The organism is Eubacterium sp. AF19-12LB (assembly GCF_003479125.1).
GTDB lineage: Bacteria > Bacillota > Clostridia > Lachnospirales > Lachnospiraceae > Eubacterium_U > Eubacterium_U album.
Genome location: NZ_QUGP01000001.1, coordinates 57672 through 115342 on the forward strand (window position 1 = coordinate 57672; position 57671 = coordinate 115342).

At 32.4% G+C, this 57671-nt stretch carries 56 protein-coding genes and 2 pseudogenes (2 of these 58 cut by a window edge); 49 read left to right on the forward strand and 9 right to left on the reverse strand.

Annotated features, from left to right (window positions below; genetic code table 11):
- On the forward strand, positions 1-1231 hold the 3' portion of the coding sequence (locus DWX29_RS00280) for a hypothetical protein (protein ID WP_118564885.1). It extends 62 nt beyond the left edge of the window; only the last 1231 of its 1293 coding nucleotides appear in the window; its start codon lies off the left edge, out of view; the stop codon is at positions 1229-1231.
- Between the two features lie 323 nt (positions 1232-1554).
- Positions 1555-2874 carry a DNA cytosine methyltransferase gene (locus DWX29_RS00285; protein ID WP_118564886.1) on the forward strand — a complete coding sequence of 440 codons (1320 nt, stop codon included), beginning with the start codon at positions 1555-1557 and terminating at the stop codon, positions 2872-2874.
- A 63-nt stretch (positions 2875-2937) separates the two neighbouring features.
- On the opposite strand, the gene DWX29_RS00290 is transcribed toward DWX29_RS00285, so the two are convergent.
- Together DWX29_RS00290 and DWX29_RS00295 are read right to left on the reverse strand one after the other, a co-directional pair.
- A complete protein-coding gene (locus tag DWX29_RS00290; protein ID WP_118564887.1) occupies positions 2938-4188 on the reverse strand; it encodes an MvaI/BcnI family restriction endonuclease in 1251 nt (416 codons plus the stop codon).
- On the reverse strand, positions 4185-4697 hold the full coding sequence (locus DWX29_RS00295; protein ID WP_118564888.1) for a helix-turn-helix transcriptional regulator: 513 nt from the start codon (positions 4695-4697) through the stop codon (positions 4185-4187). The genes DWX29_RS00290 and DWX29_RS00295 overlap by 4 nt, the downstream gene beginning before the upstream one ends.
- 362 nt (positions 4698-5059) lie before the next feature.
- Here DWX29_RS00295 and DWX29_RS00300 point away from each other — a divergent pair, with 362 nt between their 5' ends.
- The 5 genes from DWX29_RS00300 (at position 5060) to DWX29_RS00320 (ending at position 7143) form a co-directional block, all read left to right on the forward strand.
- A complete protein-coding gene (locus DWX29_RS00300; protein WP_243053210.1) occupies positions 5060-5368 on the forward strand; it encodes a helix-turn-helix transcriptional regulator in 309 nt (102 codons plus the stop codon).
- Positions 5369-5590: 222 nt separating this feature from the next.
- Entirely contained in the window at positions 5591-5773 is a 183-nt protein-coding gene (locus DWX29_RS00305) for a hypothetical protein (RefSeq protein ID WP_118564889.1), read from the forward strand.
- 10 nt (positions 5774-5783) lie between these two features.
- A complete protein-coding gene (locus DWX29_RS00310; protein WP_158574474.1) occupies positions 5784-6056 on the forward strand; it encodes a hypothetical protein in 273 nt (90 codons plus the stop codon).
- A gap of 223 nt (positions 6057-6279) precedes the next feature.
- Positions 6280-6519, forward strand: a complete 240-nt coding sequence (locus DWX29_RS00315; RefSeq protein ID WP_118564891.1) for a helix-turn-helix transcriptional regulator — start codon at positions 6280-6282, stop codon at positions 6517-6519.
- 306 nt (positions 6520-6825) lie between these two features.
- Entirely contained in the window at positions 6826-7143 is a 318-nt protein-coding gene (locus DWX29_RS00320) for a helix-turn-helix transcriptional regulator (protein ID WP_118564892.1), read from the forward strand.
- A gap of 135 nt (positions 7144-7278) precedes the next feature.
- Here the strand turns inward: DWX29_RS00320 and DWX29_RS00325 are convergent, their stop codons facing one another.
- Positions 7279-8373 carry a winged helix-turn-helix transcriptional regulator gene (locus DWX29_RS00325; protein ID WP_118564893.1) on the reverse strand — a complete coding sequence of 365 codons (1095 nt, stop codon included), beginning with the start codon at positions 8371-8373 and terminating at the stop codon, positions 7279-7281.
- 482 nt (positions 8374-8855) lie between these two features.
- On the opposite strand from DWX29_RS00325, the gene DWX29_RS00330 reads away from it, so the two are divergent.
- The 4 genes from DWX29_RS00330 (at position 8856) to DWX29_RS00345 (ending at position 13525) form a co-directional block, all read left to right on the forward strand.
- A complete protein-coding gene (locus DWX29_RS00330; protein WP_199663663.1) occupies positions 8856-10079 on the forward strand; it encodes a DNA cytosine methyltransferase in 1224 nt (407 codons plus the stop codon).
- Between the two features lie 5 nt (positions 10080-10084).
- Entirely contained in the window at positions 10085-12265 is a 2181-nt protein-coding gene (locus DWX29_RS00335) for a sensor histidine kinase (RefSeq protein WP_118564895.1), read from the forward strand.
- Complete coding sequence (locus DWX29_RS00340; RefSeq protein ID WP_118564896.1) at positions 12262-13272, forward strand: response regulator; 1011 nt, start codon at positions 12262-12264, stop codon at positions 13270-13272. Before DWX29_RS00335 ends, DWX29_RS00340 begins: the two co-directional genes overlap by 4 nt.
- A gap of 82 nt (positions 13273-13354) precedes the next feature.
- Entirely contained in the window at positions 13355-13525 is a 171-nt protein-coding gene (locus DWX29_RS00345) for a CopG family transcriptional regulator (RefSeq protein ID WP_118564897.1), read from the forward strand.
- 388 nt (positions 13526-13913) lie between these two features.
- Here the strand turns inward: DWX29_RS00345 and DWX29_RS00350 are convergent, their stop codons facing one another.
- Both DWX29_RS00350 and DWX29_RS00355 read right to left on the reverse strand, forming a co-directional pair.
- A complete protein-coding gene (locus DWX29_RS00350) occupies positions 13914-14573 on the reverse strand; it encodes a hypothetical protein (RefSeq protein WP_117910129.1) in 660 nt (219 codons plus the stop codon).
- Between the two features lie 31 nt (positions 14574-14604).
- Positions 14605-15216 (reverse strand): helix-turn-helix transcriptional regulator, encoded by a 612-nt coding sequence (locus DWX29_RS00355; protein WP_118564898.1) that lies wholly within the window; start codon positions 15214-15216, stop codon positions 14605-14607.
- A 201-nt stretch (positions 15217-15417) separates the two neighbouring features.
- Here DWX29_RS00355 and DWX29_RS00360 point away from each other — a divergent pair, with 201 nt between their 5' ends.
- From DWX29_RS00360 to DWX29_RS00395, 9 genes are all read left to right on the forward strand, one after another.
- Positions 15418-15603 carry a helix-turn-helix domain-containing protein gene (locus DWX29_RS00360; RefSeq protein WP_117910131.1) on the forward strand — a complete coding sequence of 62 codons (186 nt, stop codon included), beginning with the start codon at positions 15418-15420 and terminating at the stop codon, positions 15601-15603.
- A gap of 12 nt (positions 15604-15615) precedes the next feature.
- Complete coding sequence (locus tag DWX29_RS00365; RefSeq protein WP_118564899.1) at positions 15616-16707, forward strand: site-specific integrase; 1092 nt, start codon at positions 15616-15618, stop codon at positions 16705-16707.
- Complete coding sequence (locus DWX29_RS00370; RefSeq protein ID WP_117908219.1) at positions 16691-17023, forward strand: hypothetical protein; 333 nt, start codon at positions 16691-16693, stop codon at positions 17021-17023. Before DWX29_RS00365 ends, DWX29_RS00370 begins: the two co-directional genes overlap by 17 nt.
- 119 nt (positions 17024-17142) lie before the next feature.
- Entirely contained in the window at positions 17143-18438 is a 1296-nt protein-coding gene (locus DWX29_RS00375; RefSeq protein WP_118564900.1) for a virulence-associated E family protein, read from the forward strand.
- A 223-nt stretch (positions 18439-18661) separates the two neighbouring features.
- Positions 18662-18907, forward strand: a complete 246-nt coding sequence (locus tag DWX29_RS00380) for a complexin-2 (protein WP_118564901.1) — start codon at positions 18662-18664, stop codon at positions 18905-18907.
- Positions 18852-19130, forward strand: coding sequence for a hypothetical protein (locus tag DWX29_RS12530; RefSeq protein ID WP_147365028.1), 279 nt, complete (start codon positions 18852-18854; stop codon positions 19128-19130). The genes DWX29_RS00380 and DWX29_RS12530 overlap by 56 nt, the downstream gene beginning before the upstream one ends.
- A 34-nt stretch (positions 19131-19164) precedes the next feature.
- Positions 19165-20625, forward strand: coding sequence for a MobA/MobL family protein (locus DWX29_RS00385; RefSeq protein WP_118564902.1), 1461 nt, complete (start codon positions 19165-19167; stop codon positions 20623-20625).
- 192 nt (positions 20626-20817) lie between these two features.
- Positions 20818-21978: a restriction endonuclease PLD domain-containing protein gene (locus DWX29_RS00390; RefSeq protein WP_118564903.1), complete on the forward strand. Its 1161-nt coding sequence runs from the start codon at positions 20818-20820 to the stop codon at positions 21976-21978.
- Positions 21978-23825: a Z1 domain-containing protein gene (locus DWX29_RS00395; protein ID WP_118564904.1), complete on the forward strand. Its 1848-nt coding sequence runs from the start codon at positions 21978-21980 to the stop codon at positions 23823-23825. The genes DWX29_RS00390 and DWX29_RS00395 overlap by 1 nt, the downstream gene beginning before the upstream one ends.
- A gap of 43 nt (positions 23826-23868) precedes the next feature.
- Here the strand turns inward: DWX29_RS00395 and DWX29_RS00400 are convergent, their stop codons facing one another.
- Complete coding sequence (locus DWX29_RS00400; protein WP_118564905.1) at positions 23869-24921, reverse strand: DNA cytosine methyltransferase; 1053 nt, start codon at positions 24919-24921, stop codon at positions 23869-23871.
- The gene (locus tag DWX29_RS00405; protein WP_118564906.1) at positions 24918-25250 is read right to left on the reverse strand and encodes a helix-turn-helix transcriptional regulator; all 333 of its coding nucleotides are present in this window, start codon (positions 25248-25250) and stop codon (positions 24918-24920) included. Before DWX29_RS00405 ends, DWX29_RS00400 begins: the two co-directional genes overlap by 4 nt.
- Before the next feature lie 140 nt (positions 25251-25390).
- Here DWX29_RS00405 and DWX29_RS00410 point away from each other — a divergent pair, with 140 nt between their 5' ends.
- The 26 genes and pseudogenes from DWX29_RS00410 (at position 25391) to DWX29_RS12750 (ending at position 50427) form a co-directional block, all read left to right on the forward strand.
- On the forward strand, positions 25391-26167 hold the full coding sequence (locus tag DWX29_RS00410) for an HNH endonuclease (protein ID WP_118564907.1): 777 nt from the start codon (positions 25391-25393) through the stop codon (positions 26165-26167).
- A 148-nt stretch (positions 26168-26315) separates the two neighbouring features.
- Positions 26316-27887, forward strand: a complete 1572-nt coding sequence (locus DWX29_RS00415; protein WP_118564908.1) for an SIR2 family protein — start codon at positions 26316-26318, stop codon at positions 27885-27887.
- Between the two features lie 532 nt (positions 27888-28419).
- Complete coding sequence (locus DWX29_RS13085) at positions 28420-28611, forward strand: hypothetical protein (protein ID WP_347497629.1); 192 nt, start codon at positions 28420-28422, stop codon at positions 28609-28611.
- Complete coding sequence (locus DWX29_RS13090; RefSeq protein ID WP_347497630.1) at positions 28608-28934, forward strand: hypothetical protein; 327 nt, start codon at positions 28608-28610, stop codon at positions 28932-28934. The genes DWX29_RS13085 and DWX29_RS13090 overlap by 4 nt, the downstream gene beginning before the upstream one ends.
- Before the next feature lie 71 nt (positions 28935-29005).
- Positions 29006-29432, forward strand: a pseudogene (locus tag DWX29_RS00430) (hypothetical protein); the annotation flags it as partial.
- 290 nt (positions 29433-29722) lie between these two features.
- Complete coding sequence (locus DWX29_RS00435; RefSeq protein ID WP_347497639.1) at positions 29723-30187, forward strand: thiamine phosphate synthase; 465 nt, start codon at positions 29723-29725, stop codon at positions 30185-30187.
- Positions 30188-30280: 93 nt separating this feature from the next.
- Positions 30281-33619: a lectin like domain-containing protein gene (locus tag DWX29_RS00440; RefSeq protein ID WP_118564910.1), complete on the forward strand. Its 3339-nt coding sequence runs from the start codon at positions 30281-30283 to the stop codon at positions 33617-33619.
- Between the two features lie 53 nt (positions 33620-33672).
- Positions 33673-33831, forward strand: coding sequence for a hypothetical protein (locus DWX29_RS12585; protein ID WP_158574475.1), 159 nt, complete (start codon positions 33673-33675; stop codon positions 33829-33831).
- Between the two features lie 293 nt (positions 33832-34124).
- Entirely contained in the window at positions 34125-34511 is a 387-nt protein-coding gene (locus tag DWX29_RS00445; protein ID WP_022088127.1) for a hypothetical protein, read from the forward strand.
- A gap of 27 nt (positions 34512-34538) precedes the next feature.
- Positions 34539-34892: a hypothetical protein gene (locus DWX29_RS00450; protein WP_022088128.1), complete on the forward strand. Its 354-nt coding sequence runs from the start codon at positions 34539-34541 to the stop codon at positions 34890-34892.
- Positions 34893-34896: 4 nt separating this feature from the next.
- A complete protein-coding gene (locus DWX29_RS00455) occupies positions 34897-35265 on the forward strand; it encodes an MmcQ/YjbR family DNA-binding protein (protein ID WP_118564911.1) in 369 nt (122 codons plus the stop codon).
- A 24-nt stretch (positions 35266-35289) separates the two neighbouring features.
- The gene (locus DWX29_RS00460) at positions 35290-35784 is read left to right on the forward strand and encodes a GNAT family N-acetyltransferase (protein WP_022088130.1); all 495 of its coding nucleotides are present in this window, start codon (positions 35290-35292) and stop codon (positions 35782-35784) included.
- A 47-nt stretch (positions 35785-35831) separates the two neighbouring features.
- Positions 35832-36299, forward strand: a complete 468-nt coding sequence (locus DWX29_RS00465) for a dihydrofolate reductase (protein WP_022088131.1) — start codon at positions 35832-35834, stop codon at positions 36297-36299.
- Between the two features lie 393 nt (positions 36300-36692).
- A complete protein-coding gene (locus tag DWX29_RS00470; RefSeq protein ID WP_022088132.1) occupies positions 36693-36968 on the forward strand; it encodes a YhdT family protein in 276 nt (91 codons plus the stop codon).
- Complete coding sequence (gene panF, locus DWX29_RS00475) at positions 36958-38445, forward strand: sodium/pantothenate symporter (protein WP_022088133.1); 1488 nt, start codon at positions 36958-36960, stop codon at positions 38443-38445. The genes DWX29_RS00470 and panF overlap by 11 nt, the downstream gene beginning before the upstream one ends.
- A 55-nt stretch (positions 38446-38500) precedes the next feature.
- Positions 38501-38584 (forward strand): annotated as a pseudogene (locus DWX29_RS00480) (sugar O-acetyltransferase); the annotation flags it as partial.
- Positions 38582-39241: a zinc ribbon domain-containing protein gene (locus tag DWX29_RS12880; protein ID WP_279218140.1), complete on the forward strand. Its 660-nt coding sequence runs from the start codon at positions 38582-38584 to the stop codon at positions 39239-39241. The pseudogene DWX29_RS00480 and the gene DWX29_RS12880, both read left to right, overlap by 3 nt.
- Before the next feature lie 102 nt (positions 39242-39343).
- Complete coding sequence (locus tag DWX29_RS00485) at positions 39344-41059, forward strand: AAA family ATPase (protein WP_118564912.1); 1716 nt, start codon at positions 39344-39346, stop codon at positions 41057-41059.
- Between the two features lie 23 nt (positions 41060-41082).
- Positions 41083-41943 (forward strand): DNA damage-inducible protein D, encoded by an 861-nt coding sequence (gene dinD / locus DWX29_RS00490; RefSeq protein ID WP_022088137.1) that lies wholly within the window; start codon positions 41083-41085, stop codon positions 41941-41943.
- Positions 41944-41956: 13 nt separating this feature from the next.
- On the forward strand, positions 41957-43318 hold the full coding sequence (locus DWX29_RS00495; protein ID WP_022088138.1) for a hypothetical protein: 1362 nt from the start codon (positions 41957-41959) through the stop codon (positions 43316-43318).
- Between the two features lie 39 nt (positions 43319-43357).
- Positions 43358-45589: a DUF3427 domain-containing protein gene (locus DWX29_RS00500; RefSeq protein WP_347497640.1), complete on the forward strand. Its 2232-nt coding sequence runs from the start codon at positions 43358-43360 to the stop codon at positions 45587-45589.
- Between the two features lie 131 nt (positions 45590-45720).
- Positions 45721-46122 carry a (deoxy)nucleoside triphosphate pyrophosphohydrolase gene (locus tag DWX29_RS00505; RefSeq protein WP_118564914.1) on the forward strand — a complete coding sequence of 134 codons (402 nt, stop codon included), beginning with the start codon at positions 45721-45723 and terminating at the stop codon, positions 46120-46122.
- A 128-nt stretch (positions 46123-46250) separates the two neighbouring features.
- On the forward strand, positions 46251-48098 hold the full coding sequence (gene iorA, locus DWX29_RS00510; protein ID WP_243053211.1) for an indolepyruvate ferredoxin oxidoreductase subunit alpha: 1848 nt from the start codon (positions 46251-46253) through the stop codon (positions 48096-48098).
- 69 nt (positions 48099-48167) lie between these two features.
- Positions 48168-48731, forward strand: coding sequence for an indolepyruvate oxidoreductase subunit beta (locus DWX29_RS00515; protein WP_022088142.1), 564 nt, complete (start codon positions 48168-48170; stop codon positions 48729-48731).
- Positions 48732-48921: 190 nt separating this feature from the next.
- The gene (locus tag DWX29_RS00520; RefSeq protein WP_022088143.1) at positions 48922-50154 is read left to right on the forward strand and encodes a phenylacetate--CoA ligase; all 1233 of its coding nucleotides are present in this window, start codon (positions 48922-48924) and stop codon (positions 50152-50154) included.
- 54 nt (positions 50155-50208) lie between these two features.
- Positions 50209-50427: a hypothetical protein gene (locus DWX29_RS12750; RefSeq protein WP_199663664.1), complete on the forward strand. Its 219-nt coding sequence runs from the start codon at positions 50209-50211 to the stop codon at positions 50425-50427.
- Between the two features lie 480 nt (positions 50428-50907).
- Here DWX29_RS12750 and DWX29_RS00530 read toward each other — a convergent pair whose 3' ends face one another.
- Positions 50908-52026, reverse strand: coding sequence for an SLC13 family permease (locus DWX29_RS00530; protein ID WP_347496319.1), 1119 nt, complete (start codon positions 52024-52026; stop codon positions 50908-50910).
- A gap of 498 nt (positions 52027-52524) precedes the next feature.
- On the opposite strand from DWX29_RS00530, the gene DWX29_RS12590 reads away from it, so the two are divergent.
- Positions 52525-55413: a fibronectin type III domain-containing protein gene (locus DWX29_RS12590; RefSeq protein WP_158574476.1), complete on the forward strand. Its 2889-nt coding sequence runs from the start codon at positions 52525-52527 to the stop codon at positions 55411-55413.
- 161 nt (positions 55414-55574) lie between these two features.
- Here the strand turns inward: DWX29_RS12590 and DWX29_RS12535 are convergent, their stop codons facing one another.
- Entirely contained in the window at positions 55575-55862 is a 288-nt protein-coding gene (locus DWX29_RS12535; protein ID WP_147365029.1) for a hypothetical protein, read from the reverse strand.
- A 297-nt stretch (positions 55863-56159) separates the two neighbouring features.
- Here DWX29_RS12535 and DWX29_RS00540 point away from each other — a divergent pair, with 297 nt between their 5' ends.
- Entirely contained in the window at positions 56160-56921 is a 762-nt protein-coding gene (locus DWX29_RS00540; RefSeq protein WP_022088985.1) for an ABC transporter ATP-binding protein, read from the forward strand.
- Positions 56921-57671, forward strand: partial view of an ABC transporter permease gene (locus DWX29_RS00545; RefSeq protein WP_118564915.1) — the 5' portion only. 431 nt of this gene lie beyond the right edge of the window; 751 of the gene's 1182 nt are visible here — the first part of the coding sequence; its start codon is at positions 56921-56923; the stop codon falls past the right edge of the window. Before DWX29_RS00540 ends, DWX29_RS00545 begins: the two co-directional genes overlap by 1 nt.

The following is a 57671-nucleotide window of genomic DNA, read 5'->3' on the forward strand; positions in this document are numbered from 1 at the left end:
CCAGCAAATCAATGTGTCAAGTGAAGAGAGCAATGGTAGGTTTATAAAAATAAGAAAAATGAAATGGGTAGCAGTAAGTTTGGCAATAGTTGTGGTTTGCGCAACAGGAATAACTGTTGGAGCAAGCACATCTGATTCCTTTAGAGAATTTTTACAGGGAGTATTTGGAATTAAAAAGGTGCAGGAAGTCAAACTGGAGACTACAACAAACAGTGAAAAAACAGAAGAATGTAAAACACCAGAAGGAGAAATTAAATTAAGCGATAACATGGAAGTTGTGGGAAGGAATGAAACCTTCATATTGGAATACAGCAAAGATGATTCTGAAAATGTTAAAAATGTATATTCCATAAAAAACAATAAGCTTCTTAGCGAACAGGTTAACAAATTTCAGGGAAAGTATAATAATGAGGCGTTTTCTTTTGACTATGTTATAAGAAATAAAGAAATTTGTGGATTTAATTATAAAGGTGCTGTAAGTGAAATTTTTCCGATTATGAAAGGAAGAACAATTTATGCAGCCTTGTATCAGGAAGAAAAGGGTAAGGTAGTCAATGAAGCAATTGCAGAAATTGATTTGGATACAAATGAGATTGTGAAAATATCAAATGATAAAATGATTTGTAATTTTGTTATGTCTCCAAATGGAAAAACACTTCTTTGTAATTTCAGATCAAAAGGATATTGGGCAATATTTGATTTGGACAGCAAAACTGAAAAGAAATTCAACAAAAATCTTATAAACGGATACGCAACAGTTGATGAAATAAGTTTTGTGGATGATTACCATATATTAACTTTGGGTAAACCGTTTACAAAAGACAAAACAGAATATTATAGTAAATATTTAATAAATCTGAAAAACGGAAAAGTTGAGAAGGAATTTTTCAGCACACAAACAGATATAAACTTCAACCATACTTATTCTTTTGACAAAAAAGTAATGACAATTGAAAATATAATTGAAGGCTCTAAATTTAAGATTAAAACTAATGAAAAAACAATTGAACCTATTGGTGCATCAGAAAAATATGCAATGTTTAATACCGGCTCAAATGGAATAATGTATTTGATAAATCTTGAAAAAAAGGAATGGCTAAAAATAAATATTCCGGTCAAAAGTTGGGAGAACATGAATTTGTATTTGATGGGAAAAGAAAATAAGATGTTAATTACATTTGATAAAAAAGCATATATAGTGGATATATCAGATTTAGGAAATATGAAATAATCAAAGAGGCTGTTCTAAAGGGCAGCCTCTTGGTATTTATGAAATTAAATATATTTAAGAACATCATAGAATAAAAGAAATAAACAGTTAATATGCAAAAATAAATTCAGTATGAAAGAGTAAATTTTAATTTATGAGAAAAATATATGTATAATTGTTTTGTAGAATTTAGAAAGAATATATGATAGAATTAAGCAGGAATTTTTCGAATAGTAAAAAACAAATTGACAAAACAGAACATATGTTCTAAAATCTACTTAAGATAAAACCCTGGACATTTTTGAAGGTAAATGTTAAAATTTAGGAAAAGGAGGAAAATAATAATGCCATATGCAATAGATTTATTTTGTGGTGCTGGTGGAATGAGTGAGGGACTTATTCAAGCAGGTTTTCACATCCTTTTCTCAAGTGACATAAATCCAGATGTTCAAAGAACCTATATGAACAGACATGAGCAGTTGGGATTACATCAAGGTGTAAATACTTATTTTCATCGTGGTGATATAAGAGAATTGACAGGAAATTTAATTAATGAAAAAATAGGTAATCTGGAAATATTCAGAAATCGAGATGTCCCTGAGATAGATGCAGTTTTTGGAGGACCACCATGTCAGGGATTTAGTAGAGCGGGACGTAGAGATCCTAATGATCCAAGAAATATGCTTTTTAGAGAATATTTAAGAGTAATTAATGAAGTTCGTCCAAGATATGTAGTTTTAGAAAATGTTACAGGATTTATGGATACGAGGTTCTATGGTTTTGAAGGGGTAACAGGTCATAGATATCCAGATGGTGAAATAGTTCCTAATATATTAATAAATGAATTTCAATTAATAGGATATCATACTCTGCAACCCAGAATTCTAAATGCGGCACATTATGGAGTGCCACAGAGAAGAAATAGAGTAATTGTTATGGCATATAGAAACGATATGGTGCCACCTGTATATCCAGAACCAACGCATGACGATGATACAGCGTTAACAATTACAGATGCAATAAGCGATTTAATAAGAAATGAAAATATTCGCAATCAGGTGCACGATACAGACACAGATTTTCAAATTGCTTCAAGAGAAGGTCGCACACCGGATGTTAATGGGAACACAATTGATAGTAATGGAATAGTATATAATAATGAGATATCTGCACATCAACAAATTATTGCTGAAAGATTTGCTTTATTTAGAGAAGGTGAAGATGGTGCAGGACTGAAAAATCGTGTAATGAGTGAAGGGATAGATATTTCTAATTATCCGGCGCTTATTAACCATTGTGTTAATGCGATGGGATTGGAGCAAGAACAGGTTATAGAATTATTTAGAGCAGGAAATGTTAACAGAGAGAATGTAGATATTCTTCTAACAAAGAAAAATATTAGAACTAGGTTGGATAGAAATAAGCCATCAGCAACAGTTATGACTATAGCAGATGATTATATTTCACCGTTTGAACCAAGAACGTTTTCTGTAAGGGAACTTGCAAGATTACAATCGTTTGATGATAGTTTTGAGTTTCTTGGAAAGAGGACAACAGGTGGATTACGTAGACGTGTGGAAGTACCACAATATTCTCAAGTAGGCAATGCTGTACCACCATTATTAGCTAGAGCTGTAGCTAATGAAATAATGAGAGTTTTGTAGATAAGTTAGATGGGCAATCTGGATATTTTCAGATTGCCCATCTTTTATGCCCTACAAATCATCTTATAATTCTACTAATTCAATTTCACCGAATAAATCTTGCTTCGCATATGGTTTAATACGCCAGGCATTGCCATGGTTTTTCCCAACATATTTACCTTCTTTTGTAGTATATCCCCGCCAATCATAAGTAATTAATCCAGCTTTAATGAGGGAGAGGAAAGTTGTAAATTGAGGAGCTCTGGAAAATTCAATTTCGTTATATTTGAATTGAACCATTCCAGAAATCTCTCTACTTTCTGCTTTTACCCATAATGTAGATGGATGTTTCATATATAACTGCTGTTTTAAGGCGTCAAATGACCAATATGCAGCTATTTCATGTTTACCTGTAATTGGATCACGCCATACAATGTTAACTTGTCTGTTTTCATCATTTACGTGTAGATAGAATCCTTGGTTATTTTGAGGTGCTTCCATCGAACCAATTGTTATGTAGAGACTACTATATCCAGGATGAGAATCGGAATCATATCCGTATATTCTGGCAAAAGCGGAAACTCTGTTTCTATCTATTGGTTCGTATGCTGCAACCCTTGTACCTTCAAAGTGTGGTCGTAAAGTAAAAAGTGTATCTAAAGTTCTGCCACCACCTTTTGATTTGACTTCTATTAGACCGTTATAATCTGCATCTGAACGGTTATTCGTGTTTATTCCAAGAAGATATTCTAAAGTGTCACCAACATCCTTTGGAGCAATTGGACCATATCCTTTAGAGTTATCAAAAAAGCCACCATGAATAATCTCATGCAAACGAGGTTTGATGTCATGGAACAATTTAGTAATTGCATCCATACCGATGGCATTAATTAAATCACTTTCACTTGGAATATTGTGCGTTAAGTTAATTATGTAAATTAAAGGTGTATCATTTGCTCGTTGGAAAACAGAAATATAAAGAAGATCCCCTTCATTGATTTCACCATTTTCCATCCTTCGTTTTATGGTTTCGATGGAAAAACGTCTATCACCTCGAGTGTTAGCAACTCTGTAAAATTTTAGTTTAATAAAGTCTGTTTTACCGTGCTGAATAAATAAAGCATTATAAGATATGCCAAATTTGCCACCATGTTCTAGTTGGTCATAATCTACAAGACCCCAGTCAAATAGGAGATCTCTAAGAATAGCATTTGCATCTAGGTTATTTTTATCGATCATAGTATATGTCATACGTATTAATGCATAATCCTCGTTTCGTATGCGTTGTATCATATTAATCACATTAGATTCATCTGAGTAAGGTGTAAAAATCATATATCCTCCTTAATTGAACTTCTTAAAAATAAATTGTACATTTCTACGTCTATGGTATAAGCCATAGCGTAAAGAGTTTTAATTGTAGGATTAAGTGCCTTTCGGTTTACTAATCTACTTATCAGTGCTGGCTGAATATCGGTTGCTCCATATATTTCAATCTGTCTAAGTTGTTTACTTTTCATAATTTTTTGAAAATTCTCAATAAAGACAAGGAGATAGTCATCCTCAATAAAGTTACCGGAGAAATTTAAACTATTGTATCCTAAGTCCGAGAGATAGTTTCTTGAAAACAAAGCAGGAAAAGATACATTAAGTTTTCGAGCAAGATTTAGAGCGGTCAAATATTCAATGTTTTGTTCACCGTATTCTAAGGCTGAAAGGCAATTACGATCATAATTTATTGAAGTGGCCAAATCAGAGATAGTGTATCCTTTCATCTCACGAGATTTCCTAATATTGCTACCAAATACTAATAAAATTTCCGACGGATCAAATTCCCAGTTCACTTTATCACCTCCTTCTTAATAGCTATTATATTTTATTTAACCCTTAATGTTTTGACTTATAACCATCAATTTAAAGGGAAACAACATATAGTAACTATTTATAAGAAAAATACAAAATGGTGGACATGTCTGAATGTACATTTATATGCAAAATAAAGAACTATTTTTTGTAAAAAGAGATTTAAGGAGAATGAGAATTTTTTGCGTTAAATTTTTCAATTAAAGGAGAATTTTTTATCTCATAAGTCCAGTTTATCGTACAACCTATAATGTATAATTTGGATAGTGGGACAATTTTACCCCTTAGATTTACTAATAAATCTAATAAATATAGTGATTTGTACATAACAGGAGCGATAATTATGCTTAAAATGAAAGACAACAATTATATAAACAATATAGCAGCTATACGTAAGAAGAATGGAATAAGCCAGACTCAATTTGCCAATGCAATTGGTGTTGAAACCAGTACTATTAGCAGAATAGAAACAGGTAAGTCTGATCCGTCTGCAGTTACATTATTTGCTATTGCTAAATATTTACAGGTTTCGGTTGATGAATTATATACAAGGAAAACTGCAGAACAAATCAAAAATGAAAGAGAGCAGGAATTTTTCAAGAGAAATATTAGATATTATGTCTCAACAGTTGAAAGCAGGAAAAATTACTAAAACGAACAAATTTTCGAATTATGGCGTATACGCTATAGAAAACTAAAATTATTTTCGATATAGTTTAGATACATTCTAAAAAGGGGTGTGAGATCAGCTTAGCTAGGGCATTGGATTTGATGCTACGGAATACTAGCGTATTATCTGCAGGATTTATTTCCCTTATCAAGCAGGTATTTATTGTAAAAACAAAAATACTGATTAAAGGAAGTGAACAAAGGAATGAGCAATTCTATGAAGGTATCATTCTGTTGCAAAGACTGTAAGAGAAGAATGTTTGACTATTATGCAGGAAATTTAAACTTGTCTATCAAATGCAATAGATGCAAAAGAGTTTTAACACTTAAAAAGATAGATGAGAAATATGTAGCAGAGAGAATGATTAACGGAAAACTATTTGTGTGAGGTGTAAAAATTGATTTACAAGTATGGCATTGGAGAACATGTGTATATCATGGAAAATGGAATGCACATAAAAGAAGTGATAATAGTTAATATAGCTAATGGCTTCTATCAGGTTTGTTTTACGGATAGAAGAGGCTCAATTAAATTAAGAGAGTCAAGGCTATATAAGACTATTGGAGAAGCAGCAACAAAGAACAGTGCTGCGAAAAATGAATTAAGCAAATTACATAAGAAAAAAACATACCATTCACCATATGATTACGAATGTGGATATTATGGATGACTGAAAACAATTTATTATGAAAAATTAAATAGGCCCACCTGATAAGGGCATGCAATTATTGAGGTAATTGTAGAAGCACCAGAGACGCAGGGGAAAATCAGTAAGAAGTAGATTTACTTTACAGGATTTCCCTTGCGTCTTTTTTTGCGCATAGAAAAAATATATGTAATTAAAGTGTCAGGTGCAGACAACGAACCTTTCTGGTTTTCCAGAAAGGAAAAAGATGTTTTATTACGATATTAAGGAAAGCGGAAAAAGAATCAAGGAGTTAAGAAAAGCAAAGGGATTAACACAGGAAAAGTTGTCAGAAAAGATTGGAATTTCGTGCCAAGGATTAAAGATGATTGAGTGTGGAATAAATGGAGCCAGAATTGACACATTTGTTTATTTGGCAGAAGTATTAGATACAACGATTGATTATTTGGTTTTAGGCAGAAGTTGTATGGTTATTGATGATGAGTAAAAGGTATAGTGCCACTAACTCTTATTTTATATTTGAAAACAGTATATTAAAAGAGGCTCAAATGAGCCGGCAAACCTCCTTTAAGGCAATGCATGAAATAGTTTCTACTTATTATGATTATAAGTTTGAAGTTGTTGACTATGCCGTGACCCATACTGAAGTATGGTAGCAAGCTACAGCACATATACTGGCGACGGTCAGGGGAAAGAAACAAAGTAGTAAGTAATTATTGGCGTGTTATATTACTGCAACTGTATCAGACGTGATGCAATGCATTGCAATAAAGGAGAAAATCAGGAGGAATAAATGGAATACAAAGGTTTAGAAGTTGGAAACATAATTAAATCATTAAGAATAAAAAAGAATGTATCTGTATTTGAATTGGCTTACAGAGCGAAAATAAGTCAATCACATGTGTATCAGTTGGAAGAAGGAAGTAATAAGATGAGCATTGATCTTTTGTATAGGCTAATGGATGCATTGGATACAGATGCAAATACAATATTGGGGATAAAGGAAAAGGATGAGGTTTCAGTGGATGAAAGGCTGAAGGAGTTAAGCCCTAAGATGAAAGAAACATTGACGGAGTTGTTTTTGAGGACAATAGATGGGGTGGAGAAATAGTTAAAGATAACAAAGACAATATTATAGGGATAATAAATAGTCCGGAAATGTTAATTTTGAAAAATTAGCATTTCCGGATTATTTATCTATAGGATTTTATAACTAATAAAATACAAAACTGAATTAAAACTCTGATTAACTGTTTGTATCATTAACATACCATTTTCTTCGTCCATTGGATTCTTGTTGTTGTATGAGACCTGATTCTTGCAGCAATTTGAGCTTTTTTAAAATACCTGACTTAGTATAATTAAATGTTTTAGATAGCTCAGATAGTGAAGCAGATGGGTGTTTTTTTAAGTAAGACAGCAATCGTTGGTCTAATTCATTATTATGGTTTCTATTAGTATAATCATAGAGCTTATTAATTTTTTGAAGTTTAATATCATTGTTATCTTTGAACATATATATGTCATGTATTAAAGTGTATATGTCTTTAAGTTCGTTATAAATTACAGTATTAACGCTTTTATCAATATCGGGACTGTGTACTAATGCATTACGATATCGGCGAAGGTCATTAATTAAGTAGTATGCTCTGCCGTTGATAATTTGGTTTTGTTGCAGGATGTTTAATGCATCAAAGATATGTAGATTATGCATGGACTGCGGACTACATGTTAATTCACAAGCATATTGTTTTAGCAGTTCTTCTAGTAGGTTGTAATAAGTTATAAAGCTAGAAAAACTATTCTTATTCTCTTTATTGGAAGAATATTCATTATCTATAATGTATTTTTCTTTCATACTTTTTTCTTTAATAGATGTAGGGTTTAAATATAAGGCAAACTTTATTACTTCAGTCATAATCAATAAAAAAAGCAAAATAGCTTCTGTTAGGAAGAATGGGAGAAGCAAAAAGAAGGCGTTATCCTCATTATAAATAGCTAGTGTTATTAAGCAGAAAATAATATCTATAACACTAAAAATTATTATGTATATGAGCGAATGAAAACAATCAGAACGCAAGCTTTCTGTATATTCTGTGATAGTATCATCAGTTGCACCAATGGATTGTATTTTTGAATCGATTACACTATAACCGGCAATGGTTAATCCAAGTAGAGCACCAATTACCTGGGCTAGTGATGAATATATATATAGGATTTGATTTTCAGTCATATATATTTTGCTAAAATGAAAAAAACAACAATTTATTAAATTTAGGATAGATAAAAATCCAAACAGAATTATTAATATTTTATGAAATGATATTTTATGATGCTTCATATAGTTACCTCATGTATTGATGTTTTTATCTTGAAATTTATCTGATGGTACGTCTATTCAAATTCTATTATGAAATATAAGATGGTTAATATTATATACAAAATGTATGATTTATACAATAAATAAGAAATTGTAAAAATAGATAAAGTGGATAAAAATATTTCACAACCTATATCAAATAAAGGGATGATAAGATTAATAAAATATGTTATGATTGTAATGATTTGATAATGGGGGTGTTATACGCATGTATATACAAGAGTATTAACTTGAAGGCTGCAGAATCACATATAGGAGTATATCTAAGAATGTTCAAAAATGCAGAATATCTTGTGATATGAGAGCAACTTTCAAAAAATATCTAATAATAAGTATCAAGAAATATGTTTATTTACCACTCAAGAGTTATAGGGTATTTAAACATTTGGTAGAGGCTTGATAATATGGACATAGGTAATAAATGAACAAAAATAGGAGAAATTATGAGGATTATAGATCTATTTTCGGGAGCAGGAGGGTTAACCTTTGGATTCTATTATAGAAAAAGAAAGAATGAATTTGTAAGAAACAGAAAAAATTCTTTTGTTTTTGCAAATGAGATTGATCATTTCGCAGCGGAGGCATTTAAAGCGAATTTCCCAGATATAAAGATGATAAACGAAGACATAAAGCTATTAGACAAAGAAAGAATTGAACGATTGATAGGAGACAAACCAGTAGATTTAATTATTGGTGGACCTCCGTGTCAATCATTTAGTACTGTAGGACAGAGGGTATTCGATGAAAAGGCAACACTATATGAAGAATATTTAAGAATTTTGAGTATTGCAAAACCTAAAATTTTTTTGTTTGAGAATGTTAAAGGAATGTTGTCTATGAGAGAAACATTTTATAAGACTGATAATCAGGGAAATATAGTATATGAAATTAAGAAGAATAAAGAGACAGGTAGAGAAAGAAAGTATCCGAAAGTAGAAAGATATGGAAGAAAGATAATTGATATTATAAAAGAAAGATTTGAGTTTATTACAGATGATTTTGGATATAATATTAGTTGTGAGGTACTTAATACGGTTAATTATGGTGTTCCAGAAAATAGGGAACGAGTTTTTGTTGTAGGCATAAGAAAAGATTTAGATATTAAATGGAGTTATCCCGGAGCGATTAAAGGTGATAAATTATCAATTAAAGAGGCAATATCTGATTTACCAATCGTTTTAGAAAACGAGAACGTCGTAAAGTATAATTCTCAGCCACAAAATGATTATCAGAGGCTGATGCGTGGGAATAACAAGGTTCTGACAGAACATTATTGTGGAATATATGGAGAAAAAATACGAACGGTAATACAAAATGTTAAGCAGGGCGAAGGAAAAGAAGACTTTAATAATTTAGTTGAGTCAGGAGTGATTGACAAAAAATATAGACTTACATCAGGATATAAGAATACATATGGCAGATTGATTGAAAGTATTCCAGCACCAACAATTACAAATAATATGACAGCTCCATCAGGACTTAGATGTATTCATTATTCTCAGAATAGAGCATTGACGCCTAGAGAAGGGGCCAGAATACAGTCCTTTCCAGATTGGTTTGAGTTTAGGGGTGGAGTTGGAAGCGTAACTACACAAATTGGAAATGCAGTGCCGCCGTTAATGGCTATTATACTAGCAAAACAAATTGAAAAGTTATTGAAAGGATAGAGTATATGATGACAGACATGGAAAAGAAAGATATTAATAATAGAAATACGGATAATGCAATTTACTTTAATTTTTCATATGCTGCATTAAAGCTTTTAGGAAAAAATTTATATAGTAACGCGGCAAATGCTATATCCGAATTGGTTGCAAATGGCTTGGATGCAAAGGCGAAAAATGTGTATGTTTATATTGACATGTCTGATAAGGAACATTCAATTATAGAAATTATAGATGATGGAATGGGAATGGACTATGAGGATTTGGCTAGAAAATATGTATGGATTGGTAGAAATAAAAGAAATGATGCGGACTTACTTGAAGATGACAAAAAGAATGTAATGGGAAGAAAAGGAATCGGAAAATTGGCAGCATTGTACTTGTCAAATAATTATTTTATTTTAACAAAAAAAGATTCGGCTAATAAAGTTAATCAATGGCAAATAAATCTTTCAAAGTACGATGATTCTGATTTCCCAAAACTTGATCGTATTAATAAACAAATTGTGATAGAAAACAATGATATATGGGGAAAAATGCAACATGGAACTGCAATTGTTTTGAATAATGTAGATTTGAGAAGAAATGGTGCAAAAAGAATTGAAGCATTGAAAAGAGTTTTTGCGGATTTTTATTTGATTGATGAACTGGCTTCAAGTATCTATGTTTCGGTAAAAACAGACAAAAAACAGAAAACAAATTTTGAAAAGGTAGAGAAGTTTGTGGCATTTGAAAATTTGTTTGCCATGTATGATAACACAAATAGTGAACAATATAAGAAAATGCGCAAGAGTATTGCATTTTCCTGGGCATCTAAATATCCACATATAGCAAACAAGGAACGTGAAACAATCATATTCAATAAGAAGGATTTCAATTATAAAGGCAAGAAGAAATTCAAGACAGAGAATGGAGAAATGATTGAAAAAGAATATGAATTGGTTGGTTGGATTGGTGTACATGCTACAATAGATTCAAAAAATGCAATTGACGAAAAATTTATTAGAAATGATATCTATAAACCGAATAGGCTTAGAGTATATGTAAGAAATAAGTTAGCCGTGGCAGATTTTTTTGAAATGCATCCAAGTACACAAGCAATGTCAAATTATGTTGAAGGAGATATTACTTTTAATATTTTAGATGACGATGATTTACCAGATATTGCAACTTCCAGTCGTCAGGATTTTTTGGATGATGAGCGTGTTGAGTTGCTAATATCTATTTTGGATCCAATTATAAATTCCTTGTTTAAGGTAAGAAACGAGATAGGACAAAAGATAAGAAATGAAAATATAGAATATGAGAATTATATAAAAGAACAAGAAGAGAATAAACGAAAAAAGGAAGAGGAAGCAAGGCAGAAAGCTGAGGAACAAGCAAGAAAAGCTGAACGGGAAAAAAATGAGGCTGAGGAAAAACAAAGAAAAGCAGAAGAAGAAAAAAAACTGGCAAACAGTAGGGCAGAAAAGTTATCTGTAAATTTAGGAAGTGAGAAGAAAAGGAATCATTTTTTAGTAAATTCATTAGATGATGACCAAATTAATTTTGCAAAACGTTTGCATATGATTCGGATAAACACATCGACAATTGCAAAAATTGTAAAAAATAATGTTAATAAGTTGAATCGTGGTAAATTTAAAGAAAAAGATGCATGGGAATTGTTAAAAAAAATTTCTTACCTAAGTGCTAGGATGCAAGCGGTGTTGGAATATAGTGCAATGGCTAAATTCAATACAAAAGAAGAGTTTATTGAAGATAATTTATTTGATTTTATTGAAGAATATTGTGAGAATGTGTTAGCACAGGATGAAGATATAGAAATTCAAATATTAAGAGAGGATAGAAAAGATTTTATAATTCGATTTATTCCGCAAGATATTGCTGTTATTTTAGATAATGTAGTAAGCAATTCAATAAAATATAATGCTACAATATTAAAAATTATTTTGAATAATGATGAAGATTTTTGTACTATAGACTTTATTGATAATGGTGATGGATTAAATCCTAATATAGAAGATACAAGTGAATTGTTTGAATTTGGAAAGGGCTATACGTATACTGGAACTGGTGTAGGATTATATCATATTAAAAATATTGTTGAAGAAGAGTTGAAGGGTACTGTAGACATTAAATCAGAACAAACAAAAGGATTTACTTTACATGTGAGGTTTAAAAAAATATGAGATACGATTTAAATATACTATGGGTTGAAGATACATCAACATATTATGAAGAAGCTAAAGAACTTTTAGAAGGTTATGCAGAGGACAGTGGTATTTCAGTAAAATTTTATTATATTCAGAATGTTAAGGATTTTTATGATAAAATGCGTAACAATGAAGAAGGATTTAAATTATATGATATTTATTTTATTGATTATTCATTGTCGGATGGGGTTGTAGGAAGTGATTTGATATCAATGCTCAGGACTAAAAATGTTGATGCAGACATTTTGTTTTATTCATCTGACAAAGAAGCTTCAATTCGTAAAACTATAAAAAATGATATGGGGGCATTCGAAGGTGTATATGTTGCGAACAAGAATAGTTTTGATGATAAAAGCTACATGCTGATTAGAAAGAATGCAAAAAGGTTAACATCGCTGTCAAATATTAGAGGATATCTGATGGATCAAACATCAGAGAATGATTTTACAGTGAAATCATATATAATGGAAAAATTTGAAACTTTAACACCTGAACAGAAAGATGAGATTGCTCAAATTTTAATTGAATATATAAAACAAAAAAAAGATAAGTTTTCTGTTAAAATTGAAGAAACATTAGAAAAACTGAATCAAGGTGGAATAAAAAATATAAATAAGATTTTGGACTTGAGTAGCGAGCTTTTTCCAATCCAATTAAAGTATAAAATGTTTGAAAGGATGATAGAATTTGATAATACTTTAGCATTTTCGGAAATAACAATAGAGCAATATTTATCTGAGATTGTCAAAGCACGCAATAATTTAGCACATAAAAAATTAGATGTATGCAAAATGCAAAAGAATATTTTGTATTACGATACAATGAAACAGTTAAGGGCACGCAAATGCCCTGATGATTGTGCATTGCATGATGATACTTACAAGATATCGATAGAGGAATGGCAAGAATTAAGAAAAAAGATACATATATTTGGAATAGAAATTGACAATGTTCAAAAAAATTTAATGGAATCAACAGAGTAATTTTCTACTAATTGCAGGCTAGTTATAGTTGACTAATTGACAGTCATAAAGTACAATATATATCAATAGGAGGTCATGTGGCATGGCAAAAATGGGCAGACCAAAGATAGACAATCCTAAGGTCAACAAAATTTCGGTTAGACTATCAGATGAGGAACACGAAAAACTCATTGAGTTTGCTAAGGAGCATTCAATGACAAAAGCAGAGACTTTCAAAAAAGGTTTAGAACTTTTGTATGAACAATGCAAATAAATTGCAAGCCACCTAGTACTATTCTTCAGTATGACCACACCGTGGTAACAAAAATTTAATAAGTCAAAATAATTAAAAATATTATTAAAATAAAAGGCAAAATACGGACAGAAAAAGCAAATAAAATAATCTGTTAACCATCAGCCTTTTTAGAGTTTGAATAATGCAAAAATAAATTCTATATGCCTACAAACCCCATAAATAAAGGGTTTGTAGGTTTTTTCTTTTTTAGAGTGACAATAAAATGACAATATTTTTTGCTATTTTTTATAAAAAACGTTCAAAAGCGTACATTTATGAACTGATAAAATTACATATTTTTCCTTTATAAAATAAAAAGACCCTGCAGTGACACCGCAGGGGTGGTTATGACTGAAATACCAATATTCTATTTTTCAATTCCAACTTCCCAGAAATACATATCTATAATTTTCATAGGGGTGTACAAATCACCAAGTTTATTACAAGCTTTTTCGATTTCTTCTTTGTTGTCTTTGGCGTATTGAATTATTTGCTTCATACTATTTAAATTGAAAACCCCATTTATTTTGTTCCGACGTAGCGCTTTTACAAAATATTGGTCATATGCTGGAACGCATCCAAGAGTTCCTAATATGATTTTAGTAATTAATGTATCTGTTACATTGGAAATTGTTTTTGTTTTGTTAGTACCATCTTCTATATAAGTTTGACCCATATAGTACTCTTTTATTTCATCTCTTAAACTCATTATAGTTTCAAGATCTGTGATAATATTCTCTTTAAAAGGATTAAAACTTATTAAATTTGAATATTTATCCTTACAAAGTATTTCGACAACAGGCTTACTAAATAAATAATCTTTTTGCATTAAAAAAGAATTTCGTAGCATACCCCAACTAGCTAGGTAGGCATATAAATTTAATGTTATATAATTGTACATGGTTTCATCATTTTTATATTTTAAGAAACTTTCTCTACAGTGATCATATGATCTATATCTTCCGTTTTTATCGTTATGGTAACTATCAATAAATTTATTGATATATTCGTTGATATTTTTTCCCATTTTATCATCTCTCTTAAATAAACATATAAATTTAATCCTTCAAATTAGCTTTCCTAAATCTCTTCTTTGCATCAGAGATATTCTTGTCTACTTCGATAGCTTTTTCATTTTCCGCATCCAATAAGAAGTCAGCTGAATCGGTCCCAAAGCTTAAATACTTTGCCTGCCATAATAGGTAGGTTTCCTCGTCAATTTCTTCATTGATAAATTTCTCATACATTGTTGCCCAATGGCTAAACATTCTTTTAAGATTTGAAAGAGGAGCAACAGTGGCATCGTTTACGTCTATTTCGGAAGATACCTCTAAATAAACTTTTCCATCTATAGTTGTTGGAGTCAAATCCAAAGTTTTTTCCATACTGAATAAGTATTGTAGAGAACTTGCAGCTGAAATAGGATCAGGAGTTGCAAGCACGTATGGAGAAATCTCCAAAGCATTCGAAATCTCAAATATAGTGTCTGAATCTGGATAACGATTTCCAAGTTCATAATTTCTTATAGTTGATTCATTTACACCACAGGCAGCTCCCAATTCTTTTTGTGTCATGCCGGCAATTTGTCTGTAAAATCTAATCTTTTGTCCTAAATTTGCTGAGGCAAGATTTTTAGCATTTAAAGAAAAATCTCTTTTATTTTTTCCCATAAAACATATCCTTCCATATCATTTTATAACTGCTTGTATTATATCATAAACAGTTCATTTGTGAAATATAAAGATTACAAAACAGTCATAAGTGAAATGTTTTACTTGACAGTGCAAAAGTGAACTGATAAAATGAGTACAACACAGTTCAAAAATGCACTGTACAAAGTGATGAAATTTAAATAGGTAGGAGGTGATATTATGGCAGATACACTTTTTGTTAGAGCAAGCGATGTAGCAAAGGAAATGGGAGTTTCAGAAGCTATGGCTTATAAGATTATTAGAAAACTTAATAATGAACTTAAAGAGCAAGGGTTTGTAACTGTTCAGGGGAGACTTAGCAGACAGTATTTTGAAGAACGAATCTATGGAATTAAGACTAAATAGGAGGTGAAATAAATGGTTTTTAAGAATCCCAAAACAGATAAATGGGAAGTTAGATGTTATTACAAAAATTATAAAGGTGAGCGAAAACAGAAAACCAAAAGAGGCTTCAGAACAAAATCTGAAGCTCTTGATTGGGAAAGACATTTCAAACTGCAAGACCACCAGGACCTGGATATGACCATTGAAGATTTCTTTGAATTATATAAAAGAGATGTAAGTCATAAGGTAAGACCAAACACTTGGGAAGAAAAGGAATACATAATTTTAACAAAAATTCTTCCTTATCTTGGCAAGAGAAAAATAAATGAATTAAAGGTAACGGACATTTTTGAGTGGCAAAGAGAAATTCAGAGCTTAACAACTCAAAATGGTAAGAGCTTTTCAAAATCATATCTTGGAACAATTCATAATCAGCTAAGTGCAATGCTTAATCATGCAGTCAGATATTATGGGCTTAAATGGAATGTCGCAAGCAAGGCTGGGAACATGGGCAGTGCAAGAGATAGAAATGTTGATTTCTGGACGCAGAAGGAATATCAGAAATTTATTGAGCAGGTGGCAGATAAACCACAATCATATTATGGATTTGAAATACTTTATTGGTGTGGGCTTAGAATTGGTGAACTTCTTGCCTTAACACCGAAAGATTTTGATTTTGAAAATAATGTTTTGAAAATAACAAAGTCATATAAAAAGGTTAAAGGTAAAGACATTGTGACGGACCCAAAGACACCTAAAAGCATAAGGGATATAGTAATTCCTGAATTTTTGGCAGAAGAAATTAAGGAATATTTGGCAAGTATATATGGCATCAAAGAAAATGACAGAATATTTCAAAATTCAAAAAGCTATTTTCGCCATGAAATGATAAGAGGTTCAAAAGCTGCAGGAGTTAAAAGAATAAGAATACATGATTTAAGACATTCACATGTATCATATTTGATTAATAAAGGCTATACAGCACTTGCCATAGCCGACAGACTAGGCCACGAGGCTGTAGACATCACTTATAAATATGCACATCTATTTCCAACTGTACAAACAGATATGGCAAAAACTATGGATGCAGAAAGAGAGGCTTTATTAGATGAGTGCGAAGAATAATGATGCAAAAGGCAGATGGAGAAATGTAACAGTTGCCTTTAGGGTGTCACAAGAAGAAAACGAAGAAATAAATATGAGGGCAAAACTAAGTGGATTTCAGACAAAGCAGGAATTTATTGTTCAATCATTACTTTATACAAAAATAAGAGCTGTGGGGAATCCGCTAATGATGCTTAGTTTCAGAAAATATCTCCAAGAAATAATAGCACAGTTAAAGAGGATTGAGGCTGGTGGAGAAATTGATGAAGAGGTATTTGTCCCAATTAGAACAATGTTGGATATATTAGATGGATTTGAAGAAAGAAAAAAGCCCTAAGCAATAAGCTTAAGACTTACAAGGTAACAAGGAGGTTGTCCCCGCTACTTTTATCACCAATTAAATTATAGCAGGGGTTACCTCCAATAACAACAAAATTTTTAAATTACGGAGGAAAAATGAATAACACGGTAATGAATAAATCCTCCAATGTGGAGGACACAGATAATAAAGAAATCGAGGCTATAAGGGATAGCCTTAAAAAACGTCCTGATGGAAGTCCGAGACAAACCATTGAAAATGTAATTGAGGTTTTAAATAAGGACCCAATGTTAAAGGATGCAATAAGGCGTAATGAACTTTCCTGTAAGACAGACATTGTTAAGAAGATGGATTGGAGAAGACGTTCAAAGACATTTACCGATACGGATTTTAACAACATAATGCTTAGAATGGAGAAATTCTATGGCATTACAAGAGATAAAAACATAAAACGTGCAATTGACATTGTAGGCAACAACAACCATTATCATCCCATTATAGACAAATTGGAAAGTCTGGAGTGGGATGGAAAATCAAGGCTTAGGTATATGCTACCGAGATACCTTGGAACAGATGAAAGTGATTACATATTTGAAGCAACAAGAATAATGATGATGGGAGCGGTGCACAGGGTTTACCATCCCGGATGTAAATTTGAATATATGGTTTGTCTTGTAGGTGGGCAGGGTGCAGGAAAGTCAAGTTTTCTAAGACTTCTTGCAATGGAAAATGAGTGGTTTTCGGATGACTTAAGAAAACTTGATGATGACAACGTGTTTCGTAAGATTCAGGGACACTGGATTATTGAAATGGCGGAAATGCTTGCAACCTGTAACGCAAGAAGCGTTGAGGACATTAAGTCATTTCTAAGTCGTCAGAGTGAAACTTACAAGGTACCTTATGAAACCCATCCTGAGGACAGACCAAGACAGTGCATATTTGTGGGCTCATCTAACAATGCTGATTTTCTGCCATTTGACCGTACAGGTAACAGAAGATTTGTACCGGTAATGGTAAATAAGGAAAAGGCATTGCATCATCCGTTGGAGGATGAGGAAGAAACAAGGGCTTACATAGAACAGTGCTGGGCTGAAATAATGAATATGTATAAAAAGGGCATTAACACTAGACTTGTATTTAATAAGGAGTTGGAAAAGGAACTCATTGAATTTCAGAAGGAATGTATGCCTCAGGATACTCTTGTGGGCATCATTGAGATGTTTCTTGAAATGACGGATGAGGAGTTTGTATGTGTTCAGATGATTTACGAGAGAGCGTTGCACCACGAAAACTGCAAGCCGAAACAGTACGAATCCAGAGAGATAACAAGTATCATGAGACTTAAATTCGCAGAGCAGTGGGAAGAGGTAAAAAGTCACAGATTCATTAAGGAAGGCTATGGAACCCAGCTTGCATGGAAGAGAAAAATGTAAATTTGTTATGTAAATTGGATGGTTTGTAAATCAGAAAGATGAATTTGTAAATTGGAAATGACGTAAAAAAAAGAGCCAATTTACATCAGAATGGTTTCAATCCCTTTATTTATGGGATGTTTTGAAATTTGTAAATCGTAAATTGTAAATTGGCTAAATGAAACTAAAAAAATATAGTTTTTTAAAGCCGATTTACATTTTCAATTTACGGAAGGAGATTTGTATGGTTGAAAAGGTTAAGCAGATAAAAATAGATGAGGACTTATTCAGGATGATTTATCAGTATTTTATATATGGTCGAGAGGACGAAACGGAACTGATTAAAGCAGGTATTAAAGATAAGATGGATAAGATGATTTTGAGAAACATTTATACAGAAAGCAAGACTGCCGAATCGGTAGAGGAGAGAGAAAATGCAAGAAAAGAATATCTTGACAGAAAGGAAATCCCGGAGGATTTCCGTTGGTAATTTTCTGCTGGATGTTAATGACCTGCAAGTGGCACTTGCAGGTGGAATAGCAGACAAGTCGGCAATAATACATGCGGTAGCAACGGAAAAACTAAAGGAAAAAGAAAAGCAGATTAGCCCTCGGCGATTGAGAGCGAAATACACCCATCGCACAAAATCTTACGATTTTATGCTCTTAAGGGTTTGCATTTCGCCCTTGCAGGGGGCTTTTTATTTTACTTAAACATAAAGATTTAAAGAACAGGAGGAACAAACATATGGCAAGAAATTCATTTATTCAGATAAGCAAGTTAGGCAATTTAAAGGGGCGCATAGATTACATTACAAATCCCAAAAGGCAGGAAAATCTGTACGCTGTTTACAATACAACAGACGATACATTTTGGCATGATCTTGCCGGGTGTAACAGATTGGAATTTAAGAAAAGCGGAAGTGCAGGAAAGTGTATCGAATCAAGAGAACTGATTATTGCATTGCCTGAACCATTCTGTAACATAGACAAACAAAGGGTATTGAAAGATTTTACTGAGCTGTTTAGAAAAACTTACGGAGTAAACTGCATTGCAGCAATGCATCACAACAAGACAAAAACAAACTTACACATTCATTTGATATTTTCGGAAAGAGAGGAATTGAAAAACGGCATAAAGAAAATTTCCACACGAAACATGTTTTATGATGAAACAGGAAAGCATGTAAGGACCAAAAAGGAAATACTGGATGACAATGGGAATGTAAGAAAAGGCTGTAACATCATCAGAAAAGGTCAGGTTTATGAGTACAACAGATTTTCAAAAAAGAAAGTGGAGTTTAAGGCAAGGTCATTTCTAAAGGGAGTAAAATCATTGTACACGGAGCATATCAATTCCTTCTTAAATGACAAAGATAAACTGCAGGTGTTTAACAATAAAGATGTCTATCTGCCAACAAAAAAGATTGGAAAGAATAATCCGAAAGCAGAGCAGATAAGAAAAAACAATCAGGTGAGAATGAAGTGGAACAGTACAGTTGATGAAGCACTGTTTTATCAGGTTCCAAAAAAACACATCAGAACCATTAAAGAGGAAAATATACTTAAGAATGTAAATAAATTTGGAAAGACGGAAACAAAGACAGTTGGTGGATTAAGGAAAAACAAGTCATCAAGGGAAAGTGCAGGCGTAGGAATATTTGCCGGAGTTTTTGAAAAGACTGTTGAAATGGCATGTGATTGTTTAAAGGGATTAATTAGGATATTTAGAGGTGCAATTGCACCAAAGCCACCACAACCGGTTAAAGAGTATAAGCAGTATGCAAAAATGGTTGATGAATTATTGGAAAATCATAGGGCATTAAACAGAGTGCATATGGCAATAAGAGAGGCAAAAGACCAAATAGACCGAAAAGAATACAGGATGTTTGGAGGAAAGAAAAAGTTAAAGGATGAAATTTCACAGTTGGAAAAGCGGGAGAAAACAGCAAGGAGTTTAGAAAACAGATTGTTGAAAAAATTAAATGGTGACAGTGTGGATGGGGTTATAAGAAAATTTAACCGAATGAGAATGGAAATGGATGCGTATAAAGATTCCGTTGACAGGGCGGAGGATGCTAAAGAAATGTTGGATGAGAACGTCAGGGAGTATATGGAGAATGTGCAGGAAAAGGCATCAGCGAGAGAAAAAAGTAAAGATGGACGAGAAGAAAAAAAATACAACTTATACTGTAAAAGAATTATGTAAAAGTGATTTTAAAGGAAAATTAAAAATGGAGGTGCAGTAGAAAATATAAAGTGAAATAAGTAAGACCATATAATTGAAAATATTATTTGAATGAAAGGACTATTTAGAAGTGGATAATTTTATGGTAGTATATATTTAAAGTAATTTATTTAAACCATTTAGTTGTTTGCATCACACAATGGAGGAGAAAAAATGAAGCTACTATATTCAAATATATTACCGATGGCGATAAAAGAAGGAAAAGAAACTATTGCAGAAGCAATAAATAGTCAAATACAGTTAGCAGATAGGATTGATATTGCAGTTGGGTACGTTTCAAGATTAGCATTAGAAGAAATTGATATGTTAGTTGAGAAGCATAATATAAAAAATATTTGTCTTAACTTAGGAATGTATTTTACTGAGGGAATGCCAGAGGGCTCATATCATACTGCGCTTAGAATAAATAAGAAGTGGAAGAATTTGGGAATCGGAGAAATTCGTATGGTTAAAGCTTTCAAATATCACGGAAAACTTTATGTGTTTTATAAAGAGGGAAAACCAGTTTCTGCAATAATTGGATCAGCTAATTTGGGAGTATTAAAACTTGAGGCAAATAATAGAAGACAGTATGAAATTTCAGCTATAACAGAGGAAAAGTATGAAGTTGAAGAAATTGTGAATCATATAGAAGAATTAAAGAAATCGAATGTATCAGCAAATATAGCTGAAATAGAAGGAATGCCACTTATTTATGAAAAAAATACAGCATTGTCAGGTATTGAACTTGTTACAGAGGTTCCAAAATCAAATGTTGAATTTTATAAAAGGTGTGCATCATATGCATCATTTCGTTTGCCGTTAAAGGTGCCTTCTGAGAACGAAAGGTATATGGATGATGGAAAACATTTTACTAAATCAAATGTTAATGTCTGCTATGCAGCTCCTAGAAATAAAAGAAAATCCAGGGATTGGTATGAAACACAACTTACGGTGTCAAAAGAGATAACAAGGTTGGAAGGCTATCCGGAAAAGAAAGTTCCTTTTTATATTGTGACAGATGATGGTTATTGGTTCAAAGCCCACACTACAAGTGATGGAAATAAACAATTTAGTGCGGTAGGCGATGAATTAATTATGGGAAGATGGCTTAAGGGTAGGTTAGCGGCTGCTGGATTGGTAAAACCTGTTAATGATACTCAAGCAGATACCGAGCGTGAAGGAATGATTACAAAGGAGATGCTCGAAGAATACGGATGTGATAATCTATATCTCAAAAAAACTGGGCAGACAGCACTTGATGGCGATGGAACACCGCTAGATGTATGGATGCTTTCATTTAAGCAGATTGAAGGGAAAGGAGAAGAAGAGTAATGCAGTATTTGAAGAATTATCTTGATAAAATAGTAATACGCGGCAATGAGAAACTTGCAGAATCTATTATGAATACAGCTGAAGAAGTTGGAGATAAATATATTAAAAATTTCTCGTTTACAAGTCATGAGGTGGGTTTGCTTTTTGGAAATGTTCAATCAGGTAAGACGGGTCAGATGTTTGGAATAATCTCAAAAGCAACCGATTTAGGCTTTCCAGTTTTTGTTTTGCTGACAACAGATAATGTTGTGTTACAACAACAAACATTAGATAGAGTTAAGTCGGATCTTGAGGGGTATTGCATATGTGGAGAGAATGATGCACGAATTTTCACAGACAACTGTTTGACAAAACCGACAATTATTGTTTTAAAAAAGAACGTTCGTATTTTGAAATTATGGTCTAACATATTTAATTCTACGGGATTTATGAGAGGAAATCCGCTATTTATTATTGATGATGAAGCAGATGCAGCATCTTTGAATACACTTGTTAATAGGGATCGACAATCATCAATTAATAAGTATTTGGATATAATTAAAAATGGAGCATCAAGTAGTATATATTTACAAGTAACAGGAACACCCCAAGCAATTTTTTTGCAGACGATAGAGTCTGGATGGCACCCATACTTTACTTATTATTTTCAACCGGGAGAGAGTTATTTGGGTGGTGACTTTTTCTTCCCTTCAACAGGAAAACCACAATGTGTAAAATTTTTAGAACAGATTCAAAATCCTACAAGAAACGTAGTTATTAGGCATATTGCTGTGGCAGCACAGATTTTAGCATCTGGAGGAAAAGTTGCCAACTGTTTATTTCATCCAAGTGTAAGACAGGCAGAACATAAAAAATATGCTGATGAAATACTTAATGAAATTGCGTGGTGTGTAGAAAATAGAAATGAGGATTTTAAAGAGGCGTTGGAAAAAGAATATGATAATTTGACACCATATAGAAATGATAAGGTTAAATTTAGTAAATATATTCAAAAGGCATATGAGTTATTAGATAACAAAATGATTCACATACTTATAATGAATGGGAAAAATGATGTTGATAGTGAGCAGTATGGGAAAGGATGTAATTTCATAGTTGGTGGAAACACTTTGGGAAGAGGAGTTACATTTCCTTGTCTTCAAACAATCTATTACACAAGGACTAGCAAAAAACCACAAGCTGATACAATGTGGCAACATAGTAGGATGTTTGGATATGATAGAGATCCAGGACTTATGAGAGTATATATCGAAGAAAAATTGTATAAATTATTTTCAGATATAAACGCAACAAATAACTCCATTATTGCCCAGATTGAAAGGGGGATTGATGATGTAAAGGTATATTATCCAAATGGTTTGAATCCGACAAGAAAAAATGTACTTGATAGTAACTGTGTGGAGATGCTATCAGGTGGAACAAATTACTATCCATCATATCCCGATAATGATTCAATAGAAGAATTATCAGAACTACTAGAACCATTTAATGCTGATGAGCAGTATTATCAAGTTAATCTTAGAATTATTAAGAAAATTTTAAGTCATATCATACCGAGTCCGGATTTTAAGTTAAAAGCATTTGTTTCTATAATTGATACAATATTATCAGAGCAACCAACAGGACAAGGAATATTGATTGTTCGAAGAAACAGAGATGTTGCACAAGGAACTGGGGCGTTGCTTTCGCCAAATGATTGGAGATTAGGAAGTGAGTTTCCTTCAAATTTAGTATTGACAATGTATCAAGTTACTGGAAATAAAGGTTGGAGTGGTAGAAAATTATGGATACCTAATATAAAGTTACCAAATGATATTATCTATTATGATGTTATAGAAGATGTGTAAAATAATAGCTGTACTATTCAAAATAGAAGTAGTACAGCTAATTTTATTCGTTAATGGAAGGCTGAATACTTTCATATTCAATTCCAGCAAATGATTTAAGTATTGCTTCAAAAATAATTTTTGCTCCCTGACATGGAACTGCCATTCCTATTTGTTTACGGACACTTTCTTTTGACCCTAAAAATTGATATGAATCAGGAAAGGTTTGTAAACGTGCACGCTCACGATTTGTAAGAGCGCGTGGTTCAGACCAATGGTAGATATGTGTACCACCGCCACCGCTACCGGTTACCGTGTAAGATGGCTTTGTTGGGTCAAGTCTTTTGTATATTTGACTAATTTTTGCACCTTTAACTTTTAATTGTAAATCTTCAGGCAAATCAGCTGTAAAAGCATTCTGCCCAGGTTTTATGTGCTTTAATCTCTCAACAACTTGTTTTGATTGTTTTGTAAACTCATTGTTAAAAGCGTCTATAGGAATTGGTGGATTTTCAATTGCATTTTTGCAGGTATTATCAATATTCGAATAAGGTGCAGGAGAAGGAATTTTAAATTCTACTTCTATATCATTTCTTATACCAACAATAATCAAACGATGTCTTGCCTGAGGTATACCGTAGTCTTCAAATTTGTATAAATGAGGAGTGATGGTATATCCGGAATCCTTTAACTCATTCAAAATTTTGGTAAGAGCTTTCCCTTTATTTGCACTTCTTAATCCACCAACATTTTCGGCAAGAAACCACATTGGTTTAAATAGCTTTAATGCTTTGACACCATAAGAATAGAGAGGACCAAATGTTCCATCTATTCCCTTTTGCTCGCCCACAACACTATAGTCGTTGCATGGAAAACCAAAAGCAAGAGCGTCAATTGGTGCTAATTTAGACATATCAAGTGTCCTAATATCTTCGTGATAAACTGTTTCAGGAGCGTTAGGACAGATATTGTGACGATATGTTTCACAAGTCGATTCATCATAATCATTAGCCCATTGGTGTATAATACGGTAGTTGTTATCACCTATATTTGCATTAGTGGCACCCCAGCCTATTCCACCGGGCCCACAGAATAATTCACCTAGTCTATAAATCATTTTAGTGTCCTCTTTTCTGTCAATAAATTTATCAGCCCCTGTATATGAGAAGTTGCATCATCGCTTAAAAATTCTATATTTTTAAAACAGTTGTTTTTACAATTTATATCCGCTTCATCCAAATATCCATAAGCTTTGTATAATTCAATCAGATTTATTCCGTAAAAATTAGCAAGGGCTTTTAACTGTGGAGCAGGAGGACATTTTGTTACGCCTTCTTCTATACGGCGGATAGTGGAATCACCTACACCTGTTTTAGTATATACAGCTTTTACACCAAGTCCGAGTTCTTTGCGTATATTTTTTAAATATTGTCCTGGATTGTTCATTGCATCCTCCTTCCAGTTGATTATACAATATTTGCTGCAAAAACGCAATAATTATTTATATATGCTGCGTAAAGCAGCAAAAATAATTTATATACAGATAGCATCCAAAGTTATATAATAATTATAAAGGTGGTGAAGGTATGGTTAGGAGAAATTGGACAAGGGAAGAAACTATTTTAGCAATGGACCTATATACACGTATGCCTTTTTCAAAAATAGGAAAAAATAATCCAGAGATAGTTAAGCTCGCACGGATTATAAATAGAACTCCAGATGCGGTAGCGTACAAGATGTCTAATATAGCACATTATGACCCAGAGTTGCAGGCAAGAAATATATCGGGATTATCTCATACAAGTAAATTAGATAAAATTATTTATAATGAATTTTCGAATAATATAGAAGAATTATCTTTTGTGGCGCAAAATATTTTAGCTAAACTACAACATGTATCAGTAGATGAATTATTACCAGATTTACAATTGGATAAAATACCATTGGGTATAACTAAAGACCAACAGGCAAAGGTAAGAATAGGACAGTATTTTTTTCGTACATCTGTACTTATGTCATACGGAAATGCATGTTGTGTTACAGGCTTGAAAAATAATGAATTACTTATTGCAAGTCATATTAAACCTTGGAATGTAAGTGATGCTAAAACAGAGAGGACAAATCCAAGCAATGGATTGTGCTTAAATGCTATGCATGATAAGGCTTTTGATAGAGGGCTAATAACCATTGATAAGAATTACTGTATTGTAAATTCTCGTATAATTAACGATGTGGTGATGGATGACAAAACAAGAGAGTGGTTTTCTTTTTATAATGGCAAAAAAATAAGATTACCAGATAAATTTTTGCCAGGAAGAGAATTTATAAAATATCATAATGATGTTATATTCAAGGGAGGGTGATGAAAAACGGTTAATGTAGTATAGTAAATACTGTTGTTTGGGTGCTAAGATTAGAATGATTGTATATAACATTAAAAAGATTATATGCCCATAAAGAAATTTTTTGCAATATAGTTTTGTGAAAAAAAGATAAAAATAGGAGGATGCTATGGAAAAATCAATTCTTGATATTATGATAAATAGGAATGAATTTCCAATTATTTTTATTGGTTCAGGGATACCTAGGAGGTATTTGGTTAAATACCCGAGCTGGGAAGAGTTGTTAGAAGAATTTTGGAGGAAAGCCGAACAAGAAAATTTTTATGGCTTTCTGAATAAAGAACGAGACAAAATTGGAGATTTATCTAGTAGAATTGATCAAGATTTTGAGATAAATGTAAATGTTGCGTCAGAAATAGAAAAAATAATTAATATGAAATTCTATAATGGAGATATAGAAATAGAAGGATTGACTCAAAAAGAAGCATATAAAAATGATTTGTCCCCATTTAAAAAAGCATTGGCTAATAGGTTTTCAAAATACCAGATAAAAGATAGTTATTTGGAGGAGTTGGCACATTTTAGAAAAATGTTGGTGAAGTCTCAAATGATACTGACAACAAACTATGATACTTTTATTGAGGATCAATATAATAAGGAAAGTAGTTATAATATAAAAAAGTATATAGGACAACGGGGATTCTTTCAACAAACGATAGGTTATTCAGAAATATATAAGATACATGGTTGCATATCTGAACCTAAGTCATTAGTTATTGGAAAAACGGACTATGAATTATATGATGAAAATAGTATTTTAATTAGTGCAAAAGTTATTTCGATGCTTTTACATTCTCCCATTATTTTTTTAGGATATTCTTTGACTGACCGGAATGTGAGAAAACTAATTAAAAGTTTTGCTATGTCTTTATCAGATCAAGAAAAAGAGGAACTAGAGAAAAGATTACTCTTGGTTCAATGGGAGAAAGGCAGTGAAAAACTTGTCGAGCAGGTTATAAATGACCCGGATTTAGGATGCAGGCTTACAGTTATAAGAACAGATAATTATTCATTAATTTATGATAAGATTGCGGAAATAAATCAGGGCGTTGCTCCAGCTGAAGTTAGAAGATATCAACATGTAATAAAACAGTTAATTATTGAAAAGGGAAAAGCTGGAAGTCTTCAGTCAGTCTTGGTATCACCGAATGAGCTGGATGATATAGAAAAAAATCTAAAAGATAGGAATATTGTAGTGGCAATAGGCGATAGTAAACTTATTTTCAATATGCCTAATGTTGTAGAATATATTTTAGACTACATTAGGGATGATACAGAGCAAAATAATGATACTATGCTTAGGTTCATAGCGAGCCAAAATAATAATATTCTTCCTTTTTGGAGATACCTATCGGAGGAATCTATTTTGAAAAGTAGTTTAGCTGAAAGCGAAAAAGAAAAATTGAGAAAAAGATTAAGAACATTTGTAGATGTTAAAGATCAAATAGATTTGTTACAGTTTACTGAAAAGTATAATAGTTTGGAAGAAATTAAAAATGCAGGGTTGAAAGAATACCATAAACATTGTGTTGTTGCTGCAAATATTGATACTATTGGAATTGAAAAATGTAGAGAATATATAATAGATGAACTTAATAAGATTAAGAGCAAAGGGGAAATAAAGGTGCCAACAACGTTACGACGATTAGCACTTATATATGATTTTAGGAAGAATCATTAGTTTATTGCTTATGATTATAATTAAATTAGTTTATTAGAATATATCTTATGACAATAAAATGACAATATTTTCACTGGAAACTATATGTAACAATACTAAAACAGTACAGAAGAGAACTGTTAAATACAATAAATATCCTGCTTTGTAAAGAAGTAAATTTTTGTGAGTAGGAGTTTGAATAACAGTTTTTTTGAATTCAAATTTTTAAAAAGCCTTTAAATAAAGGGCTTAGAACCACATAATTGTATATAATATTACCGAGGTGATACCAATATGATACCATTTCGGCAAATATAGGAGAATAAGGCTCCAATGTGATTAATTAGTCACATTGTAGTCTTTTTTTCTTTATAGGAAAGATCGTAGTTGGCGTTCTGGTAAATTGAAAACAGCCTGCCGGGAGGCGGGCATAGATTCCACCATATCGAATCATTTTAAAGTGCTTTTCAGGGATGTGTCTGATTAACCGTTTTATGAAATCCATAGCAGGGAGAGTTTCTTCGACATACTTTTCGTCTTCGTGACGATTGTAATGGAAGGTAACGAACACGCCGTCATAGCTGTAGCCACCTTCGGAAATCAGGCAGTGAATGTGAGAATTCCATTTGAGATCCCTGCCAAAAGTATGAAGAACCATGATATAACCGAGAGTGAAGTTTTTGGATTTGTTCATTTTAAAGAACATGTGGAAAATAACACTGCAGCAGAATGGAAAAGACAATGAAGCAGAGTTCTGTCCTGAAGGAAAAAATCACGGAGATTTTCATCAATTGTGAAGGCGCAGTGTCTGTGCTGAATGTTAACCAGTTTAAAAGACATAGATGTAGTACGTTCCATGGAATACTAGTTACCGCAAGAGGGACAGAAACGGCTGTGGCAGCGAAAAGGAATGAACTTAAGATTTCCACAGTGTGGGCAGCCGTACATAGCACCACCAAAAGAAGAATCACCACAGTTTATCATCTTTTCGATATTTTCTATCTCAGAAGCTCTGGGATGAAGAGTATATTTAATTTCTTCATAATAGTTGGTAAAGATTCTTTGTAAGATATTCATATGTCTATTATGCAGAAAAATGAAGCAAAAGAAAAGCCCACCCCTCAAGATTGAGGGGCGAAATGAATAAGTATGATTATGAAAAATATACGGAACGTGACGTGAAAGTTGCAATTAATAATACAGAAAGAACTGTTGAGGATTTTAAAGCTTTATTATCACCGGCTGCGCTTCCTTTTATTGAGGAAATAGCTCAAGCGGCACAAGTGGAAACAAGAAAACATTTTGGAAATAGTACATATATGTTTACACCAATTTACATAGCAAATTATTGCGAGAATTATTGTATTTATTGCGGATTTAATTGCCATAACAAAATAAAACGAGCCTGTCTTAACGATGAAGAAATTGACAAAGAGATGAAGGCAATTGCAGAGACAGGACTTCAGGAAATTTTAATATTTACAGGTGAGAGCAGGTCATAAAAGAATTTTTCCATATAGAGTAAACGCTCAGGAAAGAGCTTTAATGGGTGGAATGCAACCGGTAATGAGCGATTATATTTACGGTTAGTGACATGATGAAATAAGCTACGTAATGGTAACATACAAAATGATAGCATACAAAATGATAGCGTACGAAATGGTAGCGCATGAAATGATAACATACAAAATAATTTCATATAAAAATATATAAAGGTAAAATTTATGAATACTACATTAAAAAATGAAACAGCGGACATATATGACAAAGTTATATGTGTCACAAACAGACATTTATGCAAAGAATCATTGCCAAAGCAATTGGAAAAAGTGTGTTAGTTTCATCCTAAGGCTATAATCTTAAGAGAAAAGGATTTGCCTGAGAATGAATATATGACTCTTGCTAAAGAAGTTTCCATGATTTGTAAGCAAAACAAAGTGAAACTTATAATACATTTTTATTCCGAAGTAGCAGAAAAATTAAATTATGAATCTATTCATTTGCCACTTTTTAAACTTAAAGAAAATTATGAGAAACTTTCAAAATTTAAAACAATAGGAACTTCAGTTCATTCTGTGGAAGAGGCGATTGAAGCGCAAAAACTAGGAGCAACCTATATAAGTGCAGGTCATATATTTGCTACTGATTGCAAAAAAGATTTACCACCAAGAGGATTGGAGTTTTTAAAAGAGGTTTGCAATAGCGTTACAATTTCAGTTTACGCAATTGGAGGAATAAAACTTTCAGATGTACAAATGGATGAAATAATCAAATGCGGTGCCAAAGGCGGTTGTATAATGTCTGGTATGATGAGCCTATAATTCTAAAAAATTAGAATACAAAGTTAATCTGGTAAATGCTATAATGAATATATAATTAAGGTGTAAAAGAATAAATGATTAAAAGGAGATTTTATGAAAAAAGGGTTTAGTATAATCATGGCGTTTGTTACGGTTATGACAATGCTTTTTAGTGGCGCAACTTTTGCTGATGATACGAATGAAAATACAGAAAATAAAACAAAAGAAAGTAATTTTACAAATCTTATAGTATTTGCAAGATTTTTAGATGAAGATGAATTTATAGATAATTCTTATAATGGGGAATCTGTTAGAAAAATTACAGATAATACTTATAACAGTGCATATTTTAATGTTTCGGATTATTATGAAATTGCGTCAAGGGGAAGTCTTAAGATAAATAGCGTGTATTTGTTTAATAAAGGTGGTTCAGTGCAGTTATCTCATACAAGAGGATACTATGCAGAGTATAGTGAAGAGAATCCTGAAGGTTACAGGGACAACGGAGAGAGAGCAGAGCGTATGTACGAATTAAAAACAGACTGGTCTGAATCTATAAACAGAGCTATATCGGCGGGTAATGTGATTACAAATTATGATGGTACAAAAAAGTACAACTTTTCTGAACTTGATAAAAACAATGATGGGGTAATCGATGCAATCACCATTATTTATAAAAATACAACTCAGAGTATCTCTGTGGGTTGGTCCTCACCTTTGTGGAATTATAAGGATTATGCAGATTATGTAAAAATAAATGCAGATGGAAAAACAATTACAAGTAAAAACTATGTACAGGTGACAAATTCCTATAATTATTTATACAAGGATAATCGGGAAAACGTGATTTTGCCTATGGCAGTGGCAACTCATGAAATGGGGCACATTTTAGGATTTAAGGACTTGTACAATAGTTCAAATAGTTCGCCGGTATATTATATGTCTGCAATGGCAAAGCATATGTCACCTGTGCCACAGTTTATATCTGTAAAAGAAAGAGAAGCAAAGGGGTGGCTTACATCTGACAATGTTAAAACAATTTATCAAAATGGACAGTATACCTTAAAGGAAGCATCGACTAGAGGAGATTCACAGATAGTCGGATACAAATTAAATTTAAAAGGAACCAATAAAACACTGTACTTAGAATATAGAAATTTTGGCACAGGTGGTAATAAGTATGATTGTCAGTCAAAAGAATTGTATAAAACAGATGGAACGAAACTAAAAGGATTGATAATTGGTTCAGGACTTGTTTGTTATTTGGTGGACAAAGACACAAAATTCCCAAACAATATGGGATGCGTTGCAGGAAAGTGGAATTATGAAACATTAGGTGGCACATATGCAACAAAATCTGACGCACCATTAAAACTGAATCAGAGCTTGGAAATAACTGATGATATGCATGTTGAAGTCACAAATATAACTGATAATCAATTAACATTTAAAATAGAAGGTGATTTTGAAGAACAACAGACTGAAACTAAAGAGATATCAGACAGGGAAAAATATGATGGAAGGGACGATGGCATAGTAACACCTGTAAAAGATCAGGGAGATACCAATTTGTGTTGGGCATATTCAAGCATTGCAGCAGCAGAATCATCCATTTTGAAAAGTGGAATTGATTCTACAGTAACAAAAGATACACTATCATTAAATCCGATGGCGGCAGCTTATAGAGTTTTTAAGAGAGAAAGCGATCCATTGGGAAATACAGATGGAGACTGGCAATCAGTAAATTATTTGATGCAGTCAGGAGACCCACTAAAAATTGCCAAGTTATATTCAATGTGGTGGGCACCGGTATCGGGTAATGTGGTTACGACAAACCCATATGAAAATCCATCATATAGATTTGAAAATGCAATTTATATACCTGAAAACAAATCAAATCCGGAAGAATACATTAGGTCAATAAAAAAAGCCATAGCAAAATATGGGGCAGTAACATTTCAGTACAATAATGCAAGAGAAACATTATACTACAATCCAAAGAATGAACATAGCAGTACAATTTCTCCACATGCATGCACAATCATTGGCTGGGATGACAATATCCCATCAGACAAATTTGTGCCAAATGGTGCTACCCAAAAGGGTGGCTGGCTTGTAAAAAACAGTTACAAATCATTGGAGTATTTTTGGCTGTCATATGACAATACAAGCAGTTGTTCTTATGCATTTTCATTTGCACCAAAGGACAAGTATGACTTTAATTATTACTATGATGGAAGCATGGACGATTTCCCATTAAGAAAAGATAAGTCAGTGGCAAATGTGTTTAAAGCAAAAAAATCTGATGATTTAAAAGATGAATATATAAAAGCAGTAAATGTGGCTATTGGTGGTGAAAATGTAACCGCTAAAGTGGAGATATACAAAAATGTAGATTATCCTTATGGCGGACAGGACAATGTACCAGTTTCAGGTGGTTACCTGGCAAATACTACAACGGCGTATTTTGAAAACAGTGGATATGTAACAATAGAACTGAATCAGCCGGTAAAGATTGAAAAAGACCAATGGTTCTCTGCAATAGTAAGTGTTTCAAATGAAAATGGCGACGCCAAAATAATGACTTCATATAAAAATGGCAGGGAAATGTCATATATAAACAATGGTAGTGGATGGACACAACTTAAAAATTATGTAGGAAGAATAAAGGTATACACAAAATTGGAGAACAAAGTGGAGAATCCAACTATAGAAGTGCCTACAACGGAAGCACCAACCACAACGGAAGTGACAACAACATCAGAGCCTACAACGGAAGCACCAACCACAGCGGAAGTGACAACAACATCAGAGCCTACAACGGAAGCACCAACCACAGCGGAAGTGACAACAACATCAGAGCCAACAACAGAAGCACCAACCACAGCGGAAGTGACAACAACACTAAAGCCAACAACGGAAGTGACAACTACATTAGAACCAACAACTGAGAAACAAACTGAGACAACTGTCACAGTAGAACCCACAACTGAAATATTGACTACAGAAAATACAACATCAGAAACTACTGTAGAAAATCAAACAACTGACGAAACAACATCAGAAAAAGAATCAACTACAACTTTTGGACAAGTTGTAACAAAGGAAAATGAACCAACAACTAACGGTAAAACTACAACTCGTGTTGACGGTGTAAATAAAAAGAGTTTAAAGCAAACAAAAATTCTAAAAGTAAAAAAATTTAAAAATAGAAAAGTGAGAATTACTTTTAAAAAGGTAAGTAAGGCTAAAATATATCGGATACAGTATTCAACTGACAGAAAATTTAAGAAAAACGTAAGAACAAAACGTACAGGAAAAAATACATATCTGTTAAGAAAATTACGTGTTAGAAAAAGATATTATGTAAGAGTGAGAGCAATAGTTGGAAAAGACAAAGGCAAATGGAGTAGTGTAAAATCTTTTAAAGTGAGTAAGCGGTTTTATAAGTAATTGACAGTTATTCCATATTTGTTATAATACCGTCACTTGGTAGCGCAATGGTAATGTCAATTTACACACTTACAGATGCAATTGTAATTGGACAGGGAGTTGGGGCTAACGCCCTTGCGGCACTTGCATCAGGGCTTATGGGCTGTAATGCCGGTGGTGGAAGTTTTGGTGTTAGGGTGGAGTGTAGTGTTTTTGAAAAATATAAAGTATAATACAAAATAATAAATTTCTAGCTAAGGAGCAATTAATGGAAGTGCTGAAGGAACTATTTCTATAAGAGAGATAATTGATTATGTTGAAAAGAAAACAGGTTCCAAAGCAATTATTGACAAAGGAGGGGAAAACGCTCCATATAACAGGGAACCGGAATATAGTATAAATACCGAAAAAGCACAAGCGTTGGGATTTCAGTTTTCGGTACTTCATGATTGGATATATGAACTTTTAGATTATTATATTGAAGTTACCAAATAAAAATTGATAAAACTGAAAAAGGAGATTGACTATGAAAAATTATAATCAAGTTTATGTTAAAAATAGTTTTGATGCAGCAAAAATTTATTGCAAGGCATTTGGAGCAGAGATTACTAGAGCATTTATAAACAAGAACAACACTGCTTATGAACATTGCGAGTTGTCTGTTAATGGAGAAGGTTTTTTGGCATTAGCCGAAGCTTCAAATCCATGTGATATTGATATAGTACATAAGAATAAATGGGAAACCATGACATTTAATGTTTTTGAAATGGGTACTGAGGAGGCAGTTTATAATGCATTTGAAGTTTTGAGTAATGGAGGAGTGATTATTGAATCTATTCATGAACTTCCATGGAGTAGTTGTTGTGCTACTGTTATTGATAAATTTGGAGTGTGTTGGTGGATTTCAATTTGACAAATCGAAATTTGTGGAGGTATTAAAATGTATCATTCATATGTGATGGGAATTGATGATAGTATATTAAGTCTGGAATCAAGGGGCTTTATAATTGATAAAGTAGGAAATAATTATCAGGTATCATTTTCGGAAGATAATGCCAAATATTGGGAAGAATTTATTAAGAAACATTTGGAAGTAGAATATTGGAATGAATATTTAACCGAGGACAAAGTTATTTTTATATTTCATTTACCTGATGGTTTCAGAAGATATGAGGTAAAAGATTACGATAATGATGAAGTGTTAGGTTTATGTGAAAAATTATGTGATTGCAAGTTTGTATCAATTAAGCAAATGTTATCTGACAATTCATTTTATAGAAGTATAATTAGGTAAATTTATGACAGTAGACGAAATAAAAGATTATTGCAGAAGTAAGAAAATGATAACAGAAGAGAATCCATTTGGAGATATACCTATTTGTTTTAAACTTAAGGGGAAGATTTTTGTACAATTATATCCTTATGAATATGATTATAAAATCACATTAAAGTGTACTGTTGATGCTGGTCAGTTTTTCAGAATGGCTTATCCTGAAAAAGTAGTAAGAGGTTATCATTGTCCTCCAGTCCAACAACCGTATTGGAATACAATATTTCTAGACGATTTTCCAGGCGATGTTTTAAAGGATATGATTGATTTGGCATATGATACTGTTTTTTTTAAGTTGAGTAAAAAAATGCAAGAAGAGATAAAATCAAATTTATAAATTCGGATTTTAGGAGTAGAATGAATGAGTGAACTAAAAATTATTACAGATATCAGTCAATATAAGGAAAACTTAGAAAGGATTTATGAAGAATCTATAGAGTATTTCATGGAAGTTGAAGGAAGAAGACCGTTGTCGCCATTTGATGATATTCATAGTATTGAACCGGGAATACCACAACAAAATCCAATTCAATGTTATGCTTTTCTATTTGAAGGTCAGATTGTAGGATATAGTTGGGTTATGGAAGATATATCAGATGAATGTTATTATATTTTACATTTTATTATTACTAATAATTTTAGAAGACACAAATTTGGAACTAAAGTACTGAAAGCATTAGACAACATCTATAAGGAAAAGTATGATAAATCAGAATTATTGGTTTCATCAAAAAATTATATTGGATTGAATTTCTGGGTGAAAAATGGCTATACAGAAATAACTAGGGTATTTTCTTCGGAGGAGCAAAATACTATTTCAACAGAGTTAAATTTGAGGAAAAAGATTTGCAGATAAACGGAGGATTGGGGAGAAACAATAAAGTTGAATGTTTGGAGGGAAGAATGATTGCTTTAATTGTAGCCTTTGCAAAAAATCAGGTTATAGGTAATAAGGGATGTATTCCTTGGGAAATTAAAGGTGAACAGAAACGATTTAGAGAACTCACAACGGGAAATGTTGTTATCATGGGACGAAGGTCTTATGAAGAAATCGGGAAACCGTTACCCAACAGAACAACGATTGTGATTTCAAATACGAAAAAATTTGAGGGTGAGAATTGCTTTACTGCAAGAACTTTAGAGGAGGCTATAGAACTAGCCGGAGATAAAGACATATATATTGCTGGAGGAGTGCGGTTATATGAGGAGGTTCTGCCCTTCGTTGAAAAGATGTATATTACTGAAATAAATCTCGATATCGAGGGTGATACATTTTTTCCATACTTTGACCAGGAGAAGTTTGTAAAAGAAGTGAATGAAAAGCATACCGGAGAAATTCCATACACCTATGTAACCTACACAAGAAAATAAGTTGAGATTAAATAAAGTTTACACAAAATAACCGAGTGCACCACTCGGTTATTTTATTGGAAAGTATCTGCTATAAGTCATATTATATAAAGTAGGATTATTGGATATTTGAAATGAGGATGATGAATGGGTAAAGGAATTCCTTGAACGGTTATCGTCTCAGATTGAAAGTTACAGTGGAGAAAACATGATTAGAGAATTGTATAATTAAGAAAAAACAGGTGATTAATTGAAAAAGTGGATACCACAGGCAAGATGGCTTTGGATGATTGGCAGTTCACATATGAAATTAATCTAAAATTATACATAATAGCTATAATTGAATATAATGTAGATTAATATAGCGTTATGTACTACAATCTAATTTGGAAAAAGGAATAAAGAGGAGAGATTATGTTAAAATTATCAAAAGAAGAGAAACACAAGCAATGCTTAAAAGAAATCAAGGCAACGCTTTTGGTAGTGTGCATTTGCTTTTTATGGCATGTAATTACTGCATTTTTATTAAATTCTACCGGATGGACAATATTCCATATGCCGGCATGGTTTGTAGTTTCAGTATTGGGAACAGTAATTATTGCAATAATAGGAGTATTTGTATTGCTTAAATTTGTATTTATAGATTTTTCTTATGATGAGGACGAGGAGAGAGACGAAGATGAACAGTAATCAGATTATAATTTTATCTGTATTTCTTGGATATTTATTATTTAATATTATTGTAAGTTTTGTATACAGTAAAAAAGAAGAAAAGAAATTAAAATCTTCATCCGAAGAGAAGTATTTCATCGGCGGAAGAAATATGAATGGTATTGTGCTTGCAATGACAATTATGGCAACTTATACTTCGGTCAGTTCTTTCATATCAGGACCGGGTGCAGCAGGACTTACATATGGATATGCGCAGGTCTGGTTTGCGGCAATTCAGATTCCGGTTACATTCTTAGTGCTTGGAGTGTTGGGAAATAAGCTTGCACTTGTATCGCGTAGAACAGGAGCTGTAACTGTAGTTGGTTATTTTAAAGCAAGATACAAAAGTGATGTGCTTGTCGTTATTACAAGTCTTGGAATGATTACATTTTTTATTGCGCAAATGATAAGCCAGTTTACAGGTGGAGCAACTCTTGTCGCATCCATAACAGGAATGAATCATGTAACTTCACTTTTGATTTTTGGAACAGTAGTTATTTTATATACAGCAGTTGGTGGATTTAGTGCAGTTGTAATCACAGACACAATTCAGGGAATTGTAATGTGTATCGGAACATTTCTGTTTATATTTTTTGTTTTAAAAACAGGTGGCGGACTTGCTTCGATTGATGCGGGGCTTGCTTCAAATATGGCAAATGTATATGATAATTTATTTTCAAAATACACACCGGGAGCATTGCTTAGTTACTGGGTTTTGGTAGGATTTGGAACATTAGGACTTCCGCAGACAGCCGTTCGTGCAATGGGATTTAAAGACACAAAGAGTATGCACAAAGCAATGTGGATTGGTGTATTAACATGTAGTTTTGTTATTATTGGAATGCATTTGGCAGGAACATGGGCAGGTGCTTTGGTGGATACAGATAATCTTCCAACATCTGATTATTTTATTCCATATATTGTACAGAAAATTATGCCACCGGGAATCGCAGCTATTTTCCTTGCAGCTCCAATGGCTGCTGTAATGTCTACTGCGGATTCGCTATTAATTCTTGCAACGGCTGCAATTGTAAAAGATTTATGGAAAAACTATGTTGTAAAAGATGACCCTGAAAAAAATGCGTCATATGAAAAGCATGTTAAATCTGTAAGTACTATAGTCACAATGTTATTAGGTGCAGTTGTAATGATTCTTACAATTAATCCGCCGGATATTATTTTTATGCTTAATTTGTTTGCATTTGGAGGTCTTGAATGTACATTTTTCTGGCCGCTTGTTGGAGGATTATTCTGGAAAAAAGGAACTAAACAGGCAGCAATATGCAGCAGTATAGGTGCGGTGGCAACTTACATTTTCGCTACAAAGTTTATTAATATTGCCGGAATTAATGCGGTAGTATGGGGGCTTTTGGTTGGCGGAATTTTATACTTTGCAATTGGAGCAGTGACAGGAAGAAAAGGATTAGATGAAGACATTTTGGATAAATGCTTTTAATTGTATTTAAGTTGATAGAAAGTATGTAGCATAAAAATTATGCAATATAACAATAGTTGTGACAAAGGATATACCGGCAGGAGTTATTGCTGTGGGAAATCCATGCAAAGTTAAAAGAAAAATTACAGATAAAGATATGTTTGATACAGTTCAGGAATTGCTCGAAGCAAATTCAAAAGTTGTGCAGAAGAATCCAAGTCATTGTCTTGTGGGAAAATTATTTTGCGAAAGCTGCAAACAGCGTATGGCTCATTCATACAGAGGCAGACCAAAGTATTATTGCAAGACTCGCTATTATGAAAGTGATAACACAGGATGTGTCACATCCGTGTTGGATGAAACATTAGAACAGATAGTGATTGATGAGTTCAATCACATCCAGGAAAATCGAATAGATGCACAGAAGATTTTTCAGGAGCAGGAGGCTCAGAGAATGCTTCGCATCAATCAGTATGAGGATAAAATTCGAGAATTGCATGTTATCAAGAATTCATATGATAGCAAAGTTATGGCATATTATGAAGCTTACAGAGAAGGCACAATGAGCCAGCAGGAATATCTTGATGGAAGAGATTCTTACATCTTGCTACAGGCAAAGGTAGATCAGGATATTAATGATGCGAATGAGAAATTGAAGGAACTCAGAAGAGAAGAAGTTATAGGACTGGAAGTGTTTAGTTTTGAGGGGAATGGAATGAGGTTAAAGGAACTGACTAGAGCACTGATAGAACAGCTGGTAGAGAGGATAGTTGTTGGGGAGGAAATGATAGAAGTTGAGTGGAAGTTTAGAGGGTGAAGTGGTAAAATAGAGAATATAATAAATAATTGGAGAAAGATAAAAATGAAAATTAGCAAAATAAGAATCAAAAATTATAGAGGAATTAAAAATTCTGGATGAATAGAATTTGATAGACTAAATGCAATTGTCGGAAAAAATGATGCGGGTAAATCATCTATTCTACATGCTATAAATGATTTCTATAATGAAAGTAAATTGGCAGAAGGAAATAAATATTTTGGAGCAGGTGATGAAGAGACAGAGATAGAAATATGTTTTTATGGCGAAGAATTAATTACAGTTCCAAAAGTTATTTTAGATGAAAATGGATATTTGCATATAAAAAAAACAAGTAGCAATGTTGGAGAGTCATATAAAACTTATATTATAGCAAATGATTTTGGGAAAACTGATTACAAGAATATGTTTCAACAGACAGCTGCAAAAATGAAAACTATTTTCAAAACTTTTGGAAAAGAAGTTCCCGATATTATTAATAAAGAAAAAATGTTGGAACTATGTTCAGAGATAATATGTTCTGAAGAAAGCTATGTTATCGAAGAACATGAATTGAAAGGTTCAATGTTAAAAGAAATAATTAAACCATTGTATCCACAATTTTCATTATTTTTAGCGGATACTAATTTAGACACTAGCACATCTTCATTTCAAAATCAGTTTAAAAAGATAGTTACAAATGCAATACAAGCACATATAAGTGAGTTTTCAAATTTGCAAAATGAAGTGCAAGAGACACTGATTGGTGAAATTAATAAGATTGGTAATTATATGGAAACACATTATTCAGGATTAACTGAGTTAAAACCAGAGATATCTTACGATTGGCAGAAGTTGGTAAATTTTGAAGTTATAATGAAAGATTCGCAAGGATATGAAGTTAATTTAGCAAATAAAGGAACAGGGATTCAGAGACTTTTTATGGTTTCTTATTTCCAATATTTGGCTGAACAAATATCTGAAAATGAAAATAGTTATATTTTTGTAATTGAAGAACCTGAAACTTTCTTGCATCCAGGAGCTCAGAGAACTTTATTAGATTCTTTAAAACGAATATCAGACATACATCAAGTAATTATTACTACTCACTCACCAGTATTTGCAAGTGAAATTGATAATAAAAACATTATAGTAGCAAAAAAGCATAATGGAGAGTCTAAGTATGAGCAAGGTGATAGTATTTCAGCTGATTTATTAGTAAATGAATTAGGCGTTAGGGCGAGTGACAATATAGTAAATAGTAAGCTATTGGTATTTGTAGAAGGAAGTAATGATGTGAAATTTTGGGATTTTATTTTTAACGCTGTATCTGGACATTCATACGAAGAAGATGGAATTCTTTTTGTTCCTGGTGGTGGTAATGAACTTCACAACATTGCAGAGATGAATTTAATGAGTAAATTGAATAGAAACTTTATAGTTATTGTTGATAAAGACTCAGGTGCAGTAGATTATGAGGATAAACTTCGTAAGCAAAGTAGATTGAAAAATACAGTTGAACAGAAAGGCGGAGAAGTTCTCGTTTTAAGAAAAAGAGAAATTGAAAACTATTATTCTCCACGAATTGTTAAGGAAATTTTGTCGGAGAAAGGATTCGAGGTAGGTGACTTTGAAATAAGCCCGTTTGAAGATGTGAATCAAAAATTTAAGAATATGTTCAATGGGCAAAATATTCAAATGAAATTCAAAAATAATATGGATATATTCGAAAGAATGACATTAGATGATTGGAAGAGCGTAAGTAAATATACGGAGGATAACATTGAACATTTTGAATTTGGAGAAATAGTAGAATTAATTAACAGTAAAATTGATTAAAACATAAAAATGGAGGAAAAAGATTGAGCGAATTAAAAACAATTGAATACAAACGATTTGAAGATATAAAACACATAAGAGAAGATGGTAGCGAATATTGGAGTGCTAGAGAATTAGCAATTGCTTTAGATTATACAAAATGGGAAAATTTTTCTAAGGTGATAGGACGAGCTATGATAGCCTGTGAGAACAGTGGACATAGCGTTTCTGACGATTTTCCTGAGGTCAGGAAAATCGTAGAAGCTGGAGTGGCAAGTAAGCCAAAGAAGGACTATGAACTTTCAAGATATGCTTGTTATTTGATTGTTCAGAATGGTGATCCTAGAAAAGAAGTAATAGCTTTAGGACAAACTTATTTTGCTATACAAACATATAGACAAGAAGTAGCAGATCATTTTAATCAACTAGATGAAGATAAAAGAAGATTAGTTGTTCGTGGAGATATTAAGCAATGGAACCAGTTACTTGCAGAGACAGCACACGATGCAGGTGTAATTACAAATGAAGAATTTGCTATTTTTCAGAACGCTGGATATATGGGATTGTATGGCGGACTTGATGTAGATGATATACATACAAGGAAAGAGCTTGAAGTTGGGCAGAAAATACTTGATTACATGGGAAGCACTGAATTAATTGCAAATCTTTTCAGAATATCGCAAACAGAGGAAAAACTTAGAAAAGATAACATACAAGGAGCAGAAAAAGCAACAAGTGTTCACTATAATGTCGGAAAAGAAGTTAGAACAGCAATAGAAAAGATTGGTGGTACAATGCCAGAGGATTTACCTACTCCCAAAAAGAGCATACAACAGATTGAAAAAGAACAGATGGCAAGGCTTAAAGCAAAAGCGAAAAAGGGTAAAATTATGTTAGACGAATAATAATGGAGTATATATGAAAAAACAAAGAGAAAAAGTAAAAAGTGCAACAGAATTAGAATTTATAAATGAAGTCGCTGATGATTGTATAAGCAAGTTAACTGAAAAAAATAAGGAATATTTAATTGATAATCCATATGCAATTGATTATCATTTTTCATACTGTTTGTATATTAGAAATAATTATATACATAATAAAGATTTCTCTGAGGTACCATTCTGGGCAGAACCTGATCATCTGTCTTCAGAAATAATACAAGCTATTTTCTCAAGATTGATTCCTGAGTATGAATATGGAAATCAATTTGTTGAAAGCATATATGATACAAAGAACTATATTGTTCTTAGAAAAGAGTATAAAAAAGTATATGGAGAATATCCAGATTTTATAATTAAAAAATATGAAGGTAAAATAAAACTTGAGAAAACACATTCGATTTCTGAAATAAGAACTAATGACGATATAGATATTGAACACGAAATAGAAGTTATGGAACGAAATATAGATAAGATTTCTAAAGTTAGAGAAGCATTAATAAGCGAATTGGCAGAGTTAATATGGGAAACAGAAAATATAAAGAAAAGTGCAGAAAAATATGGTATTCCATTTAGTCAAATTGAAAAAGATATAGAAATACTCAAAAATATCTTTTATGAAGAAAATGTGTTTATACCGTTACAAGTTTGTTTTATTCCATACAAGAGAGAAATTGGTAAAGATTACTACATTCAATATAGAAGAATGTTGATTGACAAATTAAAGGGAAATCCAAGTTTAATAGAAAAATTTAATCCAATATACTTTAGAGATAGAGTTTTAGCGAAGTCGGTATTAAAACGTGGTTGGGCACTTAAATATCTAGATATGTACCAGGATGATGAAATAATGGTAAGAACAAGCTTGAAAAACGATGGAACAGCAATTCAATATGCATCTCGAAGATTTCAGCAGGATAGAGAATGGGTGAAGTTTGCAATTGCGAATTCTGAAAATGGAACGATTATGAGCTTGGATTGTATGAAGCCATATAGAAAAGACAGGGAATTAGTTTATCTTGCGTGTAGTTTTCATGGATGGAATTTTAATTTTGTAGATAAAGTATTCAGAGATGATTTTGAATTGGCAAAAATTAGCTTAATGGATAAGGATGCATTAAATTCTATATTTAGCAGTATGAGCAAACGTTTGAGGGGTAATAAAGAATTAGCTATGCTAGATTTGGAGAAAAATATGCCAAGTGTTGAATATTACTCAGCTAAATTGCGAAATGATGATGATATAGCACAAAAACTATTTGAAGTTCATGGAACAAATCCATATGAGTGGTCTTATATGAGTAAAAGGCTACAAAAGAAATATGAAATTGAAGAATGGTAGAATTACTATTATAGATTAAAAACAGCTAATACAACATTAATTTACTTAGAAAAAAATGTCACACCCTTGACACGAGCGGGTACCGGTAAAACTTATGCGTCAGCATTTGCAATGAGAGAACTTGGTTTTAAGAAAGTATTATTTTTAGTTCATCGTGAGCAAATTTTAAAGCAGGCAAAAAGATCTTATGAGAATGTTTTTAGCAATAGAATTACTACAGGCATTCTTTCCGGAAATCATAAAGAAAAAGATGCTGATTATCTTTTCTCAACAGTTCAAACAATGAGTAGAGACTATATTCTTACCGAATTCGAAGAAGATATGTTTGATTGCATTATTATTGATGAAACTCATAAGGCAGGGGCTGAAAGTTATCATAAAATAATTAATCATTTTAAGCCCAAATTGCTTTTAGGGATGACGGCGTCGCCTGAACGTACAGATGGATTTGATATTTACAAATTATTTGGACACAATATCGCAAGTGAGATTAGGCTTCAGGATGCCCTTGAAGATGATTTGTTATGCCCATTCCACTATTTTGGAATTTCAGATTTAGTTATAGATGGAAAAGAAATTGATGAAAAGACAGAATTTAAATATTTGGCAAATGAGCAAAGAGTAGAGCACATAATTAAACAAACCGAATATTTTGGGTATTCAGGAAATAGAGTAAAAGGGCTTATTTTTTGCAGCAGAAAAGAGGAAGCTAAGGCTTTATCAGATGCGTTTAATTATAGAGGCTATAATACAGTTGCACTTTCAGGTGATGATTCACAGGAGAAAAGAGAGGAGGCTATTGAACGATTAGAGATGGAGTGTGAGGTCGATAATTGTGGAAGACCTATAATAAAATCGGAAGTAGTAAAACATAATCAGCCACTCGATTACATTTTTACTGTAGATATTTTTAATGAAGGTGTAGATATACCACAGGTAAATCAGGTCATTATGCTAAGACCTACGCAGTCAGCAATTATATTTGTACAGCAGTTAGGTAGAGGACTTAGAAAAGCGGATAATAAAGAGTATGTAGTTATTCTTGATTTTATTGGTAATTACAGCAACAATTTTTTAATTCCAATTGCGTTGTCAGGAGATAGAACATACAACAAGGACAATGTGCGTAAATACGTGCGTGAAGGATCACGATTGCTTCCGGGGTGTTCAACAATTCATTTTGATGAGATTACGAAAAAGAAAATTTTTGCATCAATTGATAGAATGACTACGACGAAGAAAATGCTTACAGAAAAATATATGCAGGTAAAATTTAAAATTGGTAGAATACCTACTATTATAGATTTCTACAAACTTGGCGAAATTGATCCTATGCTATTTATTAACTATGCAAAAACGTATGATAATTTCCAGCGGGCTGTAGATAAAGATTATACAGTTGTGTTTACAGAAAAAGAAGAGCAGATACTTGCATTTATTTCATCATTGATAATTGATGGTAAGAGACCGCATGAACTCTTGATGTTAAAGATGATGTTAGATGGAAAATCAGTTGCGATAGATTCATTTGCTAAGGAACTTGTAAGCATAGGCGAAAAGTTCAAAGAGGCTGATTATAATTCTGCGGTTCGAATGATGAGTTTAGAATTTGTAGCCGGAGCAGATGCAAATAAATTCGCACAGATAGAATTGCTATCTAAATTAGATTTAAAGTCAGGTCTATTAAAACGTTCACTAGCGTTTTTAGATAAACTTAATAATACGAAATTTAGGGAAGAGATATCAAATCTTTTAGATTATGGGATGATGCGATATAAGGATATGTACGCAAATCATGATGAAAATAATTTAGTGTTATATGGAAAATATTCAAGAAAAGATGTTTGTCGACTTATGAACTGGGATAAAGATGAAAGCTCAACAATGTATGGATATCGTATCAAACACGGAACGTGTCCAATATTTGTTACATACGAAAAGAAGGATGATATTTCTGAAAGCACAAAATATGAAGATCAGTTTATTAATCAGAAGACATTTAGCTGGCTGACTAGAAGTAATGTGGCAATTGATAATAGAGAGAGTCAGGAAATAATAAATTATAAAAATAGTGGATTAAAAATAGTTCTTTTTATAAAGAAGAGTGATGGCGAGGGTACAGATTTTTATTATATGGGTGAAGTTGTGCCTAAGAGCTGGATGCAGAAAACTATAAAGAATAATAAAGGAAAAGAACTTCCAATCATGAATTTTATTTTCGAGTTAGAACATAGTGTAAGAGAAGATATTTATGAGTATCTGACTAACTAAGAAAATTTATGATAAAACATTTTGAAGAAAAATATAAAAATAAGAGGGACGATTTTATTGAGGGCAGTAAAATCGTCTCATTATAAGTAATAAGAAAATAAATTTGTTTACGAAATAGGAGAAAGCTATAAATGAAAATAGTACGAGTAGTTGCAGCAGTTATAAAATCTATAAATGAAAAAGGACAAACAATTATATTTGCAACACAGCGTGGATATGGAGATATGAAAGATGGTTGGGAATTCCCCGGCGGAAAAATAGAACCGGGGGAAACACCGCAGGAAGCTTTGAAAAGAGAAATAATGGAGGAAATCGAAACAGAAATTGAAGTAGGTGAATTGATTGATACTGTAGAATATGATTATGAAACATTTCACCTTTCTATGGATTGCTTTTGGTGCATTATTAAACAAGGAAAGCCAATTCTCAAAGAACATGAAGCTGCAAAATGGCTTACAAAAGGACAATTATATGATGTAGATTGGCTACCGGCAGATGTAACGTTGATAGATAAAATAAAGAAAAACATTTGAGATATAGAAGCGTAAAAAATGTTTCAAAATGATATTTTGATTTAAAATGAAACGTTGCTATATATCATAATTAATATTATAATAAATAGATAAAAACGTTACAGAGATATGTTTGAGAGGTTACATAAATGAAGCAATTATTAATGGGGAATGAAGCAATAGCTATGGGTGCGATAAGAGCCGGAGTTAATTTAGTTTGTGGATATCCGGGAACACCCTCTACAGAGGTTTTAGAAACAGCAGCAAAGAAAAATGACGGTTCATATTATATTGAATGGTCAGTAAATGAAAAGGCAGCTCTTGAGGTTGCAGCAGGCGCATCGTATGCAGGTGCAAGAACACTGGTTACAATGAAGCAGGTAGGACTAAATGTTGCATCTGATCCTATCATGAGTTTATCTTATGTAGGAATTAAAGGTGGAATGGTAGTTTTAGTAGCAGATGATCCGGGACCGATATCCTCTCAGACAGAACAGGACACAAGAGAATTTGGCATTTTTTCAAAAATACCGGTATTCGATCCATCAACACCGCAAGAAGCCTATTTGATGATGGCAGATGCTTTTGAAATGTCAGAAAAATATAACACACCTGTAATTTTCAGACCTACAACAAGAGTATGCCATGGATGTGCGGATATTGAAATTTTAGAAAATATAAAAAGAGAGCCACCGGAGGGATTTATAAAAGATACTCAGAAATGGGTTATTTTCCCAAGAACATCTTACCTCAACCATATTAGGATAGAGGAAAGAAATGCAAAACTTACACATGTACTTTCTGCAGATAGTACAGATGAATTGGATTTATCAAAATGGAACAAAATTCATCTTTGTGAAGATAGTAGGAAGGCAGTTGTATCAGGCGGAGTTTCAAGAAAATACGTTCAGGAATACTTAGATTATGACAAGGCAGGATTTTTGGAAATAGGAATTTCATATCCTTTTCCGGAACAACTTGTTGCAAGATTTTTAGAGGGAGTGGATGAAGTTCTTGTAATAGAAGAATTAAGTCCGTTTATAGAAAGAGAAATCACATACGTATGTGGAAAATATAATATTAAATGTAAGGTGTTAGGAAAACTTACAAAAGATGTACAGTGTGCAGGAGAAAATACTGCAAAATCAGTAAGAGAACAGCTTACTAAATTTGGAGTTGCAAAAGATATAGATGACGAAACACTTAAGGAAGTAGGCGAAAAACCGGAATTACCTGTAAGACCACCGGTACTCTGTGCAGGATGCCCACATAGAGCTTCATTTTATGCCGTAAAACAGGCAATGAAAGAAAAAGAAGCAGTATTTTGTGGTGACATAGGTTGTTACACACTTGGAAATGCAAAGCCATTGGATATGACTGATACATGTCTATGCATGGGAGCGGATGTAACAATAGCGCAGGGGCTTCATAGGATTGAACCTGAGAAAGTGCATTTTTCATTTATTGGCGATTCAACATTTTTCGCATCAGGAATTACAGGAGTTGTAAATGCTGTATATAATGAGACAGACATAGTCCTTATTGTGTTAGATAATTCTACTACAGCAATGACGGGACACCAGCCACATCCGGGAACCGGTGTTACAATGATGGACATGGTTAAGAAAAAAGATACTAATCCAAAGGGTGAAATAACTCATAAGATTTCTATTGAAGCTGTTTTAAAAGCAGTAGGAGTTGTAAGTGTTGAAAAAGTAAATCCATTTGAACTTGATAAGGCAATAGACGCGGTTAAGAGAGCAGCACAGATGAAAGGCGTTAAGGCAATTATATTTAAGAGTCCATGTATTGCTGTGAATAAGCCTAAAAAGGCTTATACCGTAAGCGAAAAATGTATTAAATGTAAGAAATGCATTAATGAAATAGGTTGTCCTGCAGTGACAAATATAGATGGGAAAATTGAAATAGATTCATCATTATGCTTTGGTTGCGGATTATGCAGTCATATTTGTCCGGTTCATGCTATTGAGCAGTAGAACTGTTGACAAAATAATTGCCGGAAATCGAAGATTACAAATAATATGCATGAAAGGTTTGGTATAAATATGAATTGTTTACTTTGCGGAGTTGGTGGACAGGGCACAGTTTTAGCGTCAAAATTACTTGCACAGGCTGCAATTGATAAAGGGATAAGTGTAAAAACAGCAGAAACAATTGGAATGGCCCAGCGTGGAGGTAGCGTTGTAAGCCATGTAAGAATAGGAAATGAAATAAAAGCTCCAATGATTCCTGAGGGAGAAGCGGATATAATTATCGGATTTGAACCGGGTGAAGTTGTAAGAAATTTAAATTATTTAAAAGAGGGAGGTACAGTTGTTGTAAATACAAAGCCGGTAATGCCAACAACTGCAAGTCTTGGACTTCACTATGATGGTAAAGAGATGATAGAATATTTACAAAAGCAAAATATTAATCTTATTGCTGTGGACGGAGAAAAGATTTGTAAAGAGTTAGGAAGCTCGAAGGCTTTAAATGTTGTACTACTTGGAGCAGCAGCCAATAGTAATGAATTAGGAATAACAAAAGAGGAAATTAAAAAAGCTATAGAAACAAAACTTAATCCGAAATTCCTTGAAATGAACATTAAAGCACTTATGGCAACAAACTAGTATATAAGTCTAAAAGACTTTTTATAAATTATGGACAAATGAAGAGGCATTTGTCATAAATACATAGAGGAGAAGAAAAGGTTAAAAGAAATAAAAAAGAAAGGAAAAACAATGCAAATCATTCTTTTAATCTTGGATTTGCGCCTTTCAAACACATGAAAATGCATAGTTGAAAGGCTAGGTACAAATTATGAAAATGAAAGAAGAGCAGTTTGAACTAATTAAAGCACAGTTGAAAAAACTTACAAGTCAGGATTGCTTTTACCAGAAAAAATTGGAGGGTATTAATGTAGATGATATTAAGTCTCAGGAGGATTTTGAGAAACTCCCATTTACATGGAAGGGAGATTTAAGAGAAGCTTATCCGTTGGGACTTCGTGCAGTGCCTGAAGAAGAAATTGTAAGAATACATTCATCTTCAGGTACAACAGGTATACCTGTTATTATTCCATATACAAAAAAAGATATTGATGATTGGGCAACAATGTTTTCACGTTGCTATAAAATGGCAGGAGTAACTAATAAAGATAGAATTCATATTACACCAGGTTACGGATTATGGACCGCCGGAATAGGATTTCAAAATGGTGCTGAAAAGCTTGGAGCAATGACTATTCCTATGGGTCCGGGAAATACAGATAAACAGCTTAGAATGATGGTTGACATGGAATCTACAGTTCTATGCGCAACATCATCATATGCGTTGTTACTTGCGGAAGAAATTGCCAAGAGAGGTATTGGAGATAAGATTAAACTTAAAAAAGGAATAATTGGTTCTGAACGCTGGGGAGACAAGATGAGAAAAAGAATTGCAAATGAACTTGGCGTTAAGCTTTATGATATTTATGGACTTACAGAAGTCTATGGTCCTGGAATTGCAATCAGTTGTGAACATGAATGTGGAATGCATTATTGGGATGATTATGTCTATATAGAAATTGTTGACCCTAAGACAGGAAAAAATCTTCCTGATGGAGAAATTGGAGAAATAGTTATTACAACATTACATAAAGAAGGGGCGCCACTTATCAGATATCGTACACATGATCTTTCAAGAATTATTCCGGGAGAATGCCCATGTGGTTCTAAATATCCAAGAATCGATGTTATTTTAGGAAGAACAGATGATATGGTTAAAGTAAAAGGTGTAAATATCTTCCCATCACAGATAGAAGAAATGTTAAAAGGCATTAATGGGGCGTCAAGTGAATATCAGGTTATGATAGATCATTTGAATGGAAAAGATATTCTTACATTATTTGTTGAAATAAAGGACGATGCAAATGCTTACGAAATGGAACATGAAATTGGAGCAGCATTCAAGGCTAAAATAGGTATCGCAGCAATAATTAAGCCTGTTGCAATTGGCGATCTTCCAAGAAGTGAGAAAAAATCAACAAGAATTTATGACAACAGATACTAAATTGTGATTTAGAAAGTGATAAATCAATGGAATTAAGAGTTTTGCGGTATTTTTTTGCAGACAAATATTCAGGCGAAAGATATATTAAATATGATAGAAGAAGAGTATGGAGCATCAAAATATGGTTCAGTAAAATACAATTTGAATGAACTATATTGGATAGGATATCTGTATCGGTACTTTTCATACACTTATAATATGTCATCAATACAAGTGTACAAGATTGTAAAGCAAAAGAGTTACGAGGATTGTATTTACCATATCACACATTAGATCCAAGTCAGGCAATAGAAAGAATATTAGGATCAAAGAATCTATTATTAGATGAAAAAAAGAATTAGAGAGACAGTACGAAATATTCAAAAGAATCCGAAATGAAAATTAAAGTAAAAATTACAACTTGTTAAATCTAAACAATACGTAATTTTTATTTTATCTACCTTAAAGCATAAATTACAAAAGAAATAGAATTTTCTAACTACAGCCGGCAGAAATTTTCATAAGCAAACGATAGGCAGATTTTTACAATTTTGCGAGCATAGCGTAAGTTCAAAAGATATGTCTGAGCCGATAGGCGAGTTTATCTTTTGAACTTACAATAAGCGGCGCAGCAAAATAAAAAAATCAACGTGTTTGCTATGAAAATTTCTGCCGGCTGGGGTTGTGAAAGTTGAGTTGCTTATTGATACTTCTGCTGGTCGTGGGAAGGTGAAACAACGTGTTTGTTTATGAAAGTTTCAGTCGACTGGAATATCAGTTAATTATAGTGTTTAAAATCAGTAAAACTACAAGAAATACAATATTTACAACTGTAAAATAAAGCAAATATTTTCCTTTTGTGCTGTTGTTATTATGTGCATACAATTTGTAAGAAATTAAACTTGCCATTGAAGCAATAAGTGTTCCAAGACCACCAACATTTACACCTATAAGTAATCCTTTATAGTTTGTTGTAAAACCAGATAAAAGCAAGGCAGAAGGAACATTGCTTATCACCTGACTCGCAAGTACCCCAATTCCAATTTCATTTCCTATAACAATTGAAGCCAAATACTTATTTGCCATTGGAAGTGAACCAATATTTCCCGTAAAAATAAAAAATCCAATGAATGTAAAAAGTAATGCGTAATCTATTTTATATAGCACATTTCGCTGTATAAAAAACACAACAATAAACACAAGAAATATAAGAATATAATAAGGAATTAATTTAAATACAGTTCCTAATGCGATTACAAATAAAATTACATAGAAAAATAAGTTCCCCTTATATTGAATAATATCATTTTCTTTACCATCAACAACAATTTTACTTTTCTTATCCTTAATAAAAAACAAAAATAGTAAAAGAAGAAAAAATGAAACAATTGAATAAGGTAAAATAGTTTTTATGAATGTAAATATGTTAACTCCCCATAAACCATATAAATATAAATTTTGAGGGTTGCCAATTGGAGTAAGCATACTTCCAAGATTAGCTGCAATGGTTTGCAAAACAATTATTGGAATCAATAAATTTTGTTTTTCACATTTTCCTAAAATCATCATTGTAAAAGGAACAAATGTAATAAGTGCAACGTCATTTGTAATTAACATACTTGAGAAAAAACAAATGAATACCAATGTTATACTTAGCTGCCATACATTTTTCGTCTTTTTTAATAATTTATAACCTATCTTTTCAAATAATCCATTACAACTTAACCCTTCCATGATAACCATAAGGCTCCATAATATTCCAAGCGTTCTAAAATCTATGTAATCTATGTATTTAATATTTGGTTTTACAAAAAATGCGGATATAATTGCCAAGACCCATGCAATTACTAATACTGTTTCTTTACGTACTAATTCTATAAATTTTTTCATCATTAAATATATCCTTTTTTAACATGATTATAGCATATTGCTTAAACAGGATTTTTGTCAATTAATATATGACATATTTAGCAAATATTTTTCAAGGAAAATAATATATTTAACATTGTTTCAGCTAACAGAAAATCCATAGACAACACAATTCCCACCCCAGTCGACAGAAACTTTCATAAGCAACACACTTTCCTCGCCCCATCCGGCAGATATTTTCATAGCAAACACGTTGATTTTTGAAATTTTGCTGCGCCGCTTATTGTAAGTTCAAAAGATAAACTCGCCTATCGGCTCAGACATATCTTTTGAACTTACGCTATACTCGCAAAATTTCAAAAATCTGCCTATCGTTTGCTTATAAAAATATCTGCCGGCTGGGAAAGGAAAATCAACGTGTTTGCTAGGGAAACTTCTGCTGAATAATAATTTAAATAAAGACTTCAAGATTATATTATGTTAAAATTATAATATAAAAAATGTAGTAGAAAGGAGTTGCCTATGAGAAAGTATTTTAGCCTTATTCTAAGTATAATGTTGGTAATATCATTAGTACCACAAAATACTATGGCACAACAAACAAATAATGTTATAACTAAAGAAAATACGAAAATTTCCGTATACGAAAATAACAGTGACGCTTCAATTGCCCAAAGCGATAATTCTGAAACTAATGAAAATTTAGTATACGTAACAGGAGACATAGTTTCAGATGATGGAAGTAATGTTGTAACATGGACAAAAGATAAAACATATGTTGTATGTTCGAAAAATATAGTTGAATTACCATATGTTAAATGTAAACTTGTAATCGAACCGGGAACAACAGTTTTATTTGGAACAGGAACGGGAAATGTTAATGGAGTAGAAAATTCAGATGTAGTTTATAGACCATATTCTATTTTTAGAGTAGAAGAAGGTGGAAGCATAGAGGCAAAAGGTACACAGGATGAGCCTATTGTTTTTAAAAATATTGATACTCACGCAGGGTGGAATGGAATAGAGATAACACTTCCTGATAATGGAGAAGTGACAGACACATTTGAATATTGTTATTTTATAAACGGTGGAGCACAGTTTAGAGATTTCACAGAGGGATTAATTGATGTATCTCATGGGACAAAGAATACGAAGTTTAATCTTACAGTAGACCATTGTATATTTGATAGTACAGAGTTAGTAAGCAAAAATATTTTGCAACCGAGTGAAATAGGTGCAGGATTTTTTTATGGAGATTATGATGCAAATACTGTTGAATCAAATATTAAAATATCAAATTCAATGTTCAAATCACTTTCAATGGGAATTGAAGGTTATACAAAGGATTTAGCATATGAGTATTTTTATAATGATAAATCAAAATGTAAAATAGAAAATAATACATTTAAAAACAATATTCCCGGTTCTTACAATCCGTCTGTTAACTGGGGAGGAAATGCGGAAATAATAAATAATGAATTTTACACAACAGAAGGTGGAGCATTAACAAAAAATGCGTTGAATCTTGATGGACAATGTGATTTTGTAATAGAGGGAAATGTATTTCACGGAAGCCAATCTAATGAATCGTCAGAAATGAATAAGTGTGCACCTATAAGAGTTCAATTTGGAGCAAATGTCAATGCTGATAAAACAAGAACTTATGCGAATAATACATGCGATTACTCAGCTGTATTTGGAAAGTACGTTGAACTTAGTGGCTCAATGATAACTCCGGAATGTACATTAGGAAAAATAGAGGGCCTGGAATATTACTTTAAAAATTGTACTGTAGGATATAACAATGGAAATGATGCAAAAGTAATATTGACTTCAGAACATCCTTATGTAATTGCATCGTTAGATATTATGTATAATGGAGAGCTGATTGCAAAAGGAACAAAGGAAAATCCTATTAAATTTGTAGGGGCTTCTGACAGAGGATTAACAAATGCAAGCAATCAAATTTCCATAACGCAGAATTCGTCTTCGGATTATTTAAATGGAAAAGCCGTATTTGAAAATTGTGAATTTGATAATGTTAAAATGCAGGCAAACATAATAAGCAAAAAGACCGGATATGAGGGAGAAATTCCACAAATACTTACAGTAAAAGATTGTAAATTTACCAATGAATCAAGTGGAATGTATGTTACACTTAACAGCTATAATGATTACATTTATGGAAAAATTTCTGTAGAAAATACAATTTTTGAAGGAAAAAACAATGATTCTTTCACGGGATTAAGCATATCAGCTTATGGAACAAAAGTACCAAAAGATAATATTTTCAAAATTTCAAATTGTATTATACATAATTTTAATAAGCAAAATGATGGAATTGGTCTATCATTAAGTGTAGAAGAAGATTTAATTGAAAAAATAGTTTTGGAAAATGTTACAATTGCAAACTGCTATTATGGAGTAAGCATAGGCAGATATATGACAAAACTTCCGATAATAAAAAATTGTATAATAGCCGGAAACAAGAGAGGATTTAAGAATCTAAATGACGATACAGACACATCAAATATAACATATACATGCATATATAATGATAGCTGGAATGGTAACACTTATAATTATGGAATAGGATGTATATTTGAAGAACCATTATTTGCAAATATAGAAAAAGGAAATTATCATTTGAAATCTAAAGGCGGAAGATGGAATGGAACGATGTGGATTGCGGATGATGTTACAAGCCCTTGCATAAATGCAGGTGACCCGTTAAGTGATTATTCAAATGAACCGTCTCCTAATGGAAGCAGAGTTAATATGGGTGCTTATGGAAATACGGCAGAAGCTTCAAAAACAGATGATGGGACTTTTATTCCAACTGAATGTGAGCACAAAAATACGACAATTATAAATAAAAAAGATGCAACAGAACAAGAGGAAGGATACACAGGAGATACTTATTGTAACGATTGTGATAAAATAATTGCAATAGGAAAAACATTACCAAGAATTATAGCATCAACTTCTGAGACAACAAAAGAAGCAGATTCTACACAAACAACAAAAAAAGCAGATGTAACTAATCCGACAACACAAAATCAGCCGGAAAGCAAAACTGAAACAACAACAAATCCGCAGAACACAACTGCTGTAGTTTCACCACCAAAGACTACAAAGATTAGCAAGACAATTGCCAAAAAGAAATCAATTACTTTGAAATGGAAAGCAGTTAAAAACGTAAAAGGATATGAAATTCAGGTAGCAACTGATAAGAAGTTTAAGAAAAACAAAAAGACAATATCAGTAAACAAACAAAAGGCAACTATATATATTGTAAAGAAATTAAAAGCAAAGAAAACATACAATGTTCGAATTCGTACATACAAAATCGTAGATGGAAACAAAGTATATTCAGCATGGTCAAAGACAAAAAGAGTTAAGACAAAATAGTAAAAAATAATTAAAAATTACTAAGGTGAAATACCGAAGGTCTATTGTTAATAGATTTTCGGTATTTTTTTAAATTAAAGTATGAAAAATAGAAAATTTAATCAACTATATCCGATTTTAAAGAACCATATAAATTAAATCACCCAATCTGTCAAAACTTTTTATAAGCAACAAAATTTCCATACCCCAGCCGGCAGAAATATCCAGAGCAACAAAATTTCCACATCCAGCCGGCAGAAATATCCAGAGCAACAGAATTTCCACATCCAGCCGACAGAAATATCCAGAGCAACAGAATTTCCGCATCCAGCCGGCAGAAATATCCAGAGCAACAAAATTTCCACACCCCAGCCGGCAGAAATATCCAGAACAACAGAATTTCCACAACCCCAGCCGGCAGAAATTTTCATAAGCAAACGATAGGCAGATTTTTGAAATTTTGCGAGCATAGCGTAAGTTCAAAAGATATGTCTGAGCCGATAGGCGAGTTTATCTTTTGAACTTACAATAAGCGGCGCAGCAAAATAAAAAAATCAACGTGTTTGCTATGAAAAAATCTGCCGGCTGGGGGAAGGAAAATCAACGTGTTTGCTATGAAAAAATCTGTCGGCTGGGGAAAGGAAAATCAACGTGTTTGCTATGAAAATATCTGCCGGCTGGGGAAGAAATTCAAAATATAAAACATAATCAAATTAACATATGATATAATTTAATCACAATATGAAAAGAAAAATTATGGAGGCAATATGGAAAAAGTAATAGAGGTAAAAAATCTAACTAAAGAATATAAAGAACAAAAGGCAGTTGATAATTTATCATTTGATGTATATGAAGGAGAAATATTAGGATTACTTGGACCTAACGGAAGTGGTAAAAGTACAACTATAAATTCAATTTTAGCATTGCTTAAATATCAGAACGGAAGCATAAAAATATTTGGTAAGGATATGAAACCCGATTCGTACGATATAAAATCGAAAATTGGAGTCATTTTTCAGGAGGTTGCAGTATTTAATGAATTAAATGTATATGACAATATAAACTATTTTTGTGGATTATACATAGAAGATAAAAATATCAGAAAGCAATATGTAGAAGATGCCATTGAATTAGTAGGACTTGGTGAATTTAAAAAATATTTGCCAAAACAACTTTCAGGGGGACTTTTAAGAAGATTAAATATTGCCTGTGGAATAGCACATAAACCAAAACTTATTTTTCTTGATGAACCAACAGTAGCAGTCGACCCACAGAGTAGAAACAATATTTTAGATGGAATTAAGAAATTAAGAGATGATGGTGCCACAATAGTTTACACAACACATTATATGGAAGAGGTAGAGATACTTTGCGATAGAATTATAATTCTTGATAAAGGAAAAATAATAGCTCAGGGAACAAGCGAAGAACTGAAACAACAGGCAAATATTGAAGAAAAAATAGAACGTGTAGGACCTACATTAAATGATGTATTTTTGAAATTAACAGGAAAGGAATTAAGAGATTAATGTTTATTCATAATTTGAAATATACGATAAAAACATTGTTTAAAAATAAAATATTAGTCTTTTGGACATTTGCCTTTCCGATTATTCTTGGAATATTTTTCAATATGGCATTTTCCAACATAGAAAAAGATGAAGTATTAAAAGTGTTTGATATTGCAGTAGTAGATAATGACGAATTTGAAACGCAGGAAATATACAAAAACGCATTAAAAGAATTATCGGATAATGATAATAAAGACAAATTATTTAATATCAAATATGTAAGTAATAAAAAAGCAGATTCCCTATTAGATGATTCTAAAATTGAAGGATATGTTGTATTTAAGAACGACGAACCGCAGGTTGTAGTAAAGGCAAATGGTACATATCAAACATTACTTAAGTTTGTCATAAATGAAATCAGACAGAATGAAACAATAGTAGAAGAATTGACCGAAAAAAATATAGAAAACGAAATAGCAAACGGGAATTTTACATTTGATACAGACAAAATAGTAAATCAAATATTAGACAAAATTAATAATGAACGAGTTAGTTTGAAAAATATTTCTAATTCAAATTTAAGTTATATGCAAATAGAATATTATACTTTAATTGCGATGATGTGTATGTATGGTGGAATATTCGGGTTGACTGCAATAAATAACTGTCTGGCGAATATGAGTAGCAAGGGAAAAAGAATTTCCGTGTCACCAAATAAAAAAAGCACAATTATTTTGAGTTCGACTATAGGAAGTTATGCGGTAAGTC

Bases quoted from the DNA above. Each gene is read 5' to 3' on its own strand.
- DWX29_RS00515 (WP_022088142.1), top strand. From the start codon at position 48,168: ATGAATTGTTTACTTTGCGGAGTTGGTGGACAGGGCACAGTTTTAGCG.
- DWX29_RS12590 (WP_158574476.1), top strand. From the start codon at position 52,525: ATGAGAAAGTATTTTAGCCTTATTCTAAGTATAATGTTGGTAATATCA.
- DWX29_RS00345 (WP_118564897.1), top strand. From the start codon at position 13,355: ATGGCAAAAATGGGCAGACCAAAGATAGACAATCCTAAGGTCAACAAA.
- DWX29_RS12535 (WP_147365029.1), bottom strand. From the start codon at position 55,862: ATGCTCGCAAAATTTCAAAAATCTGCCTATCGTTTGCTTATGAAAATT.
- DWX29_RS00495 (WP_022088138.1), top strand. From the start codon at position 41,957: ATGAAAAAACAAAGAGAAAAAGTAAAAAGTGCAACAGAATTAGAATTT.
- DWX29_RS00470 (WP_022088132.1), top strand. From the start codon at position 36,693: ATGTTAAAATTATCAAAAGAAGAGAAACACAAGCAATGCTTAAAAGAA.
- DWX29_RS00395 (WP_118564904.1), top strand. From the start codon at position 21,978: ATGCAGTATTTGAAGAATTATCTTGATAAAATAGTAATACGCGGCAAT.
- DWX29_RS00375 (WP_118564900.1), top strand. From the start codon at position 17,143: ATGAATAACACGGTAATGAATAAATCCTCCAATGTGGAGGACACAGAT.
- DWX29_RS13090 (WP_347497630.1), top strand. From the start codon at position 28,608: ATGAAGCAGAGTTCTGTCCTGAAGGAAAAAATCACGGAGATTTTCATC.
- DWX29_RS00365 (WP_118564899.1), top strand. From the start codon at position 15,616: ATGGTTTTTAAGAATCCCAAAACAGATAAATGGGAAGTTAGATGTTAT.
- DWX29_RS00540 (WP_022088985.1), top strand. From the start codon at position 56,160: ATGGAAAAAGTAATAGAGGTAAAAAATCTAACTAAAGAATATAAAGAA.
- DWX29_RS00340 (WP_118564896.1), top strand. From the start codon at position 12,262: ATGAGATACGATTTAAATATACTATGGGTTGAAGATACATCAACATAT.
- DWX29_RS00505 (WP_118564914.1), top strand. From the start codon at position 45,721: ATGAAAATAGTACGAGTAGTTGCAGCAGTTATAAAATCTATAAATGAA.
- DWX29_RS00385 (WP_118564902.1), top strand. From the start codon at position 19,165: ATGGCAAGAAATTCATTTATTCAGATAAGCAAGTTAGGCAATTTAAAG.
- DWX29_RS00520 (WP_022088143.1), top strand. From the start codon at position 48,922: ATGAAAATGAAAGAAGAGCAGTTTGAACTAATTAAAGCACAGTTGAAA.
- DWX29_RS00360 (WP_117910131.1), top strand. From the start codon at position 15,418: ATGGCAGATACACTTTTTGTTAGAGCAAGCGATGTAGCAAAGGAAATG.
- DWX29_RS00440 (WP_118564910.1), top strand. From the start codon at position 30,281: ATGAAAAAAGGGTTTAGTATAATCATGGCGTTTGTTACGGTTATGACA.
- DWX29_RS00410 (WP_118564907.1), top strand. From the start codon at position 25,391: ATGGTTAGGAGAAATTGGACAAGGGAAGAAACTATTTTAGCAATGGAC.
- DWX29_RS00330 (WP_199663663.1), top strand. From the start codon at position 8,856: ATGAGGATTATAGATCTATTTTCGGGAGCAGGAGGGTTAACCTTTGGA.
- DWX29_RS00335 (WP_118564895.1), top strand. From the start codon at position 10,085: ATGATGACAGACATGGAAAAGAAAGATATTAATAATAGAAATACGGAT.
- DWX29_RS00350 (WP_117910129.1), bottom strand. From the start codon at position 14,573: ATGGGAAAAAATATCAACGAATATATCAATAAATTTATTGATAGTTAC.
- DWX29_RS00450 (WP_022088128.1), top strand. From the start codon at position 34,539: ATGTATCATTCATATGTGATGGGAATTGATGATAGTATATTAAGTCTG.
- DWX29_RS00290 (WP_118564887.1), bottom strand. From the start codon at position 4,188: ATGATTTTTACACCTTACTCAGATGAATCTAATGTGATTAATATGATA.
- DWX29_RS00285 (WP_118564886.1), top strand. From the start codon at position 1,555: ATGCCATATGCAATAGATTTATTTTGTGGTGCTGGTGGAATGAGTGAG.
- DWX29_RS00355 (WP_118564898.1), bottom strand. From the start codon at position 15,216: ATGGGAAAAAATAAAAGAGATTTTTCTTTAAATGCTAAAAATCTTGCC.
- DWX29_RS12530 (WP_147365028.1), top strand. From the start codon at position 18,852: ATGCAAGAAAAGAATATCTTGACAGAAAGGAAATCCCGGAGGATTTCC.
- DWX29_RS12880 (WP_279218140.1), top strand. From the start codon at position 38,582: ATGTTTGATACAGTTCAGGAATTGCTCGAAGCAAATTCAAAAGTTGTG.
- iorA (WP_243053211.1), top strand. From the start codon at position 46,251: ATGAAGCAATTATTAATGGGGAATGAAGCAATAGCTATGGGTGCGATA.
- DWX29_RS00390 (WP_118564903.1), top strand. From the start codon at position 20,818: ATGAAGCTACTATATTCAAATATATTACCGATGGCGATAAAAGAAGGA.
- DWX29_RS00455 (WP_118564911.1), top strand. From the start codon at position 34,897: ATGACAGTAGACGAAATAAAAGATTATTGCAGAAGTAAGAAAATGATA.
- DWX29_RS00315 (WP_118564891.1), top strand. From the start codon at position 6,280: ATGTTTTATTACGATATTAAGGAAAGCGGAAAAAGAATCAAGGAGTTA.
- DWX29_RS00400 (WP_118564905.1), bottom strand. From the start codon at position 24,921: ATGATTTATAGACTAGGTGAATTATTCTGTGGGCCCGGTGGAATAGGC.
- DWX29_RS00370 (WP_117908219.1), top strand. From the start codon at position 16,691: ATGAGTGCGAAGAATAATGATGCAAAAGGCAGATGGAGAAATGTAACA.
- panF (WP_022088133.1), top strand. From the start codon at position 36,958: ATGAACAGTAATCAGATTATAATTTTATCTGTATTTCTTGGATATTTA.
- DWX29_RS00530 (WP_347496319.1), bottom strand. From the start codon at position 52,026: ATGATGAAAAAATTTATAGAATTAGTACGTAAAGAAACAGTATTAGTA.
- DWX29_RS00405 (WP_118564906.1), bottom strand. From the start codon at position 25,250: ATGAACAATCCAGGACAATATTTAAAAAATATACGCAAAGAACTCGGA.
- DWX29_RS00300 (WP_243053210.1), top strand. From the start codon at position 5,060: ATGCTTAAAATGAAAGACAACAATTATATAAACAATATAGCAGCTATA.
- DWX29_RS12585 (WP_158574475.1), top strand. From the start codon at position 33,673: ATGTCAATTTACACACTTACAGATGCAATTGTAATTGGACAGGGAGTT.
- DWX29_RS00415 (WP_118564908.1), top strand. From the start codon at position 26,316: ATGGAAAAATCAATTCTTGATATTATGATAAATAGGAATGAATTTCCA.
- DWX29_RS13085 (WP_347497629.1), top strand. From the start codon at position 28,420: ATGGAAGGTAACGAACACGCCGTCATAGCTGTAGCCACCTTCGGAAAT.
- DWX29_RS00305 (WP_118564889.1), top strand. From the start codon at position 5,591: ATGAGCAATTCTATGAAGGTATCATTCTGTTGCAAAGACTGTAAGAGA.
- DWX29_RS00380 (WP_118564901.1), top strand. From the start codon at position 18,662: ATGGTTGAAAAGGTTAAGCAGATAAAAATAGATGAGGACTTATTCAGG.
- DWX29_RS00320 (WP_118564892.1), top strand. From the start codon at position 6,826: ATGGAATACAAAGGTTTAGAAGTTGGAAACATAATTAAATCATTAAGA.
- DWX29_RS00445 (WP_022088127.1), top strand. From the start codon at position 34,125: ATGAAAAATTATAATCAAGTTTATGTTAAAAATAGTTTTGATGCAGCA.
- DWX29_RS00325 (WP_118564893.1), bottom strand. From the start codon at position 8,373: ATGAAGCATCATAAAATATCATTTCATAAAATATTAATAATTCTGTTT.
- DWX29_RS00460 (WP_022088130.1), top strand. From the start codon at position 35,290: ATGAGTGAACTAAAAATTATTACAGATATCAGTCAATATAAGGAAAAC.
- DWX29_RS00465 (WP_022088131.1), top strand. From the start codon at position 35,832: ATGATTGCTTTAATTGTAGCCTTTGCAAAAAATCAGGTTATAGGTAAT.